Genomic DNA, 57671 nt, shown 5'->3' with positions numbered 1-57671 from the left:
GGTCGACGGCCACCCGCAGGCCCGAGCCCCACACGCCGGGCTCCTTCGCGTGCACCTCGAGCACCGGGCACTCACTGTGCCCCTCCGTGGAGCGGAGCGTGACGCAGGCGTCCTCGCCCGTGCCTGCCTCTGCCACCCGGACGATCACGGCGAGGGTGCCGCCGTTGCCGAAGAACTGGTGCACTGCGTAGCTGAGGGCGCTCCGCGAGGTGAGACCGCCGAACCGGCGCTCGAAGTCCGCGAAGCTGGTGATCCGTACGGGTTGGTCGAGCGGGCCCCGGCGCGTGTGCCCCACGAACGCGGTCACCGAGGTGGTGACCGAGGCGATCGTACGGACGCTGCTGGGAAGCTCTTCGATGTACACACCGGGATAGCTCATGTGCGTCGGCATTCCCCCTCCATTCCCTTCGCGCACCAAGAGATGAGAGGAGAGGAGAAGGAAATGCGTGCGTGCGTCGAATCCGCACACACCGATCCCCCGCGTGTAACCCCCGTCGTTCACCCCGTGCGATATCTGGTCTCGCAGGGCCATCCGCATCCGTGTGCGCTCGTGGCTCCTGATGCATGAGTGCCTGTTGCGAGTGTGTATCGCACGACGAGAACCGGTCAAGACATTGATTCAGTCATCCGGTGCGCGCGACTGGCCGGATCGGAAAATAATGATGTGACGTGGTCAGAGGATTTTCTCATCAGCATATGAAGATTCAATTCACCAGCGCTTCACAGAAAACCCGGAGTCCATGAGCAGAACAAGCCGAGTTGACTCGATGGCGGCGCGCCGCCGTGCGTCGGGACCGCGAGGAGTAGTCAATCGTTTCGATTTACGGCTGAACTGTCGTACTCGGGGCATTTGCGATTCCGGCGGATCGCACGGCCGGCACCGGGACCGCGGGCACGGAGCGGCAGGTACCGTAGGGAGGACTATTTCGTGAGCCTCCTGGCGGGCTGCGTACACCCAGGAGGAAGACATGACGACGAACCGCGGGCGCAAGGACGTGATCCGGGACCGGATGGCCGCGACGGGCGAGTCGTACAACGTCGCCGCGCGGAACCTGAAGGCGATGAAGGACATGGGCGCCACCCGCGACGCCCGGCTCGTCCAGCGCTGGCAACCTGCGGACTCGCTCGATGTGCCCTGCCCGTGCGGCGGTACGTGCGAGCCCGGCGAGACCTGTGACCACTGCCATGCCCGGCACCGGCACGTGAAGCGCTACCCGGGCAGCGTCACGGACGTGGAGACCTGGGCGGACCGCTACGAGTGCATGGGCTGTCCGGCCTCGTACACGCTGACCGTTCACCTGGCAGGACGCCCGTGGGGTGTGGCCGAGACCGTGGTGCAGGGCGGTGCGGCGGAGGAGATCGTACGGGCCCGGGTGTTCCCCGGGGTGGTACACCCGCTGCTGCGGGCCGAGGTGGGCGCGGAGTCCGGCCAGGACTAGGTGGTGTCTTCAAATGATCTTGCGTGGTGGATTCAGCGTCGGGTGGTATGTCGTCACGAGCCGTCGGATGCAGGAGTAGCGGGGCCGAACAGTTCGTCCAGGTGGTGGCGCAGGACAAGCAGGGCTGCTTTACCGGTGCGCTGGCTGCCCAGCACGCTGGAGCCGAGGCCGTTGACCATGGCCATCAGTCCGGCCGCCACCATGGCGGGATCTTTCTCGGGGCCGACAGCGCCGGCCTCTTGCGCCAGGCGGAGCTGCTTGGCGAGGAAGCCTTCCAGTAGTGCGGGTTGGGGTGTGGCGTGTTCTTCCAGCGAGCTGTCACCGAGGACGAGCACGTAGTAGGCGGCGTAGATCCGGGTGATCCGGCGGCTCTCATCGTCTGTCGGCAGGACGCTGGAGAGGATGGCGGTGACCGTGGAGCGTGGTTGCGGCGGAGAGCCCGCCTCGCGGACCCACCGGTCCATGCGGGCCTGGAGCTGGGTGCCCAGCCGGGCGAGGGCGTCCAGCACCAGGGCTTGCTTGGTCGTGAAGTAGTACTGCACCAGCCGAAGGGAGACGCCCGCCTCGGTGGCGACCGCCCGCATGCTCACCGACTGGAGCCCCTCGGTGGCGGCGATACGCAGCAGAGCCTCCGCGATCTGTTTCCTGCGTTCCTCGTGATCGACGCGCGCGGCGATGGTCGACCTCCCCCTAGTGGTACACGTGTATCAACTTGTGATACGTCTGTACCATGAGCATAGGCGAGTTCAGGAACGACAAGGCCCGCGAGCGTTTCCACACCGTCTACGGACGCCTGCTCGACCGGCTCTGGCCGGACCCGGTCGACGCCTTCGACCTGCCGACATCCTTCGGTACCACCCGCGTCCACCGTGCCGGGCCGCCCTGCTCCGACCCGGTCGTCCTGCTGTCGGGCGCCAACGGCAACTCCCTGATGTGGCACCGGTACATCGAGCCGATCGCCCGCCATCACACGGTGATCGCCGTTGACACGGTCGGTGAGCCGGGCGCCAGCATCCAGAGCGCGCCCCTGACCGGCGCCGAGGACGGGGCCCGCTGGCTGGAGGAGGTACTCGCCGGGCTGGAGGCCACCACCGCGCATCTCGTCGGCTGCTCCTACGGCGGCTGGCTGGCGCTCGGCCATCAGATGCACCACCCGGGCCGCACGGCCGCCCTCACCCTGGTCGAACCCGCCGGATTCGCCGACCCCGGCCGCCGCTTCTACGCCTGGCTCATCGCCGGCGGCCTGGCCGGCATGGCCCCCCGCGCACTGCGCCCCCGACTGTCCCGCTGGATCGGCAACAGCGCCATCCTGGAGACCGAGCTGATGGAACTGGGACGCACCTCCATCGGGTTCCGGCGCGCTCTTCCGCCGGCCCGGGTCTTCTCCGACGAGGAGTTGCGCCGGGTGCGGGTCCCCTCGCTCTTCCTGCTCGGGGAGCAGAGCTCACTGCACGACGCACGCCAGGTCGCGGAGCGAGTAGGAGCCCTCATGCCCACAGCCGAGGTGGAGGTCGTGCCCGGTGCGAGCCACGCCCTGCCGACCGACGATCCGGAACTGGTGGCCGCCCGCATCCTGCGGCACGCGGCAGAGTGATGGCGTTTCCAGCGCTGCAACAGAACTGGACCTGTCTCTAGGAGTTGCCTTCACATGTCACGCCCACATCAGGAGCGAGGCGAGGGCGACGGCTGCTTGATAGGACTCGACGGTCTTGTCGTAGCGGGTGGCGATGCCTCGCCATTGCTTCAAGCGGTTGAAGCAGCGTTCGACCACGTTGCGCTGCTTGTAGAACTGCTTGTCAAAGGCTGGCGGTCGTCCGCCGCGGCTGCCGCGCCTGAGCCGGTTGCGGATCTGGTCGGCCCGTTCCGGGATGGTGTGGCCGACGCCCCGCTGCCTGAGCCAGGTCCGGATGGCCTTGGAGCTGTAGCCCTTGTCGCCTAGGACATGGTCGGGCCGGTTCCGTGGCCGTCCCGGACCGAGGCGGGGCACCCGTATCGCGTCCATCACGGTCGTGAACTGGGTGCAGTCGTTGGTGTTCCCACCAGTCACAGTGAAGGCGAGCGGACGCCCCACGGCTTCGCACGCCAGGTGAATTTTGCTGGTCAGGCCGCCTCTGGAGCGTCCAAGGCCGGGGCTGCGGAGCCCCCTTTTGGAGCCCCGGCGGCGTGCTGGTGGGCGCGGACGATGGTGGAGTCGACCGACACAAGCCAGTCGATGTCCCCGGTGGCGTCCGCCCGTGCCTGGGCAGCCCGGAGCATCCGCTCGAACGTGCCGTCCAGAGCCCACCGGCGAAACCGGGTGTGCAGCGTGGCCCAGGGACCGTACCGCTCGGGAACGTCACGCCAAGCGATCCCGGTGCGGAACTTCCACACAATCCCGTTGAGCACCGTGCGGTCGTCCAACCGCTTCCTGCCCCGCGACGACTCAGGCAGCAAGGACCGCACGAACTCCCATTCGGCATCTGACAGCTCATGACGACGTATCACCCAACGATGATCCACCACGCAAGATCATTTGAAGACACCGCCTAGGGCACCTCAGGGCCGGAGATCCGAACTCCGGACCATGCCGTCTCTCACCGGTCTCGCCGCCGCCCCGCCCGTACCTGAACAGTTCACACCAGCCTGAGCCGGACGGCCCGCACCCTGGACGCCTGACCCCCTGGCGCCGGGGGTGCTCGGACCAGCGGTCGAGGCGTGCGTGGTGGGCGGGGACAGCTGGAGCTGTTCGGCGGCGATGTCCTCCGGTGCCGATCAGGGTGATGCCCAGGTCTACGGCCCGCCGGGCGACCGCGACGGAAGCCTCACGGGCCGGACCCCGCTCCGTCGGCAGGTGCATGGCCCCGAGCCCCAGCCGTCGCACGTACAGATCCCCGCCGGGAGGAACCGCGGCCGATGCCCCACCCCTGGGGTCAAGGGGCCACGTCAACAGCAGAGTTGGCCAGGACAGCGTGAAGCCGGGGTGGCAGGCGTCACGAAGAGCGCCTGACCGATCGGTCAGAGCTGACCGATCGGTCAGCTACGGTGAACTCATGCCACGTCCGCCTTCCGCGATGCGCCGTCACATCCTCGACTCCGCCCTGGGCCTCTTCGCTGAGCACGGCTTCAAGGGGACCTCGCTGCACGACATCGCCGTCGAGGCGCACTGTTCCAAGGCGTCCCTGCTCTACCACTTCGCCGGCAAGGACGCGATTCTCACGGAACTGCTGGCCTCGCCGGCCGAGGGGCTGTCCGCCCTGAGTGAGGAGTTGGCGGTGCTGGACGGCGACCAGGCCGTCGAGTCGGCCGTGGCGGGCTATGTCGGCCTGGCGGTGCGTTTCCACCTCGAGGTGAAGATCATCTTCGCCGCGTTGCCCGACATGCTCGGACATCCGGTACTGGCCGTCATTCCCGAGGCGATCGACCGGCTCGCGGATGCGCTGGCCGGCCGGTCCCGACAACCGCGTGCGCGTGTCATGGCCCAGATGGTGATCGGAGGGGTGGCCGTCACGGTCGCCTCCGACGTCGACGTCGACCGGGACACCCTGCGCGCCGAACTGGTCCGGGGAGCACTGAGAACCCTCGGACATCCCACCAGCTGACACAAGTCGTCCAGGTCCAAGAGAAAGACGCCTCTTTCGCATGGCAATCCTGCTGTACCGGCTCGGCCGGCTCTCCTTCCGTCGCCGAGGGCGTGTCCTCGCCCTGTGGCTTCTGCTGCTCGCCCTGCTCGGAGGCGGCGCGGCAGCCTTCAGCGGGCCCACCACCAGCAAGTTCTCGATACCGGGCACCGAGTCCCAGAAGGCCCTGGACTCGCTCTCCAGGGAATTCCCGCAGGCAGGCGGCGCGACGGGGACGATCGTCGTCGCGGCGCCCGAGGGCGGGAAGCTCACACCGGCGGCCGTCGCCCCCGTGACCGAGGAGGCCGGAAAGGTTCCCGGTGTCCTCGCGGCCGTCGACCCGTTCATATCCAAGGCCGTCTCGCAGGACGGCCGCTACGCCTTGATCCAGGTGCAGTTCGAGTCGGGTGTCGACGGCATCACCGACGCGCAGCGCGAGTCGTTCAGGGAGGCGGGGTCGGACGTCACCGACCTCCGTGTCGAGCACGGCGGCGAGATCATGCGGGGCGTCCCGGAGATCGGTTCGACCGAGGCCATCGGTGTCGCGGTGGCCGCCCTCGTCCTGGTCCTCACCTTCGGCTCCCTGGTGGCGGCGGGCATGACCCTGCTGAACGCCCTGGTCGGCGTGGCGGCGGGCATGGCCGGGCTGTTCTCCCTCAGCAGCACCGTGGAGCTGACGAGCACCGCGCCGATCCTGGCGCTCATGCTCGGCCTGGCCGTCGGCATCGACTACGCGCTGTTCATCACCTCCCGCTACCGCCAGTACCTCTCGGAGGGCATGGAGAGGGAGGAAGCAGCCGGCCGGGCGACCGGGACCGCCGGTTCCGCCGTCGTGTTCGCAGGCGCCACCGTCGTCATCGCACTGGCGGGGCTCGCTGTAGCCGGTGTCCCGTTCCTCACGGTCATGGGGCTGGCGGCCGCCGCCACGGTCGCCCTCGCCGTGCTGGTCTCCCTCACGCTGCTGCCTGCCGTCCTCGGCTTCGCGGGCGTACGCGTCCTGCCCCGGAAGCTCCGGACGCAGGACCGGGCACCCGCCCCCGTCGAGGCCGGGACCGGCTTCGGCTTCCGCTGGGGCCGGATCGTGGCGCGGCTGCGCGTGCCCGTGCTCCTTGTCGGTGTGGTCGGGCTGGGCGCGCTCGCCCTGCCCGTGCAGGACATGCGGCTGTCACTGCCCGACGCCGGCACCGAGGCGGTCGGCTCGCCCAACCGTGAGGCCTACGACCTGACCACCGAAGGGTTCGGTGAGGGCTTCAACGGCCGGCTGATCGCCGTCGTTTCCGGCGACAGCGCGCAGGCGACCGGCGCCGCGGTCAAGGAGACCACCGCGCTGATCATGGACACCGACGGCGTACTGGCCGTCGCCGCCCCGCAGATGAATGAGAAGCGCACCACCGCCCTGCTGGCGGTGATCCCCGAGACGGGTCCCACCGACGCCGCGACCGAGGACACCGTCCACGCGATCCGTGACCGGGTGGAGGACGTCAAGGGGGCCGGCATCGCGTTGACCGGTGCCACCGCGGTCGGTATCGACGTCTCGGAGAAGCTCGCCGACGCGCTGCCGGTCTATCTCCTGCTGGTGGTCGGGCTGTCCATCCTGCTGCTGATGCTCGTCTTCCGGTCGGTCCTGGTCCCGCTCAAGGCGGCACTCGGCTTCCTGCTGACGATCGGTGCCACCTTCGGCATCACCGTCGCTATCTTCCAGGAAGGTCATCTGGCGGACCTGGTCGGCCTCGACACGCCCGGCCCGCTGGTCAGCTTCCTGCCCATCCTCCTGATCGGCATCCTCTTCGGACTGGCCATGGACTACGAGGTCTTCCTCGTCTCGCGGATGCGGGAGGACTTCGTCCACGGCGCCGATGCCCGCGAGGCCGTCATCAGCGGCGTCGGCCACAACGCGCGCGTGGTCACGGCCGCGGCGGTGATCATGTTCGCCGTCTTCGGCGGATTCGTGTTCATGCCCGACCCGATCATCAAGTCCATCGGGTTCGCCCTGGCGATCGGCGTACTCATCGACGCGTTCATCGTAAGGATGGCTCTCGTGCCGGCCGTCATGCACCTGCTGGGACGCGCCGCCTGGTATCTGCCGCGCCCGGTCGACCGGGCCCTGCCCGACCTCGATATCGAGGGCGAGCGGCTGAACACCCACATCCCGGGGCAGCAGAAGGAAAACGAGCTCGTGAAGACGTGAGCACGGCCGTACGGACGGCCTGAGGGCCTGCTCCACCCGACAGAACGGCCCGTCAGGAGCACATGCCTCCTGACGGGCCGTTCCGTTGGATCCGGCGCCGGTACGCGCCGGGCCCGGCGCGATCAGCTCTCGTCGGGCGCCAGCGTCAGCGAGATCGAGTTGATGCAGTACCGCTGGTCCGTGGGAGTCGAGTAGCCCTCGCCCTCGAAGACGTGCCCCAGGTGCGAGCCGCAGCGGGCGCAGCGCACCTCGGTGCGGGTCATGCCGAGGGTGTTGTCCTGGAGCAGCTCGACCGCGTCGGTGTCCTTCGGGTCGTAGAAGGACGGCCAGCCGCAGTGCGACTCGAATTTGGTGTCGGAGCGGAACAGCTCCGCTCCGCAGGCACGGCAGGAGTAGACGCCCGCCGTCTTGGTGTCGGTGTACTCACCCACGAAGGCGGGCTCGGTGCCGGCCTTGCGCAGCACCGCGTACTCGGCGGGCGACAGCTCCGCCCGCCATTGCTCGTCCGGCTTCTCGACGTCGTACGACACGGTGGCTCCCTCAGCTCGACAGGTGGTCCAGGATCTGCGGGCCGAGGTCAGTGACATCGCCCGCTCCCATGGTGAGAACCAGATCGCCGGGCTTCGCCATTCCCGCGACGGCGGCGGGGACCGCCGCCTTGTCGGGGACGGCCGTGACATCGGCGCCCACGGCCTTCGCGGCGTCGATGATCAGTGCGCTCGTGACGCCCGGGACCGGGTCCTCCCTGGCCGGGTAGATGTCCAGTACCAGCGAGGCGTCCGCGAGGGCGAGAGCCTGGCCCATCTCCGTGCCGAGCTCCTGGGTGCGGGAGAAGAGGTGGGGCTGGAAGACCACCAGGAGGCGGGCATCGGTCGCCGCCCCGCGCATGGCTTCCAGGTCGGCGGTCATCTCGGTGGGGTGGTGCGCGTACGAGTCGATGACCTGGACACCGGCCGCCTCGCCCTTGAGCTGGAGGCGGCGCTTGACCCCGGTGTACTTGCCGATGGCGGAGGCCAGATTGTGCGCGGGGATGCCGAGGGCGACACCGGCGGCGAGCGCGGCGACCGCGTTGTGCGCGTAGTGGCGGCCGGGCACGGAGACCGTGAAGGTGAGGTACCTGCCGTTGAGGACGACCGTGACCTCGCTGGTCAGACCGCGCGCGGTGACCTTGTGCACACGTACGTCGGCGCCCTCGGACTCGCCGTAGGTGACGACGGTGAGGGAGGAGAGATCGCGGACCCGCCGGGTGAGCTCGACGGCGCCGGGCTGGTCGGCGGCGATGACGAGGGTGCCGCCGGGGACGACCTTGCCGACGAAGGTCTCGAAGGATTCGTAGATCTCGTCCATCGAGGCGTAGTTCGCGTGGTGGTCCAGCTCGACGTTGAGGACGATCGCGACCTCGGGGGCGTACTTCTGGAAGCTCCGGTCGCTCTCGTCCGCCTCGGCGACGAAGATGTCGCCCTGGCCGTGGGTGGCGTTGGTGCCGGGGCCCTCCAGGTCGCCGCCGATGGCGTACGAGGGGTCGAGGGCCAGCTCGGACAGGGCGACGGCGAGCATCGAGGTGGTGGTGGTCTTGCCGTGCGTGCCGGCGACCGCGATCGCGCGCAGGCCCTCCATCAGGGAGGCGAGCGCGTCGGAGCGGTGCACTACGGGAATGTCCAGCCCGGTGGCGCGGACCAGCTCGGGGTTGTCGGCGCGGATGGCGCTGGAGACGACCACGGAGGTCGCGTCGTCGGCCAGGTGCCCGGCGGCGTGGCCGATGTGGACGGTCACTCCCAGCGCGCGCAGGGCGTCGGCGGTGGCGGACTCCCGGGCGTCGCTGCCCGCCACCTTCGCGCCGCGCTGGGCGAGGATCTTCGCGATGCCCGACATTCCGGCGCCGCCGATGCCGATGAAGTGCGGCCGTTCCAGGGCGGCAGGAATACCGGGTGCCATACGTGTCTCTCCCGAGGTGTGACGTGTATCTGGGTGCGCCCTAGCCTATTCGCTGTGCGCGAAGAGCTTGAGCACCGGGACGCCGACCTTGTGACGGGCCCGGGACGCCCAGTCGCGGTGGAAGAACTCCTCGACGTAGTGCGGCGCCGTCAGCACGATGACCTCGTCGGCCCCGGAGTCGTCGACCACGGTCTTCAGCTTGTCCAGGGGATGGTCCTCGACCACCTGTCCGACGGCCTCCGAGCCCGCCTCGCGCAGCTCCCGGAGCGAATACTCCAGCGCCATCTCGGCGGGCTCCCTGGCTTCCTTTCCCTCCGGCTGCTCCCCTTCGCGGACGGCGTCCCGGAGCTCGCCGATCGCCACGTCGTCGATCGCGCGCAGCAGCACATCGGCCTGGTCACCACGGGGCTGCATCAGTACGACGAACGAGATCCGCTCCTCGCCGTGAAGGGTCGTGACGAACCCCACGTCCTCGGGAGTGAGGGGCTTCTCGATCATCAAAACGCTTGTGAACACGACGGGCGCCCTTCCGCTTCATCTCGTCGGCCGCAGGGACGGCCGCTGTTGCTGAAACCATCCTTCCCCGCAATTGCACGGGGTAGCAGGACTAAGTGTGCCCACCCGGAGCTAACCGGAACGGGCAATTCCGCCATATGTCAGATCTTCCCGTAGCGAGTGAAGAGGAATCCTGCCTCCTCCAGGAGCGAGACGAGGGAGAAACGTTCCGGCACCGAGATGGCGGGCCCGCCCGCGATGCGCTGCGCGTCTCCGGCCGCGAGCAGCGGGGAAAGGGTCAGACAGAGCTCGTCCAGGACCCCGGCCGCCACGAACTGGCCGAGCAGCCGCGGCCCTCCTTCGGTGAGGAGCCGGGTGAGTCCCCGCGAGGCCAGTTCCGTCACCGCGCGCGCCGGGTCGACGGCGGAACCGTCCCCGGCGAACAGCACCTCGACCCCTGCCTCCCTGGCCGCGTGGACCCGGTCCGAGGGTGCTTCCGTTCCGGTGATCAGGAGGGTCGGGACCAGGGGCGAGACGAAGAGCGGGAGCGAGAAGTCCAGGTCCAGGCCGGCGCTTACGACAGCGATGGCCGGGGCGGGGGCCTGCCCGGCGGCCTCGCGCCGGGCGGCGAAGGCGTCGCGGGCCCGCGCGGGCCGGTAGCCCTCCAGGCGCACCGTCTCGGCGCCGACGACGATCGCGTCGGCCAGGCCACGCAGGGTGCCGAAGATCCGCATGTCGACGGGGGACGAGATGCCCTGGGAACGGCCGTCGTGCTGAGCGGCGCCGTCCAGGGTGGCGACCATGTTGGCGCGGAGCCAGGGGCGCACGCCGTCGGGATAGGCGTAGGCGTCGGCCAGCTCCTCGAGCGTCCACTCGCGATCGGCGGCGGCAGCGGTTTGAGCTGGGGTTGTCAGGTCCGTCACAGGGAGCAGGCGTCGCATGCCCAGCAGTCTGGCACTTAAGGTGGAGTGTTGTGTCGTCCTCCACAGCCGTGCCGGGGCAGAGCCCCATAGCCGAAACGGCCCCGCAGTCCCTGTGCGCCCTCGAGCCACGCGTCCCCGCCGACCGTCTGGTCGCGGAGATGGTGCCGCCGCCGCGTTTCGACTCGGTGCGCTTCGATACGTATGTCCCCGACCCGAACCAGCCGAGCCAGACCGCGGCGGTCGAGGTCCTCAGCTCCTTCGCGGCCGGGCTGGGCGGAGCGCATGCGACGGGATCCGGGAAGACGGGAAGAGCCCGGAGCGCATCCTCCGGGGGGTGGTGGCGGGCGACGGGCGGGCGGTTCGGCAGGAAGGCGGCGGCAGCGCCCACCGGGCCGCGCGGGGTCTATCTCGACGGCGGATACGGCGTCGGGAAGACGCACCTGCTGGCCTCGCTCTGGCACGCCACCCCGGCCGCGCCGTCACTCAAGGCCTTCGGCACCTTCGTCGAGCTGACGAACCTGGTCGGCGCTCTGGGCTTCCAGCAGACCGTGCAGACCCTGAGCGGGCACCGGCTGCTCTGCATCGACGAATTCGAACTGGACGACCCGGGTGACACCGTCCTGGTGTCGTCCCTGCTCAGCAGGCTGGTCGAGGCGGGCGTCGCGCTGGCCGCCACATCGAACACGCTGCCCGGCAAGCTCGGCGAGGGCCGTTTCGCGGCCGCCGACTTCCTCCGCGAGATCCAGGGGCTGTCCTCGCACTTCCGGCCGTTGCGGATCGACGGAGAGGACTACCGCCACCGAGGACTGCCCGAGGCGCCGCCACCGTACTCCGAGGATCAGGTCACCAGGGCCGCGTATGCGACCGCGGGTGCCTCGCTCGATGACTTCCCGGCCCTGCTCGACCATCTCGCCCGGGTCCATCCGAGCCGTTACGGCGCGCTGACGGACGGGATCACGGCGGTCTGCCTCACCGATGTGCAGCCGGTGCCCGACCAGTCGACGGCGCTGCGCCTGGTGGTGCTCGCGGACCGCCTGTACGACCGGGAGGTCCCGGTGCTCGCCTCCGGTCTTCCCTTCGACCGGCTGTTCAGTGACGAGATGCTGAACGGCGGGTACCGGAAGAAGTATTTCCGGGCCATCTCGCGGCTGACGGCACTGGCTCGTGACGCAAAGGGACTGGTGGCGCAGTAGGTTCAGGGGTTGAAGGGCGTACGAGTGCCTCCGGGTGCCGCGTACGGCCGGACAAACCGCGCACACCGTTTGAAGGGATCCAGCATGGCTACCACGCGTCAGGCGCACACGGTCTGGGAAGGCAACCTGCTCGAGGGCAACGGCGTTGTCACCCTCGACTCCTCCGGGATCGGGGAGTACCCGGTCTCCTGGCCGTCCCGCGCGGAGAAGGCGAACGGCAAGACCAGCCCCGAGGAGCTCATCGCGGCCGCGCACTCCAGCTGCTTCTCGATGGCCCTGTCCAACGGTCTGGCCACGGCGGGCACTCCGCCCACCCGGTTGAACACCCAGGCCGAGGTCACCTTCCAGCCCGGTACCGGCATCACCGGCATCCACCTCACGGTGGAGGGCGAGGTCCCGGGTCTGGACGAGGCGGGCTTCGTGAAGGCCGCCGAGGACGCCAAGGCGAACTGCCCGGTCAGCCAGGCGCTCACGGGCACCACCATCACGCTCACCGCGTCTCTGGCCTGATCCCACTTGTCCCTGGGGCCTCAAGCGCCCCGGGGACACAAGGGGCACCGTGACCCGCATGGTTCCCGCGCGCCGCGACGCGTGGTACACACATGCGGGTCACTTCACCTGTCCGCCAACAGGGAGTTGCCTCATGTCATCCGCACCTCGACACCTCGCGACACGACGACAGATGCTGGCCGCCGGCGCCGCGACCGCCGCCTCGGTCGCCTTCACGGGGGCCTTCACCGAACTCTTCTCCGGCACCGCAGAGGCCCGGGGCCACAGCGGCTACGGCCCCCTCGTGCCGGACCCGGACGGCCTGCTCGACCTGCCGAAAGGTTTCCGCTACCGGGTGCTCTCCCGGGAGGGCGATCCGCTCCGCTCCGGCGAGGGCCAGGTCCCGGGCAACCACGACGGCATGGCCGCCTTCGCAGGCCGCCGCGGCCGGGTCCACCTGGTGCGCAACCACGAGAACCGGGTCACGGGCAGAATCGGCGTCCCGACGGTCGAAGGCCTCACCTACGACCCCGCGGGCAAGGGCGGTTGCACGGCCCTGGAGCTCGACAGCCGGGGCGATGTGATCGGCGAGCGCGTCGCCATCGCCGGCACGGCCGTCAACTGCGCGGGGGGACCCACTCCCTGGAACACCTGGCTGACCTGCGAGGAGACCGAGGACAAGGCCGGCACCAACGGTTACACCAAGGACCACGGCTTCATCTTCGAGGTGGACGGCGCCGATCCGCGCCGCACCGGGGCCGTACCGCTGACCGCGATGGGCCGCTTCCAGCACGAGGCCGTCGCGGTCGACCCGCGGAACGGCATCGTGTACGAGACGGAGGACGCGTTCGAGAAGCCCTTCGGGCTCTTCTACCGCTTCCTCCCCGAGAAACCGCTCGGCGGGACGGGCTCGCTGCGGGCCGGCGGAGCGCTGGAGGCCATGCGGGTACCCGGCGTGCCCGACCTCTCCCAGATCCAGGAGACGGGTGCGAGCTTCGACCGGATCGAGTGGGTCCCCGTACCGGACCCGCAGGCCGCGCAGACGCCCATCCGGCTGCAGGACTTCGGGCCGAAGGGCATCACGCACGCCCAGAAGCTGGAGGGCTGCTACTGGGGCGGGTCGTCGGTGTACTTCGTCTCCAGCTTCGCGCACAGCGCGGAGGGGTCGGCCGCAGACCACTACGGCCAGGTGTGGCGGTATGAGCCGAAGCGGCGCCGGCTCACCCTGGTGATCGTCTTCGGCCCGGACACCGACATCCGGCTGCCGGGCGAGTCCCCGGACAACATCTGCCTCGCCGCCGGGGGTGGGCTGATGGTCTGTGAGGACGGGGGCGGCGCGCAGCACGTGCTGGGAGTGACACGGCGCGGCGAGGTCTACGCGATGGCGCGGGGACGGCAGAACATCGGGACGGCCGAGGAGCCGGAGTGGGGCGAGTTCGCGGGCGTCACGTTCTCACCGGACGGCGGGACGATGTTCGTGAACTGCTACACGCCGGGGACGACGTTCGCGGTGACGGGCCCCTGGCGCTGACCGGGGCATGAGCAGGCGAGTGACCCGGCGGTCCGGTGGCCGGGCGACCGGAGTGCCGTGATCATAATCTGACAAAAAGTCAGCTAGCGTCCCTCAGTGATCAAATCCGTTCTTACGACGATCGCGCTGACTGTGGTGAGTGGGGTGCTCGCCGGCTGCGGAAGCTCCGGGGCCACCCTCGCCAGGACCGCAGCGCTTCCGACGGTCTCTCCGGAGTCCGCGACGGGGTCCCCGTCGCGGACTCCGGACAGCGAGCCGCCCGTACTGGCCCCCGGCCCCGGCGGCCTCACGCCCGTCTTCGAGCGACGCCCAGACGGCTCGGGGGCGGGCTCCGGCCCCGGCTCCCGGAACTCGGCGGGCGGGCCCGACAAGGTCGTGGCTCTCACCTTCGACGCGGACATGACGGCGGACCAGGGACCGCGTGCCGCCGACGGCGAGCGCTTCGACAACCCCGGGCTGGTCGCGTCGCTGCGCCGGCTGAAGGTCCCGTCGACGGTCTTCATGACCGGCAGGTGGGCGCAGGAGTACCCGGTCCAGGCCCGCTCGATCGGCACCGACCCCCTGTTCGAGATCGCCAACCATTCGTTCAGCCACTACGCTTTCTCCTCCCCCTGCTACGGGCTGCCGACCGTCGAGAAGACGGGCATGCGGCGCGATGTGGAGCGGGCCTTCGCCGCGATCCGGAAGACGGGGGCGCGCAATGTCGTGCCGTACTTCCGCTTCCCCGGCGGCTGCTACGACGACGCGTCGCTGAAGGCTCTGGCCCCGACCGGGGTGACCGCGGTCCAGTGGGACGTGGTCAGCGGTGACGCCTTCGCCACGGACGCGGACGCGGTGGCCGAGCAGGTGCTGGCAGGCGTGAAGCCGGGTTCGCTGGTGGTCATGCACTGCACCCGCAGCGCGGCGCCCGTCACCGATGACGCGGTGCGCCGGATCGTCCCCGAGCTGCGCGAGCGCGGCTACCGCTTCGTCAAGGTCTCGGATCTGATGCGCGGCTGAACGCGCCCCGCGTCAGCCGGAACAGGCGGTGCGGCCGGCCTCCTGCCAGGCACAGACCGGGCAGAGCGTGCTGCCCTTCGTCGACTCCGGGTATTCGGTCGGCTTCCGGCACAGCACGCACTCGGCGTACGCGTCCACGGGTGCGGGGGCCGGCGCGGGCGTCTCGCAGTACGCATCGTCCATACGTACGAGCGTACTCACTCGCGCAGATCCATCTTTACGATGAGGCAGTGTGCCGCCTCATGGGCGACTCAGGGAGCGAACCACGCCTCGCCCTGCCCCGTGACCGCCATCACGGTCAGCCCCTCGCCGGTCACCGCACACTCGAGCATGCCGCCCATGCCCTGCCTTGCGCTCGAACTGCAGATCGCCCCGGAAGGCGATCATCGATCCCTGCCGCGCGTGCATCTCACCGTTGACTGCGTACTTGATGGATGTGGCGTTCTGCGGAGTCATGCCGGGGGCGGCGGCCGGCTGCGCCATGTGCTCACTGGAAGAGAGGTCGCTCTTCATGCCGCGCATCCTCACCCGGAGCGCTCCGTTCCGCCAAGGACGGCTTGTCGGAGGGACCTGGCAGACTGGGGTGGTGAGCAGCGACAGCATTTCTGAGCCCCTTCCCGCAGCGCCGGAGGCCCCCGCCGACAGCCCGTTCCGTGCCGAGCCGACCTCCCGTGACGAAGCCCCGCAGTTCGTCCTGCCACTGGTGGTGCACGTCGAGAAGACCGACCCCCCGGCGCGCCACGACGCCCTGGTGACCGCCGCGCGTGCGGTGCTCACGATCCTCTCGGACCCCCGCTCGCTGGGCGAGGACGAGGCCGGAACCGAGGGCGAGTGGGCGCGGGTCATGCACGACTGGCAGGACGCCCGGATCCGCAAGGTGGTGCGGCGGGCGCGCGGCGCGGAGTGGCGCAAGGCGTGCACGCTGCCCGGGATCACGGTCACCGGTGAGCACGCCGAGGTCCGGGTGTTCCCGCCGGTGCCCCTGGACGGCTGGCCCAAGGAACTGGCCAAGCTCCAGGTGTCGGGCACCGACCTGGACGACCCCGAGGCCCCTCCCGCGCCCGATCCGGTCGGCCCGGTGCTCTGGATGAATCCGGACGTCAGCATGTCGGCGGGCAAGGCGATGGCGCAGGCCGGGCACGGCGCGCAGCTCGCCTGGTGGGAGCTGTCGGACACCGAGCGCAAGGCGTGGCGTGAGGCGGGGTTCCCGCTCTCCGTCGCCACCCCGGACGCCGCCCGCTGGCGCGAACTCACCGCGAGCGGGCTGCCGGTGGTGCGGGACGCCGGGTTCACCGAGGTCGCCCCGGGGTCCTGCACGGTCGTCGCCGACCACCCGGCGCTGCGCCGCTGAGCTGCGGGGGCGGGCCGGTCCGCCCGCCCCTGCGGCCGCGTGACCCGCGGGCCTGGTCGCTTTCCGCCCTGCCCGGCTGAACGTCCCTGCGCCGACATGCGTATCTCCCGACCGATGTCCGGTCACGGGTCGGCGCTTGCAGCCCGGGCACACGGGTGGTGCCCGTGGCGACGTACAGCGGACGGCCGACCCGTCGGGGAACCTCAAGTTGAGCTCTGAACGTCCCCCCTTTCGGGTTCGCCGGCGGCCGGCGGGGCCATCACCCCTGCACAGAACGGGGAGGGGACATCATGAAGCTGGGAATCGGCATCGGATGGCGGCCGGACATCGCGGACGCCGTCGAGGCTCTGCCGGGGATCGACTGGGTCGAGGCCGTCGCGGAGAACCTCTGTGCGGACCATCTCCCCGAGTCCCTCGTCCGTCTCCGGGAGCGCGGGGTCACGGTCGTCCCGCACGGGGTGTCCCTCGGCCTGGGCGGGGCCGACCGTCCGGATCCCGGCCGTCTCGCCGATCTGGCCGCGCGGGCCGAACTGCTGGGCACGCCCCTGGTGACGGAGCACATCGCGTTCGTCCGCGCCGGAGGGCCGCTCACCGCCTCGCCGGTGCTGGAAGCGGGCCATCTGCTGCCGGTACCCCGGACCTGGGACGCGCTGGAAGTACTGTGCGAGAACGTGCGGATCGCGCAGGACTCGCTGCCCGTCCCACTGGCCCTGGAGAACATCGCCGCGCTGGTCTCCTGGCCCGACGAGGAGCTGAGCGAGGGGCAGTTCCTCGCGGAACTGGTCGCACGCACCGGCGTACGGCTGCTGATCGACGTCGCCAATCTGCACACCAACCACGTCAACCGTGGTGAGTGCCCCGCGACCGCGCTCGACGAACTGCCGGTGGAGGCCATCGCCTACGTCCATGTGGCGGGCGGCATCGAGAAGGACGGCGTCTGGCACGACACACACGCCCACCCCGTGACACGCCCCGTCCTGGACGTGCTGAGCGAGCTCCGCTCCCGCGTGGACCCGCCGGGTGTCCTGCTGGAGCGCGACGACGACTTCCCGCCGCCCGAGGTGTTGGCCGGTGAACTGACCGCGATCCGCGACACGCTGGCCGCGGCGGCCACCGCTCCGGGGGCGGCCCCGCGGCGGGGCGCCCGGCCCCCTGAGCCGGCTGCCCGCGCTTCCGGCGCCCGCGACCGGACCGCCGTGGCACAGACCGCGCTGCTCTCCGCGCTCGTGGCCGGCGCTCCCGCGCCGGACGGCTTCGACCACCGGCGCCTGGAGGTACAGAGCCGCGCCCTGGCCGCGAAGCGCGCCGACGTCGTCGCCGAGGTCGCGCCCGAGCTGCCCGAGATCCTCGGCGACGGCTACCGAGCGGCGTTCCTCGCGTACGCCGGAAACCGGCCGATGTCCGCCGGATACCGCCGTGACGCCCTCGACTTCGCCGAGCACCTGCTCATCGCCGACCGTCCCGCCGACGAAGCGGCGAGGCGACGGCTGACCCGCTGGTGGCAGGACCGGGCCGCGCCGCGCCCGCCCCGGCGAGGAGCTCGCCTGGTCCGCGCCGCCCGTACCGCCCTTCTGGGAAGGTGACCCCCGTGAACGCCCTCGCCGTCCTTCTGACCCTCGCCGTGGCGGTCTCCTCGACGCTCCTGATCATCGCCGCCCGCAGGTCCGGCCGGCGTCCCGGCCCCGGCGACCGGGTGCACGACCGTGCCGAGGCCGCCTTCCTCGCCGGCGGCCCTGCCCGGGTTGTCGACACCGCGCTCACCGCTCTGCACATGGACGGCCGGCTGGCCGTCGGCGGGCCGGGGATCGTCGCCGTACACCGGGACGAAGCCCGGGACCCGGTGGAACGGGCCGTCTACCAGGAGCTGGCCGCCGCCCCGAGCGGAGCCCTGCACACACTGCGCGAGACGGTCATGCGGCACGAGGCGGTGCAGGAGATCGGCGACGGCCTCGCGGCCCGTGGGCTGTTGACGGCGCCGGAGGGGAACCGGAGCCGGCGCCGGTGGGCGCTGACCCAGGGAGTGGTGTGCGTCGTCGCCTTCCCCCTGGGCCTGGCTGCCACTGTCCTGCAGTCGATCCCGTACGACGACTACGCGGACGTGCCTTTCCCGTTCGTCATCAAGATCCTCCCCGCCCTCATGGCCGGCGTCATCATCGGTTTCCTCACCGCGTCCTCGGCGAAACGGCGGATCACCCGGGCGGGGCGACGCGCCCTCGACGAATTGCGCGGCGCGCACGCCCAAGTGGGGGACCCGGCCCACCTGGTGGCCACCCAGGGACTGCGCGCACTCCCCGATCCCGTGCTCCGGGGCCAGTTGGTGACGGCGGCCAGGTATCGGACCCTGCTGCGCGCCTCCCCGGGCTCCTCGACCACCTCGAACGCCGCGCTCGTCCCGGTCGTGTGGTGCGCCACGGCCGGTCCCGGGGGAGGGAGCTGTGGCAGTTCGAGCGGCGGGGGCGGCGACTCCGGTTCGGGATCGGCCTGCAGCTCGGGGTCCGGCTGCGGCGGCAGCAGCGGGTCCAGTTGCGGCGGCAGCAGCGGGTCCAGTTGCGGCGGCAGCAGCAGCAGCGGGTCCAGCAGCAGCGGGTCCAGTTGCGGCAGCAGCTCCTGAGGAGCGCGAGACCGTAAGCGTACGGATCCAGCCACCGACGACCGCCTGTGACCGGGATGCAGGACTCCGGCCTGCGCGCGGCTCTGCCGAGCGGGGCGCGGACCGGAGGCTGACCCGCCCGTCCGGGGCCGCGCGCCAGAAGGGCCGCCCCGTCGGGAGCGGCCCTGGTGGTGTCCTATCCAGTTGTCGGCCCGGGACACATCGGCCGGACCCGGCGAGGAGCGGCGGCCCGCGGAGAGGAATGGATGACTCCCCCGCAGGTCACGACAGTTCGCCGGCCGTCGGCCGATGTGCACCGGCACCGGACCCGGTGTCGCTGGAACGGCGGGCGGCGTCTCACACGCCGTTGCCCGCCAACTGATCTTCCGGGTCGGGATGACCGGAAACGCTGGCTATGCGAGTCCGGCCACCAAGTCTGCGACGGCCTTCCTGCGCCCCGTGTAGAACGGGACCTCCTCACGTACGTGCAACCGTGCCTCGGAGGCCCGCAGGTGGCGCATGAGGTCGACGATGCGGTACAGCTCGTCGGCCTCGAAGGCGAGGACCCACTCGTAGTCGCCCAACGAGAAGGAGGCGACCGTGTTGGCACGGACGTCGGGGTAGCCACGGGCCATCTTGCCGTGGTCCGCGAGCATACGGCGGCGGTCCTCGTCGGGCAGCAGGTACCAGTCGTAGCTGCGCACGAAGGGGTACACGCTGATGTAGTCGCGCGGGGTCTCGTCGGCCAGGAAGGCCGGCACGTGCGACTTGTTGAACTCGGCGGGGCGGTGCAGCGCCATGTTCGACCAGACCGGTTCGAGCGCGCGGCCCAGCCTGGTGCGCCGGAAGAGGTTGTACGCCTCCTGCAGCTCGTCGGAGGTCTCGGCGTGCCACCAGATCATCAGATCGGCGTCGGCCCGCAGACCGGACACGTCGTAGGTGCCACGGACCGTGATGTCATTGGCCCCGAGCTGGTCGAACAGCTCCTGGACCTCGTCGGCGTAGCCGGCTCGGTCGACGGGAAGGACGTCCTTCAGCCTGAAGACGGACCACAGGGTGTAGCGGATGACCTCGTTGAGGTCCTTGGCCTTCTTGCCTGCGTTCGGAAGCTTTTCTGGCGCACTCATACGGCTATTGTCCCGCCTGGCCACCGGTGACCCGAACCCGGGTCGGCGTGTTGTCGATCTCTTCCGTGGCCGGGCCCCTGAGGCCCTGGACGATCTCGTCCGCGGCGCGGTGCGCGCTCGCGACGCAGGCCGGGATCCCGACGCCGTCGTACACCGCTCCGCACACCCGCAGATTGGGCAGCTCGGCGACCTCGTCGCGGATCCGGGCGACCCTGCTGAGATGGCCCACCGGGTACTGGGGCAGCCCGCCGATCCACCGGGTGACCTCGGTGTCCACGGGCCGGGCCGTCAGTCCGGTCGCCGTGGCGAGATCGCCCAGGGACGCGGCGACGAGCTCGGAGTCCTCACGGTGCAGGTGCTCCTCCTCGCCGTAGCGGCCGACGGAGGTACGCAGCACGAAGAGGTCGGGGGACGCCTCGGCGACCCACTGCCACTTGTTGCTGGAGAAGGTCGCGGCCTTGATCGTGCGCCCGTCGACCGGCGGCACGAGGAATCCGGAACGCCCCGCGAACGCCTCGTTCCCCTCGATGTCGGCGCGCCGGAAGGCCATGGTGACCAGCGCCATCGAGGCGTACTCGACGGCCGCGAGCTCGACCGAGGCGGCCGGGCACTCGGCGGCGAGCAGGGTGGACGCCGACCAGGCGGGGGTGGCCAGGACGATGGCGTCGGCGGCGATGACCCGGCTGTCGGTGCGCACGTCCCAGCCCGCGGCCGTGCGGGTCAGCCCGAGCACAGGGGTCTCCGTGAGGATCTCGGCGCCCTGGGCCCGTGCGGCGTCGGCCACAGCGCCCGGCAGGGTGCCGATGCCCCCTTCGATGCCCTGGAAGACCGGTCCGGTCTGCTGCCGGGCGGCGGCCCTCTCCTGGATGCGGAGTACGCCGTCGAGGAGCGGTCCGCCCTCCTTCACGGCCTCGAAGAGCTGGGGCACGGCTGCGCGCATCGAGATCCGGTAGGCGTCACCCGCGTACACCCCGCCGAGCAGCGGCTCCACGAGCCGGTCGACGACCTCCCGGCCGAGCCGGTCCGCGACGTAGGAGCCGACCGCGACGTCGTCGCCGACAGCGGTCGGGGTGAGGTCACGCTCCTCGGCGATCCTCGCCAGGCCCTCGGGCGAGAGAACACCGCTGAGCGCCGCCGGGTCGCCCGGCACGCCCATCACGTGCCCCTTGGGCATCGGGCGCAGGGCGTCACGGGTCCAGACCGAGGCGGTGGCGGTGGCGGGCGGCTGGAGCCGGTCGCCGAGCCCCACCGCGGTGGCCAGCGCGACTGCTTCGGGCCGCCGCGCGAGCATCGACTCGGCGCCGAGGTCGACCCGGGTGCCCGCGATCTCGCCGGTCATCAGCTTGCCGCCGAGCCGTCCGGTCGCCTCCAGGACGGTGACCCGGAGGCCGGAGGCCAACAGCCGGTGGGCGGCGGCGAGTCCGGAGATGCCACCGCCGATGACGACGGCATGGCCCGTGCGTGTGGTGTCGCGCTGAAGAGGACGCTGCATGGGTCCACTCTCTCAAACCCGTCCCGAGTCCCGAACGTGACCACTTCGACACCGCCGGCCGGCAACCCGCGTTCGGGTCCCGACGTCGAACCTGCACACCATCGACAAGGATCCTGGGAGGACGCGTCATGTCCGACGAACGCCACACGGAGATTCGTCCACCTGCGCGGCCCGGCCGAAGCCGCACGCATGCGCTGGCGGCCGGGCTGCTCGTCGCTCTCCTGACCACCGGCGCGTGCGGCGCTTCCTCCGACAGCGGTGGGCGGGGGGCCAACTCCGCGTCGGACGACAAGGCGGCGGTGCCCGCCGCGGCCGGTGTCGGTGAGAAGCCGGCCGCCAAGTCCGCCGACGGCGCCTCCTCGTTATCGGAGACGGCGTCCTCGGTGGTGACCCACGTCGTCCGTACGGCCACGCTCACTCTTGAGGTGAAGGACGTGCCCAAGGCGGTGGCCACTGCTCGCAGAGTCGTGACCCGGGGCATGAGCTACGGCATCGTCTCGGAGGAGACCACAGAACGGCTGAACGACAGCCGCGAGGAGGCGCACCTCGTGCTGCGCGTGCCGCAGCAGGACTACGAGCGTGTGCTGGAGGAGCTCGCCGGCTCGGGAAAGGTGCTGTTCCGTACGTCCGACGCGAAGGACGTCACCGGCCAGGTCGTCGACGTCGAGAGCCGGATCGCCACCCAGCGGGCGAGCGTCGCGCGGGTCCGCGACCTGATGGACAAGGCCGAGAAGCTCACCGACGTGGTGACGCTGGAGGGCGAACTGAGCAGCCGCCAGGCCGCCCTGGAGTCGCTGCTCGCCCAGCAGGCATCACTGAAGGACCGCACCTCGCGCGCGACCATCACCCTCGAACTCAGCGAACCGTACGAGGACGGGAAGGGCCCCGACGACGAGGACACGGGCGTCCTGGACGCACTGGCCGGCGGCTGGGGCGCGTTCGTGACGATGCTGCGGTGGATCGCAGTGGCGATCGGAGCCACGGCACCGTTCCTGGCCGCCGCGGCCGTCGTGGTGCTCCTGTGGCGGCTGCTGCGCGGCCGCCTGCCACGGCGCCGCACGACGCCCCGGGAGACGTCGGAGGCACCGCAGGCCCCACCCGCCCCGTAGGCGCGTAGCGTGGGCCCCTGACCCTGCATACGGCGGCGAAGGGACCTGGAATGACGGCGGAGCGACTGGTGGTCGTCGGAGGCGACGCGGCGGGCATGTCCGCCGCATCGCAGGCCCGCAGGCTCAAGGGGCCCGAGGCGATGAGCATCGTCGCCTTCGAACGCGGCGACTTCACGTCCTACTCCGCCTGCGGCATCCCGTACTGGGTGAGCGGCGACGTCGAGGGCCCCGACGACCTCATCGCCCGTACGCCCGAGGAGCACCGGGCCCGTTCCATCGACCTGCGCACCCGCACCGAGGTGACGGAGATCGACGTCGCCGGGCACCGTGTACGGGCGCTGGACCGCGACAGCGGCGAGACGTACTGGACGGGCTACGACAAGCTGGTGATCGCCACGGGCGCCCGGCCGGTGCGCCCCGATCTTCCCGGAATCGACGCTCCGGGCGTCCATGGCGTGCAGACCCTGGGTGACGGCCAGGCACTCCTGCAATCGCTGGACCGGGCTCCGGGACGCCGGGCGGTCGTGGTCGGCGCGGGCTACATCGGAGTCGAGATGGCCGAGGCCATGCTCAAGCGCGGCTTCGAGGTGACGGTGCTCAACCGCGGGGCGCAGCCGATGGCGACGCTCGATCCGGACATGGGACGGCTGGTCCACGACGCGATGGACGGACTGGGCATCACCACCGTCAACGACGCCTCGGTCATCCGTGTCGACACCGGCCGGGACGGCCGGGTCACCGCGGTAGCCACGGACGGGGGGACCTACCCGGCGGACGTCGTCGTACTCGGCATAGGCGTCGAACCGGAGACGGCCCTGGCCCGCGAGGCAGGCCTGCCGCTGGGCCCGTACGGCGGCCTCCTGACGGACCTGTCGATGCGGGTCGTGGGGCAGGACGGCATCTGGGCGGGCGGGGACTGCGTCGAGGTCCTGGACCTTGTCGCGGGCCGCACCCGGCACGTCGCGCTCGGCACCCACGCCAACAAGCACGGCCAGGTCATCGGAGCCAACGTCGGCGGCGGCTACGGCACCTTCCCCGGAGTGGTCGGTACGGCGGTGAGCAAGGTCTGCGACCTGGAGATCGCCAGGACCGGGCTCCGTGAGAAGGACGCACGCGCGGTCGGACTGCGCTACGTCACGGCGACGATCGAGTCGACGGGCCGGGCCGGCTACTACCCCGGAGCTAAGCCGATGACGGTGAAGATGCTCGCGGAGTACCGGACCGGCCGGCTCCTGGGCGTGCAGATCGTCGGCCGTGAGGGGGCGGCGAAGCGCGTGGACGTCGCGGCGGTGGCCCTCACCGCCGGGATGACGGTGGAAGCGATGACGGCCCTCGACCTCGGCTACGCCCCACCGTTCTCCCCGGTCTGGGACCCGGTGCTGGTTGCCGCCCGCAAGGCCGTGTCGGCGGTGCGGGCGGCCGGGGGTTAGTCGCGGACGGTCAGCGCGCGGTCTGCTGGTGGACGTACTCCACCAGGCGCGTCAACGCGTCCGGGTCGGTGGTCGGCAGGACGCCGTGTCCGAGGTTGAAGATGTGGCCCTCGAGACCGGCGGCGGCATCGAGCACCTCGCGGGTCTTCGCCTCCACCGCCTCGGTCGGCGCGAACAGCACCGCCGGGTCGAGGTTGCCCTGGAGCGCCTTGCCGGGGCCGACCCGGCGGGCGCCCTCGTCCATCGGGACGCGCCAGTCCACGCCGACGACGTCCGCGCCGGCCTGGCCCATCAGGCCGAGCAGTTCGCCGGTGCCGACGCCGAAGTGGATGCGCGGGACGCCGTAGGACGCGACGGCGTCGAAGACCTTCGTGGAGGCCGGCATCACGGAGCGGCGGTAGTCGGCCGGGGCCAGGGCGCCGACCCAGGAGTCGAAGAGCTGGACCGCGGACGCGCCGGCCTCGATCTGGACCTTCAGGAACGCGCCGGTGATCTCCGCGAGCCGGTCGAGCAGGTCGGCCCAGAGCTCCGGCTCGCCGTAGATCATGGCCTTGGTGCGCTCGTGGTTGCGGGACGGTCCGCCTTCCACGAGGTAGCTCGCAAGAGTGAACGGCGCTCCGGCGAATCCGATCAGCGGGGTGGCGCCGAGCTCCGCGGTCAGCATCCCGATGGCCTCGGTGACGTACGGGACGTCCTCGGGGGTGAGGTCGCGCAGCCGGGCCAGATCGGCACGGGTACGGATGGGCTCCGCGACCACCGGGCCGACACCGGGCTTGATGTCGAGGTCGATGCCGATGGCCTTGAGCGGTACGACGATGTCGCTGAAGTAGATCGCGGCGTCGACCTTGTGACGGCGTACGGGTTGCAGGGTGATCTCGGTGACCAGCTCCGGCATCATGCAGGAGTCGAGCATCGCGATGCCCTCGCGGACCTTCAGGTACTCGGGCAGCGAGCGCCCCGCCTGGCGCATGAACCAGACCGGGGTGTGTGGCACCGGCTCGCGGCGGCAGGCCTTGAGGAACGCCGACTCATGGGTGGCGGGCGTCGTCCGCAGGCCCGACGAGGGGCCCTCCCCTGATCGGACGGGGCTGAACTCTCGGGGAAGGTCGTTGGCACTCACGCACAGAATCTTCGCACGGAGCGGCGACGAGCCGGACGCCGCATGGGTGTCCCTCCCTGCACGGCGCTCCGGTTCCGCCTACTCTTCCCCGCATGGCTCCGGCTCAGGGACAATTTTCCGATCATTCCGATGGCACTGACAGCGAGGAGGGCGCGGACGGCGACACCGTCCCGCTCGCGTTCCGGTCGGCGGTCGACGCGCTGCGTTCCGCCTGCCTGCGCCCCGAACTGGAGGTCGAGCCCACACGGCCGCCGCAGCGGCTCGCCCCGCACGCGTACGCCGTGGAGGCCGCCGTCGTGGAGGGCGAGGACGATCTCGCGGACGGCCGTCTGGTCCTCCTGCACGACCCGGCCGGACACGACGCCTGGCAGGGCACGTTCCGTTTGGTGACGCTCGTACGGGCCGAACTGGAACCGGAGATGGCGGCCGACCCGCTGCTGCCCGAGGTGTGCTGGTCCTGGCTCACGGGTGCGCTGGAGGCCCGCGGTCTCTCGTACGGGGAGGCCGGCGGGACGGTGACGCGCGCCGGCTCGCACTACTTCGGCGCACTGTCCGCACGCCGCCCGGCGACGCAGATCGAGATCCGGGCCTCGTGGACGCCGCGCGAGGGGCATGACGCAGTACCTGACATGGGGGCGCATCTGGTCGCCTGGGGCGATCTGCTCTGCCAGCTGGCCGGCCTGCCTCCGTCCGGTACGGCGGACGCGGCGGTGGTGACCCTGCCCCAGCGTCGCGGGCCCCAGGTCTCATAACGCTCGTCTTCGGGAAGAGCCGGTCGTCCAGGGACCGGCTCTCTTTTTTCGTACAATCGATCGTGCGTCCTATTTGTCCGAATTGTTACGCACCAAATCGTGATCTTCCCCTAAAGGAGGACGCGCCTGCTGCCGAAGAGGTCAATGACCCTTCCAGCACGGTTCGTCCCGGCTTCATCCCCGAGCCGGCACATCCCGCCACTCCCCCAGGAGGCCTGGTGTCCGTTCTCCTCGAGCAGCCCGCAAGCCTGGTCGCCTACCGCCCGAACAAGCCGACGGCCATGGTCGTCGTGGCCGACCCGCGCGTCCGTTCCACCGTCACCCGCCATCTGTGGGCTCTCGGAGTTCGTGACGTCATCGAGGCGTCGTCCATCGCGGAGGCCCGCCCCCGCGTCGGCAACCCACGCGACATCTGCGTTGCCGACGTCCACCTGCCCGACGGTTCCGGGCTGACCCTGCTGTCCGAGACCCGAGCCGCCGGCTGGCCGAACGGCCTCGCTCTCTCCGCCGCCGATGACATCGGCGCGGTACGCAATGCCCTCGCGGGCGGCGTGAAGGGCTACGTCGTCACCGGCACCCGTACCAACATCGGCCATCCCACCCGTCCGGGCGTCGCCCCGATCGGCGCCAACGCCGCCCGTATGCACCGCAGGCCTCCCGGCTCCCCGAGCCACCCGGGCGGCTACCGCGAACTCTCCGGCCGTGAGGTGGAGGTGCTCCGCCTGGTCGCCGAAGGCCAGTCCAACAAGGCCATCGGCGTCTCGATGGGGCTCTCCGCCCTCACCGTCAAGAGCCACCTCGCCCGCATCGCCCGCAAGCTCGGCACCGGAGACCGCGCCGGCATGGTCGCCGTGGCCCTGCGCACGGGCATCATCCACTGACCCCCCACCCCGCCGGCACCTGCGCGGATGCGTAACCGGCCGGTTTACGTGCATGTACGCCCGTCGACGGAACGTTCCGTCGACGGGCGACACACATACACAGATACCCTTGGCATGTGACCGACGCCCAAGAGACCGCAGAAGACACTTCACTGCGAACCACCGGGGGCGCTCCCCCGGACGACGTCGCCCCGGCGCCGATCCCCTTGCTCGAACCGCGCGAGGGCATCCCCCCGGTGGTGGCGACCGACGACGCGCTGGACCGGGTGATCGCCGACTTCGCCGCGGGCACCGGCCCCGTCGCCGTCGACGCCGAGCGCGCCTCGGGCTATCGCTACGGGCAGCGCGCCTATCTCGTACAGCTTCGCCGCGAGGGCGCGGGAAGTGCGCTGATCGACCCGGTCGGCTGTCCCGACCTGTCCGGGCTCGGTAAGGCCCTCACCGGCAGCGAGTGGATTCTGCACGCCGCCACCCAGGATCTGCCCTGCCTGCGCGACATAGGCATGACCCCGACCTCGCTCTTCGACACGGAGCTCGCCGGACGGCTGGCGGGTTTCCCGCGCGTCGGCCTGGGCGCCATAGTGGAGAACGTCCTCGGCTACGCCCTGGAGAAGGGCCACTCCGCGGTCGACTGGTCCACCCGGCCCCTGCCCGACCCCTGGCTGCGCTACGCCGCGCTCGATGTAGAGCTGCTGGTGGACCTGCGCAACGCCCTGGAGGAGGAGCTGGACCGGCAGGGCAAGCTGGGGTGGGCGCTGGAGGAGTTCGCCGCGATCGTCTCGGCGCCGCCCGCTCCGCCGCGCAAGGACCCGTGGCGCCGGACCTCGGGCATGCACAAGGTGCGCCGCCGCCGCCAGATCGCGGTCGTACGGGAGCTGTGGACCGCTCGCGACCAGGTGGCGCAGCGCCGTGACATCTCGCCCGGCAAGGTGCTCGGCGACGCCGCGATCATCGAGGCCGCCCTGGCGCTCCCGGCGAACCTGCACGCGCTCACCGCGCTGCCCGGCTTCGGGCACCGCATGGGGCGCCGTCAGCTGGAGCAGTGGCAGGCGGCAGTCGACCGGGCCAGGGAGCTGCCCGAATCGGAGCTGCCGCAGCCCGGTCAGCAGCCGGCGGGCCCGCCGCCGCCCCGCTCCTGGGCGGACAAGGACCCGGCCGCCGCGGCCCGGCTGTCGGCGGCCCGAGCCGGAGTGTCGGAGCTCGCCGAGCGGCTGCACATGCCGCAGGAGAATCTGATCACCCCGGACACGGTGCGCCGGATCTGCTGGGAGCCGCCCAAGGTCCTGACCCCGGACGCGGTGGAGACCGTGCTGGCCGGTCACGGGGCGCGGCACTGGCAGATCGAACAGGTCGGCCCCCTGCTGCTGCGAGCCCTGGACACGAGCGCCTGAGGCGTCCCCGACAACATGCGTACGCCCCTCTGCCGGATCGGACAGAGGGGCGTACGCGTGTCGCGAGCACACCATGGACCGGCTCGTCGAGGAGGATCGATTTCACGCCAGTTAGCCGGCCTTCCCGGGCCACCGGTGGCACCCGCGCCGGGTGTGACCTTCGCCGCTCCGGTGGTGGGGGGTGGGCAGCCTGGTTACCCGCAAGTAGCATGAGGGTGTGGCGCGCCGATGTGCGCGCCCGCAGCAGTGCCATCCCGCACCCTGGAGGAGAGCCACCGTGCCTCGTACCATCCGGGACGTCGTCTTCGTCGACGGCGTCCGCACCCCGTTCGGCAAAGCGGGCCCGAAGGGCATCTACCACGAGACCCGCGCCGACGATCTCGTCGTGAAGGCCATCCGGGAGCTGCTGCGCCGCAACCCGGACCTGGACCCCGCGAAGATCGACGAGGTCGCCATCGCCGCGACCACCCAGATCGGCGACCAGGGCCTCACCCTCGGGCGTACCGCCGGAATCCTGGCCGGTCTGCCGCAGTCGGTGCCCGGTTACTCCATCGACCGCATGTGTGCGGGCGCCCTGACCGCCGTCACCTCGACGGCCGGCTCCATCGCCTTCGGCGCGTACGACGTCGTCATCGCCGGCGGTGTCGAGCACATGGGCCGCCACCCGATGGGCGAGAGCGTGGACCCGAACCCGCGTCTCGTGTCGGAGAAGCTGGTCGACGAGTCCGCCCTCTTCATGGGCATGACCGCGGAGAACCTGCACGACAGGTACCCCTCGATCACCAAGCGGCGAGCGGACGAGTACGCGGTCCGCTCGCAGGAGAAGGCCGCCAAGGCGTACGCCAACGGCAAGATCCAGCAGGACCTGGTGCCGGTCTCCGTGCGCCGCACCAACGCCGAAGCCGGGGAGACGGGCTGGGGCCTGGTCACCGCCGACGAGCCGATGCGCCCGGGCACCACGATGGAGTCCCTGGCCGGTCTGAAGACCCCGTTCCGCGCCCACGGCCGTGTGACAGCCGGTAACGCCGCGGGGCTCAACGACGGCGCCACCGCCTCGCTGCTCGCGTCCGAGGAGACCGCCCGCGAGCTGGGCCTCCCGGTCAGGATGCGCCTCGTGTCGTACGCCTTCGCGGGTGTCGAGCCGGAGGTCATGGGCTACGGCCCGATCCCGGCGACGGAGAAGGCCTTGGCCAAGGCCGGCCTCTCCATCGACGACATCGGTCTCTTCGAGATCAACGAGGCCTTCGCCGTGCAGGTGCTCGCCTTCCTGGAGCACTACGGCATCGCCGACGACGACCAGCGCGTCAACCAGTACGGCGGCGCGATCGCCTACGGTCACCCGCTGGCCTCCTCCGGCGTCCGCCTGATGACTCAGCTGGCCCGCCAGTTCGAGGAACAGCCGGAGGTCCGCTACGGCCTGACGACGATGTGCGTCGGCTTCGGCATGGGCGCCACGGTCGTCTGGGAGAACCCGAATTTCGACGGAGGCAACAAGTGAGCACCGCCACCACTGAGCTTCTGAAGGGCGCGGCCGAGCTGTTCCCCGGCGAGGTCGTCACGCAGGCGCACGTACGCCACCTCGACCTTCCCGGCGGTGCGGGCCGTTTCGCCCTCATCACGCTGGACAACGGCCTCGACCACACCAAGCCGACCACCATCGGCCCCCAGTCGCTGGCGAACCTGAACGCCGCCGTCGACCAGGTCGAGAAGGAGGCCGCCGAGGGCGCGATCGTCGGTGCCGGTGTCACCGGCAAACCGTTCATCTTCGCGGTCGGCGCCGACCTCAAGGGCGTCGAGCTCCTCAAGAACCACACGGACGCGCTGGCCATCGGCAAGGGCGGACACGACGTCTTCCGCCGCCTGTCCGGCCTGGCGGTCCCGACGTTCGCGTACTACAACGGCGCGGCCATGGGCGGCGGTGTCGAGATCGGTCTGCACTGCTCGTACCGCACGGTCTCCACGGCCATCCCCGCGTTCTCACTGCCCGAGGTCTTCCTCGGTCTGGTCCCCGGCTGGGGCGGCTGCGCGCTGCTCCCCAACCTGGTCGGCGCCGACCGCGCCGTCTCGGTGATCATCGAGAACTCGCTGAACCAGAACCGCCAGCTCAAGGGCAAGCAGGTCTTCGAGCTCGGGATCGCCGACGCGCTCTTCGAGGGCGCGGACTTCCTGGAGCAGTCGCTGATCTGGACCGCTTCCGTCCTCAAGGGCGAGATCGCGGTCGAGCGTCCCGAGGTCGACCGCGGCGACGCCTGGGACGAGGCCGTCGCCCGCGGCAAGGCCATCGCGGACTCCAAGGTGCACGGTGCCGCTCCGGCCGCGTACCGCGCGCTGGAGATCATCGCCGCGGCCAAGGACGGCGACCTGAGCGCCGGCTTCGACGCCGAGGACCATGCCCTCGCAGACCTGATCATGGGCGGCGAGCTGCGCTCCGGGATCTACTCCTTCAACCTGGTCCAGAAGCGCGCCAAGCGCCCGGCCGGCGCCCCGGACAAGTCCCTGGCCCGCCCGGTCACCAAGGTCGGCGTCGTGGGCGCGGGCCTGATGGCCAGCCAGCTCGCGTTGCTCTTCCTCCGCCGTCTGGAGGTCCCGGTCGTCCTCACGGACATCGACCAGGCGCGCGTCGACAAGGGTGTGGGCTACGTCCAGGCCGAGATCGACAAGCTGCTCGGCAAGGGCCGCATCAACCAGGACAAGGCCAATCGCCTCAAGGCCCTGGTCTCCGGGGTGCTGGACAAGGCGGAGGGCTTCTCCGACGCCGACTTCATCATCGAGGCCGTCTTCGAGGAGATCGGCGTCAAGCAGCAGGTGTTCGCTGAGGTCGAGGCGGTCGCCCCGGCGCACGCGATCCTCGCCACGAACACCTCGTCCCTCTCGGTCACCGAGATGGCGTCCAAGCTGAAGAACCCCGAGCGGGTCGTCGGCTTCCACTTCTTCAACCCGGTCGCGATCCTCCCGCTCCTGGAGATCGTCCGCGGTGAGCAGACCGACGACGCCTCGCTGGCCACGGCCTTCGGTGTCGCCCGCAAGCTGAAGAAGACCGCGGTGCTGGTGAAGGATGCCCCGGCGTTCGTCGTCAACCGCATCCTCACCCGCTTCATGGGCGAGATCCAGAACATCATCGACGAGGGCACCCCGGTCGGGACGGCGGAGAAGGCCATCGAGCCCCTCGGCCTGCCGATGTCCCCGCTGGTGCTGCTGGAGCTGGTCGGCCCCGCCATCGGCCTGCACGTGTCCGAGACGCTGAACCGCGCCTTCCCGGAGCGCTTCACGGTCTCCGAGAACCTCGCAGCGGTCGTCAAGGCCGGCAAGCGCGGCTTCTACGTCTACGATTCCGGCAAGCCGGAGCTGGACCCCGAGGTCGCCGCACTCCTCGAGCAGGGTGACACCGTCCTGACGGAGGACCAGGTCCGTGACCGCGTCCTGGACGCGGTGGCGCAGGAGATCGGCCTGATGCTGGCCGAGGGCGTCGTCGCCGAGGCCCAGGACATCGACCTCTGCCTGATCACCGGCGCGGGCTGGCCCTTCCACCTGGGCGGCATCACGCCGTACCTGGACCGCGAGGGCGTCTCGGAGCGGGTCAACGGGAAGCGGTTCCTGGAGCCGGGCGTGGCGAGCGTCCCGGCGTAACACGAGCCGCACGCGGGCCGCACGGGCTTCTGCCTGTGCGGCCCGCTCTCGTGGCGGGGGCTGCGTGCCGCACTCCGCTCTGCTGCCGATGCCGGCGTGCACCATGAACGCGAAACCCGAAGCGGGCCCCGGCTACCTGCGGATCGCGACCTGGAACGCGTGGGGGGTGCCAGGGGCTCGGGAACCCGGCGCGGCAAGGTGGACGCCCTCGACGAGCCGGCCCCGGCCGACGGTATGGGCCCCGGAACGCAGGACCAGCCGGAGTCCCAGGCCCAGGTTGTGTCGGGACCGGCCTGCGCCGCAGGCGGAGCCCGGCAGTCCTCGCACGCATGCTCGATCCACTGTCTATAGTGCTTCGCACCACCGTCATCGGACCGGCTCCTCCCCCCACCCGAGTCCAACCCGCCCACAGCCCTACCGGGCGCGAGACCAAGGGGCTCGAACAGGATGAGCAAGGACGTCATGCCTCCGGGCCCGCGCGCCTCACAACGGGCGGAAGCACCGGAGCGGGGCCGGAAGAAGGAACGCAAGCCCCACCGTGGCCTCAAGATCACGCTCGGGGTGCTGGTCGTCCTCATGCTCGCCGGTGGCGGCACCGCGTACTGGATGTACCAGGATCTCGACGGCAACCTCACGGGCGTCGACATCGACAGGGCGCTCGGTGAGGACCGCCCGGAGAAGCTTCCCACCACCGGGCAGAACCTGCTCGTCCTCGGATCCGACTCGCGCGCCGGGGCGCAGAACAAGGAGCTGGGCGGGGGCGGCGGTGTCAGTGGGGCACGGTCCGACACCACGATGGTGGTGCACATACCCGAGGGCCGGTCCGAGGCTGTCGCCGTGTCCATTCCGCGCGACACCCTCGTGACCCGGCCCGAGTGCGTCACGTCCGACGGCTCGGAGCTGCCCGAGAAGAGGCGCGAGATGTTCAACGCCGTGTACGCCCTCGCCGGCCCGGCCTGCGTGGTCAAGACCGTCGAGAGGATGTCCGGGGTCCGCATCGACCACTACCTGGAGATCGACTTCGCCGGGTTCAAGGACCTGGTCGACGCGATAGGCGGGGTCACCGTCGACGTCGAGGAACCGATCCACGACACGGCATCCGGGCTCGACCTGACGGCAGGTGAGCACAGACTGAGCGGCACCGAGTCGCTGGCCTTCGTCCGGACCCGGAAGGGCGTGGGCGACGGTAGTGACCTGCGTCGGATCGGGCTCCAGCAGCAGTTCCTGATGGCGTTGCTGAAGGAGATCAAGTCGCAGGATCTGCTGGGCAGTCCGGCGGCCACGTACAAGATCGCGAACTCCGCCACCGAGTCGCTCACCACCGACGAGGGGCTCGCCTCGCTGACATCGCTCAGCGAGTTCGCCCGCTCGATGAACGGCGTCGATCCCTCCTCGATGGAAACGTTCATGCTGCCGGTCGCCTACGACGAGCAGGACCCGAACCGAGTGGTGGCGTCGGAGCCGCGTGCCGGCAACCTCTGGAAAGCGATCCGGACGGACGGCACGATTCCCGAGTCGTCCAGGAAGTCGCCGGCCACCGGCGGCTGACCTGGCGTCCTTCAGGGATGCCCGTTCCGCAGGCGGCCCGGGGAGTCGCGTCCGCGTCGGGGATCCGTGCGGCGGCGGCGCCCGGCAGCGGGGACGCCCTGATCACGGCCCTGACCGCCGCCGCCCAGGGTGTGCCGCCCTGCGTCGTGGTCACGGCCGATCGCGGACTGCAACAGCGGGCCGAGGCGTACGGGCCCGTTACGCCGGTCCGCGTACCGTAGGGCCGCTGCCGCAGTCGTGGCGTGACTGACCAGGTCAACCGGCCTTCACCATACGGCTGTTCCGGCGCCCGTACACGAAGTAGATGATCACGCCGAGCACCATCCAGATCCCGAACCGGAGCCAGGTCTCCGCCGGCAGGTTCAGCATCAGCCAGACCGAGGCGGCCACCGAGACGATCGGGAGCAGCGGCACCCACGGGGTACGGAAGGCCCGGTGGAGGTCGGGGCGGGTGCGGCGCAGGACGAGGACGCCGAGGGCCACGACCACGAACGCGAAGAGCGTGCCGATGTTCACCAGGGTGGCCAGCTCGTTGATGCTGGTGAAGCCGGCCACGATCGCGATGACCACGCCGAGCAGGATCGTCGGACGGTACGGGGTGCCGAAGCGCGGGTGTGTGACCGAGAAGAATCTCGGCAGCAGTCCGTCACGGCTCATCGCGAAGAACACCCGGGTCTGGCCGAGCAGCAGGATCATGCAGACCGTGGTGAGGCCGACCGCGGCTCCGAAGCTGATGACGCCCGCGTAGAAGGGGTGTCCGGCGGCTTTGAACGCGTCGGCGAGCGGGGCGCTGACGGAGAGTTCGGAGTAGTGCTGCATGCCGGTGACGACGATCGACACGGCGACGTAGAGCAGGGTGCAGATGACGAGCGAGGCGAGGATGCCGCGCGGCATGTCACGCTGCGGGAGCTTGGTCTCCTCGGCCGCGGTGGCCACCACGTCGAAGCCGATGAAGGCGAAGAAGACGATGGACGCCGCGGTGAAGATGCCCATGACGCCGAAGTTCGTCGGTTCGTAGCCGAAGATCAGCTGGACCAGCGGCGCGTCCAGGCCCGAGCCCGAGGTCTGCTTCTCCGCCTCCGGGATGAAGGGCGAGTAGTTGGCCGACTCGATGAAGAACAGGCCGGCGATGATCACGATGCCCACGACCGCCAGCTTGATGACGACGACGACCGTGGTCACCCGGGCGGAGAGCTTCATCCCGAGCACCAGGATCACCGTCAGGATCAGCACCAGGACGAACGCCAGGATGTCGAAGCCGAAGCCGCTCGCCACGTCCGGGCCGGCGAGCCATTCGGGCATCGTCCAGCCGACGTTGTCCAGGAGCGAGCGGACGTAGCCGGACCAGCCGACCGCCACCACCGCGGTGCCCAGGGCGAACTCCAGCACCAGGTCCCAGCCGATGATCCAGGCCACCAGCTCACCCAGGGAGGCGTACGCGAAGGTGTAAGCCGATCCGGCCACCGGGACGGTGGAGGCGAATTCGGCGTAGCAGAGGGCCGCGAGCGCACAGACGACGCCCGCCGCGACGAAGGCGAGGGCCGTGGCGGGGCCCGCCGTCTCCTTGGCGACCTTGCCCGTGAGGACGAAGATTCCGGTGCCGATGATGACACCCACTCCGAAGACCGTGAGGTCCACGGCGGAGAGGGACTTCTTGAGGGCGTGCTCCGGTTCTTCGGTATCGCGGATGGACTGTTCGACCGTCTTGGTCCTGAACAGTCCCGTCCCGCTGGGGGGCGTGTCCTGCTGCGTGCTCACCGGCGTACCTCCACGCACTCGTCGTGCACGCCATGATTCGCAAGCGGCAGCCCCGGAATGTCTCCGAAGGCGCGGTACGCCCCGATTTCACGCGAATGGGCCGGTCGAACTACCCGGGAGGGGCGGCGGCCGGCCCATGTGCGTGCGGACGGTTCAGTCGCGGACGGGCTGCCCCACGACGCGGCTCTCGTAGCGGCCGTCGAGCTTGGCGACCAGGCCGGTGACCTGGCGGGCGATGTCCGGCGCGGTCAGCCCGATCTCGGCCATGACCTCGGCGCGCGAGGCGTGGTCGAGGAAGACCGGCGGGATACCGAAGTCGCGCAGGGGTACGTCGACGTCGGCGTCGCGCAGCGCCTGGGCGACGGCGGAGCCGACACCGCCGGCCCTGCTGTTGTCCTCGACGGTGACGACGACCCGGTGCTCCGCGGCGAGCGGGGCGAGTGCCTCGTCGACGGGCTTGACCCAGCGCGGGTCCACCACGGTGGTGGAGATGCCATGGGCGTCCAGCAGAGCGGCGATCTCCAGACACATCGGGGCGAGGGCGCCGACGGAGACCAGGAGGACGTCCGGCTTGTCCGTGCCCGCCGTACGCAGGATGTCCATGCCGCCCACCGTGCCCACGGCCCTGACCGCGGGGCCGACCGCGCCCTTGGAGAAGCGGACGACGGTGGGTGCGTCGTCGACGGCGACGGCCTCGCGCAGCTGGGCGCGGACCTGGTCGGCGTCGCGCGGGGCGGCGATGCGCAGGGTCGGCACGCATTGCAGGATCGACATGTCCCACATGCCGTTGTGCGAGGCGCCGTCCGTGCCCGTGACACCGGCCCGGTCCAGGACGAAGGTCACTCCGCACCTGTGCAGGGCGACGTCCATCAGGACCTGGTCGAAGGCGCGGTTCAGGAAGGTCGCGTAGACCGCGAAGACGGGGTGCAGCCCACCGGTGGCCAGGCCCGCCGCGGAGACCGCTGCGTGCTGCTCGGCGATCCCGACGTCGTAGATCCGGTCCGGGAAGGCCTGCTCGAACTTGCCGAGGCCGACGGGCTGGAGCATGGCCGCCGTGATGGCGACGATGTCCTCGCGCTCATGGCCCAGCTTGACCATCTCCTCGCCGAACACCGAGGTCCAGTCCAGGCCGGAGGTGGAGATGGGCAGGCCGGTGTCGGGGTGGATCTTGCCGACCGCGTGGAAGCGGTCCGCCTCGTCCTCGAGGGCGGGGGTGTAGCCGCGGCCCTTCTCGGTGAGGCAGTGCACGATGACCGGGCCGCCGAAGCGCTTGGCCCGCTGGAGCGCGGATTCCAGGGCCTCGATGTCGTGGCCGTCGATGGGGCCGACGTACTTCAGGCCGAGGTCCTCGAACATGCCCTGCGGGGCGATGAAGTCCTTGAGACCCTTCTTGGCGCCGTGCAGGGTCTCGTAGAGCGGCCTGCCGACGACGGGCGTGCGCTCCAGGAGGTCCTTGCCGCGGGCCAGGAACCGCTCGTACCCGTCGGTGGTGCGGAGGGTGGCGAGGTGGTTCGCGAGGCCGCCGATGGTCGGGGCGTACGACCGCTCGTTGTCGTTGACGACGATGACGAGGGGGCGGTCCTTGGCGGCGGCGATGTTGTTCAGCGCCTCCCAGGCCATACCGCCGGTGAGCGCGCCGTCCCCGATGACCGCGACGACGTGGTCGTCCTTCTTCAGGAGCTCGTTGGCCTTGGCCAGGCCGTCGGCCCAGCCGAGTACCGTCGAGGCGTGCGAGTTCTCGATGACGTCGTGCTCGGACTCCGCGCGGGACGGGTATCCGGAGAGCCCGCCCTTGCTCTTGAGCTTCGAGAAGTCCTGCCGGCCCGTGAGCAGTTTGTGCACATAGCTCTGGTGGCCGGTGTCGAAGAGAACCTTGTCCTGCGGGGACTCGAAGACCCGGTGCAGAGCGATGGTCAGCTCGACCACGCCCAGGTTCGGGCCGAGATGGCCACCGGTCTTGGCCACCTCCTCGACGAGGAAGGTACGGATCTCGCCGGCGAGCTGGTCGAGCTGCTCGAGGCCGAGCCGGTCCAGGTCGCGCGGTCCCCTGATGCGGGTCAGCAGGTCCACCCATGCCTCCTTGCGTGTGAGCCGGTCGAACTTCTTACCGATCCGCAGAGTCTAATGTTCCGCGGAGGGCGCCGGTCCTCAGGGTGCGCGGTCGTGTGTCACACCTTCGGCGGGAAAGACACGATTTCGCTCGCATACGCGTGTCCCGAAGAACACGCGCGCCGGGAGCGGGAGTGGACGGCCGGCCCATGCCGGGCACGCCTGTGCCCGGCATCCGCCGAGATGCCGGGCACAGGCGCTGGTGCGCAGGGGTGTCAGGCGCGGCCTGCGGTCTTCTGCGTTCGGCGGGAGACCGAGTCGATGACCACGGCGGCGAGGAGCACCGCACCCGTGATCATGTACTGGACGGCGTTGGCCATGCCGATCATGTTCAGGCCCTGCTGGATCGACTGGATGACGATCATGCCGAGCAGTGCGGACCAGACCTTGCCCCGGCCTCCGAAGAGACTGGTTCCGCCGATGACCGCGGCGGCGATGACCAGCATCAGGGTGTTGCCGGCGCCGACGCTCTTGGTGGCACCGCCGGAGAGGCTGGCGATGAAGAGTCCGCCGAAGGCGCCCAGCATGCCGGAGAGGGCGAAGACGGTGATGCGGACCCGGTCGACGTTGATACCGGCGCGGCGGGCCGCCTCCGGGTTGCCGCCGACCGCGAAGACCTGGCGGCCGAAGGTCGTCCGGCGGGCGACGAAGTCCGCGACGATCAGGACGGTGAGGAAGAGCACCAGGGCGAGCGGCAGACCGCGGGCGCCGGCCGGCTCGTTCAGGACGTACGCGACGGCGAAGCACAGGACGGCGACGACGCCGGTGCGCAGGACGACCTCGGCGATGGGGCGGGCGGGCAGGTTCGCGGCCTTGCGGCGCTTGCTGTCCACCAGGAGCGAGGCGGCGTACGCGACGACGGCGACCAGGGCCAGCCCGTAGCCGGCGGCCTTGTCCTCGAAGAAGTAGTTGGTCAGGTTCTCGACGACACTGCCGGAGGGCGTGTTGATCGAGCCCTCGCCGCCCATCATCCAGTCCTGGAGACCGCTCCAGCCGAGGAAGCCTGCCAGGGTCACGACGAAGGCCGGTACCCCGATCTTGGCGAAGAAGAAACCGTGGAGTGCCCCGAGGGCCATGCCGGAGAGTACGGCGACGAGGATCGCCAGCCAGTCGTTCCAGCCGTTGTTGACGTTGAGCACGGCCCAGACGGCCGCTCCGACGCCGGCGACGGAGCCGACCGAGAGGTCGATCTCGCCGAGCAGCAGCACGAACACGATGCCGACGGCCATGATGCCGAGGCCCGAGCTGTAGACCGCGATGTTCGCGACGGAGCTGGCGGAGAGGAAGTTGCTGTTCTGCAGCTGGAAGACGACCGCGATGACGATCAGTCCGATGAAGACCGGCAGCGAGCCGAGTTCACCGCCGCGTACCTTGCGGGTGAACTCCGACCAGTAGCCCTTGAGGCCCTCCTCGCGGACGAGCAGGCGCGGGTCGACGGCGGGTACGGGGGCTGCCGACGGTTCGACGGCGGGCGCCGCCGGGAGTGCGTCGGAGGCGGGCTTCTCCGTGGAGGTCCCGGGGGTCTTGGCGAGGTCGCTCACTTCGCGTCCTCCTTCGTGGCCGTGCGTGCCTGGCGACGCGTGACGGCATTGTCCGTGGCGCCGGTGATCGCGGCGATGATCTCTTCGTGGGAGGTGCTCGCTACGTCGAACACACCGTTGTTGCGGCCGAGTCGGAGCACTGCGACCTTGTTGGCGACGGCTCGGACGTCGGCCATGTTGTGGCTGATGAGGATGACGCCGTGGCCGCGCTCGCGCAGTCGCTCGACGAGGTCGAGGACCTGGGCGGTCTGCTCGACGCCGAGTGCCGCGGTCGGCTCGTCCAGGATGACGACCTTGGGGTCGCCGATCAGGGCGCGCGCGATCGCGACGACCTGGCGCTGCCCGCCGGAGAGCGAGGCGACGGGGATCCGTACGCTCGGGATCCGGATGGACAGCGTGTCCAGGAGCTCCTTGGCGCGCTTCTCCATCGCGATCTCGTCGAGGACGGAGACCTTGCGCAGTTCGCTGCCGAGGAAGAGGTTGGCGACGACGTCGAGGTTGTCGCAGAGGGCCAGGTCCTGGTAGACGGTGGCGACTCCGAGTTCCTGGGCGTCGTTGGGCCGGTTGACCCGGACCGTCCTGCCCTCCCACTCGATGGCGCCTTCGTCGATCGGGTGGACGCCCGAAATGGTCTTGACGAGCGTCGACTTGCCGGCGCCGTTGTCGCCGACCAGGGCGACCACTTCGCCGGGGTGAATCTCCAGGTCCACGTCGGTGAGCGCCTGGACGGCGCCGAACCGCTTGGAGATTCCGCGCAACGCCAACACGGGCGTAGCGGACACGTGAATCATCTCCTTCGCCGCCTGACCGGCGGGGATGGTGCTGCTGAGCGAGAGGGGTGTGCGGAGTGGGCCCGGCGCCCGCCCGCGCTTGCGGGGCGTCGGAAGGGCGGGTGCCGGGCCGGCTGGGAGCCGAGGGGCCGGCCCGCGGGGGTCATGCGCTCCCGCGGGCCCGAAGCCTCATCCCGCGGACCGCCCCCGCCCGGGGGCGGGGCGGTCCGGAAGAGTCCTACTTGACGCCGGCGGCGTCGCAGGCCGCCTTGTACTCGGCGGTGCAGATCTCCTCGGCCTTGTAGACCTCGTCCGCGATGACCGTGGAGGCGATGTTCTCCTTGGTCAGGATCTGCGCGTCGTAGAGCTTGGAGGGGATGCCCTTGAACTCGCCGCTGAGGCTGTCGACCTTGACGGGCGTGAGGTCGTCGATCTTCTCGCCCTTGAGGAGCTTGACAGCGATCTCGGCGGTGGTCTCGGCCTCCGGCTTGATCTGCTTGTAGATCGTGAAGGCCTGGCTGCCCGCCAGGATGCGCTGCAGACCCGCGAGCTCGGCGTCCTGCCCGCCGACCGGGACCTTGACGCCCTGCTTGTCGAGGGCGGTGATGATGCCGCCGGCCATGCCGTCGTTGGCGGAGTAGACGCCCTGGAAGCCCGTCTTGCCCAGCGAGTCGATGGCGGCACCCATCTTCTTGTTGGCCTCGTCCGGCGACCAGTCCGGGATGTCCTGCTCGTAGACGACCTTCTTGACCTGGGTGTCCAGGACGCTGTGGGCGCCCTTCTTGAAGAACGGGGCGTTCGGGTCGGTCGGCGAGCCGTTGATCATCACGACGTTGCTGTCCTTGGCCTTGGCGCCGAGCGCCTTGACCAGGGCCTCACCCTGCAGCCGGCCGATCTTCTCGTTGTCGTACGAGACGTACGCGGAGATCGGGCCCTCGGCGAGCCGGTCGTACGCGACGACCTTGACGCCCTTCTTCTCGGCCTGCTGAACCCAGGACTTGGTGGCCTTGTAGTCGACCGCGTCCAGGATGATGACCTTCACACCCTGCGTGACCAGCGCGTCGAACTGCTTCTTCTGCGTCTCGGTGTCCTGTGCGGCGTTGTTGTACTTGACCTCGCAGTCGTCGCACAGTTCCTTGATCTTCGCCTCCATGAGGGGGCGGTCGAACGTTTCGTAACGCGTGGTCTTGTTCTCCGGCAGCAGCAGGCCGATGGTCTTGCTGTCACCACCGCCGCTGGCGTCCGCGTCGTCACCCGCCTTGCCACAAGCGGCAACCGAGACTGCCATGGAAAGAGCGGCTGTGCCTATGACGATGCGTCGCGTCATTGCGTTCATGGGGGTGTGCCTCCCTGACGAGGCCGCAACGTTGCGGCCGAGGTGGCTGGAAGTCAACTCGGCCGCAAGGGCGGCGTCAAGGAGTAAATCCTTAACGAGATGACAACGGTGCCATTCGTTATCTAAGTGAAGGCAGGAGTGGCCCCGGGAAGGGTGCTCTCCAAAAGGGTTGAATCCCCCATCTCGCTGAGCACGAGGGCCAGCGCGCCCAGCACCTCGGCCCGCCCTCCGAGCGCCCCGGGGAGCACGGAGAGCTGCCGCGCCGCGCTGGGAATGGCATAGCGCGAGACCGAGTCACGGATGGGCGCCAGCACCATCTCGCCCGCCTCCGCGAGGGATCCGCCGAGCACCACCCGGCTCGGGTTGAGCAGGTTGCACAGGTTCGCGACCCCGCTGCCGACGTGCCGGCCGACGTCCCCGATGACCCTGCGGCAGCCCGGGTCACCCTCGCGGGCCAGCTGGACCATTCGCTCCATGGTGAGATCGGACCCGTGACTGGGCTTCAGCAGGGGCAGGACATACCGGGCGGCGGTGAAGGTCTCCAGGCAGCCGCGGTTGCCACAGCGGCAGACAGGGCCCGACTCGTCGAGGGTGATGTGGCCGATCTCGCCGGCCGTGCCGCCGGGGCCCCGGTAGATGTTCCCGTCGATCACCAGGCCTGCGCCGACACCACTGGCGACCTTGATGTACGCGAGGTCCCTGACGCCCCTGCCGCTGCCCCAGACGAGCTCCCCGAGCGCGCCGAGGTTGGCGTCGTTGTCCACGTACACCGGCACGCCGAGGCGGCCGGCGAGCTCCCGGCCGGGATTGATGCCCGTCCAGCCCGGAAGGATCGAGGTGGAGCCCAGCGTGCCGGATTCGACGTCGATCGGGCCCGGTACGCCGAGGCCGACCCCGATGACCTTCCCGGGGCTGATCCCGGTGGTCTGGATCAGGCGGTTGACCAGTTGTTCCGCACGGCCGAACCCCTGTGCCGACGAGGCGTCCACATCGAGTGGCTCGGATTCCTCGGCCAGCACCTGGTGAGCCAGGTTGCCGATGGCCACGCGCAGGTGGGTATGCCCGAAATCCACCCCTATGACAATGCCCGCGTCCCCACTCAGGGAGACGCTCCTGGCGCGGCGCCCGCCCGCCGAGGTGGGGGTCACCTCGACCGTGCCGCTGTCCTTGAGTTCACGGACGATGTTGGAGACAGTGGCTGCGGAGAGACCGGTACTCCTGGCGATCTCGGCCTGGGTCAGGGACCCCGCCATCCTTACGGCACGTACGACCCGCTCAAGGTTGGCCCTATGCAGAGATGTCTGCGACCCCGGAGTCTCCATCGACTCACTCACTCCTGCCGTTTTCTCTAACATGTGAACCCTAAGCTGAGCGTTTTGGGGTGCCCCCCGTCAAGACCTTGAGCAGTCGCAGCCTCCGATGAGCTTGGGGCCTCCACATCCGGACAGGTTCGAAAACAGCAGAAACGGCACGAAACCACCCCCCGGCCGGTGACCGAGAGGTGGTTCCTGGCCCCGGGGGCCTGTTCGTTTCTGCTGACTGTTGTCGCCAGGTCACGCCGAGAGCCGCTGATACGTGAACGCGCCCCGTGGCACCGTCCCTACTTGAGCGCGCCCGCCGTCAGCCCCGCGACGACCTGCCGCTGGAAGACGATGTAGGCGGCGAGGACCGGCAGCATCGCCATGACCAGCCCCGCGAAGAGGCCCGACCAGTCCCCCTTGTACCCCTGGCTGGTGGCCAGTTCGACCAGGCCCTGGGAGAGCACCTTGCCGTCCGGGTCGGTGTTGAGCACCGTCGGCAGCATGTACTGGTTCCACTGGCCGAGGAAGTTGAAGATGCCGACGCTGATCAGGCCGGGCTTCGCCATCGGCAGCATCACCTGGAAGAACGTCCGGGTGTGCGAGGCGCCGTCGAGCATCGCCGCTTCCGCGATCGAGGTCGGCAGGGTCCGGAAGAACGAGGTGAGGAAGAAGACGGTGAACGGCAGCGAGTACGCGATGTACACCAGGATCAGCCCGTGCACCGAGTTCAGCAGGCCCATGTTGTTCATGACGAAGAACAGCGGGACGAGCGCCAGGATGACCGGGAAGCTCATCCCGCCGATGAAGAGGAAGTAGATGAAGCGGTTCCCCGGAAAGTCGAACCGCGCCAGCACGTACGCCGCCATCGAGCCCAGCAGCAGGGTGCCGATGAGCGAACCGCCCACCACCAGGATGGTGTTGAGGAAGTAGTCACTCATGTGAGCCTGGTTCCAGGCCCGTGACCAGTTCTCGAAGTGCAGCGTGTCCGGCAGCGACCATGGCTTCGACAGGATCGAGTCGTCCGTCTTGAAGGATGCCGTCACCGCCCAGAGCAGCGGCATGACGACGAGCACCGCCCAGATGACCAGCACACCGTGCGAGAAGACGTTGAGGACCCTGCCCTCGCCGCTTCTCGCCGGCCCGTCCACCGGAGCCTTCGTCTTCGTCACCGACGAGCGCGGCGCCGGAACGGCGGGCGGGGTCTCAGTGACCTTCATACGTGCTCACCTCGTTCAGCTGTCGGGCCGTTCACCGGGACCGAACTGTTCTGCGTAAGGGCGGCCTTCCGGTCGCCGGACCGCGGGCGGGGCGGCATCAGAACTCCAGCCGCTCACGCCGGCCCAGTCGCATCACGATGCCCGCGAAGAGCATGGTGACGATGAGCAGCCCGACACCGATCGTGGTCGCGTAGCCGGCCTGGGCGTCCCGGAAGGCCGTCTGGTAGACGTACAGCGGCAGGACGGTGGTGGAGTAGTCGGGGCCGCCCGGCCCCATCGTCATGACCTGTACGGCGGTGAAGGCCTCCACGCCGAGCGCCAGGATGCCCATGTAGACCCAGCCGGACTGCACGGTGTCCCAGAGCAGCGGCAGTGTGATCTTGAAGAACGTCGTGATGCGGTCGGCCCCGTCGAGCAGCGCGGCCTCGTAGAAGTCCTTCGGAATCGACGCCATACCGGCGGAGAAGAGGACGACGAAGAATCCGACCGTCGACCAGATCAGCACGACCATCACACAGTAGAGCGCGAGATCGGGGTCACCGAGCCAGTCCGACTGAAGGCTTTCGAGGCCGACGCCCTTCAGCGTCGCGTTCAGCACTCCGGACGTCGGGTTGAACGCGAACTGGAAGAGCAGGGCCACGATCACGATCGACAGAACCTGCGGGAAGAAATAGGCGATCTTATAGAAAGCAGAACCCCGCACACCGGCAACCGCGGCGTTTTTACGCCGACGTCCGCCGACATTGAGCATGAAGGCGAAAAACAGCGCCAGGCCCAGCGTCACCAGCGGCAGCAGCAGTGCGAGCAGCACACTGTGCTGCAGCGACTTCCAGAAGATTCCGTCGTCGAGCATCCGGCTGTAGTTGTCGAAGCCGATCATCTGGAAGTCCGCGCTCAGTCCGGTCCAGTCCGTGAACGAGTAGTAGATGGACTGGGCGAAGGGCCAGATCACGAAGACGGCGTACAACGCCAGCGGAACCGCCAGGAATCCCGCGATGAACCGGTACTTGCCGTGCTGCATCGTTTACCGACCCCGATCTCTGAGCGGGTGCCGCCGCTGGTGACGGTGGCTCACCGGTGCTTGTAGTGCTTGATGGACTGGTCCTTGGCCGCCGCGTCGGCGAAGCCCTGGATCTTCTTGATGGTCTCCGCCGGGGTCGCGCGGCCGGCCATCATCTCCCCGATGCCGGCGCTACCGATCTGCTCCTTCTGCAGCTTGGCGTACCAGCCTTCGATGCGCGGGTTCATCACGTTCTCGCCCGCCTTCGTCAGCGCGTCGGCTGCCGACCGAAGCGCTGTCGTGAGGGCCGGGCCGTCCGTGCCGCCGTCGAGGGCGGTCAGCGACTTGACCTTCTGGGTGAAGTTCTTGGAGGACTCCTCGCTGAGCATGATGCGCAGCTGCTCCATGCCCCCTTCGGGGTTCTTCGCCTTGGCCGGGACGACGAAGGGCTCGCCGCCGGAGGCCCAGATGGTGCCGAAGGGCAGCTTGTCGGACGCGTCGAGGCTGGACGGCGCGCCGACCGTCATCTTGAAGTCCTCGGGCGTGGTGGGCGCTGCCTCGTTCTCCACCCACGAGCCGTTCGGGATGAAGAGGGCCTTGCCCTTGGTCCACTCGGTCTGCGACTGGATGTGGGTCAGACCGGGCGTGCCCTTGAGGATGTAGCCCTTCCTGAAGAGCTCGTAGTACGCCTCGAAGGCGGCCTTGACGGCCGGGTCCTTCCAGGCGTTCGGCTCCAGGTTGTCGATCTTGTCGAGGACCTCGCGGCCACCGATCTTGGCGATGAAGGGGTAGAGCGAGAACGGCAGGTAGTACGCATACCTGCCCGGGTAGGTCCACCCGGCGATGCCCTGCTTCTTCGCCTTCGCGCACAGCGCGAGCATGTCGTCCCAGGTCTCCGGGTACGTCGCGTCGAGCTTTTCGAGGTTGGTCCGGGAGTACCAGACCCCGTAGACCGTGTACGCGTAGTACATGACCCAGACCGGGTCGCCGTCGAACTGGCCCATCTTCAGAACACCGGGGCGCAGCGTGTCGCGGACCTTCTTGGCGGGGTCGTCGTAGGACGGGGCGTCCATCAGCGGCGTGAGGTCGGCGAGCTGCTTCTTGCCGACCAGGACACCCATGTCCATCTGCTCGGCGCCCGAGTTGTCGATCAGGTCCGGCGGGGTGCCGCCGTTGAAGCGCGGCTGCAGGATGGACTGGATCTTCTCGGTCGCGGAGTGCTTGACCCGCGCCTTGGGGAAGGCCTCGTTGTACTTCTTCTCGGCGTCGATGGCGTACTGCTCGCCGAAGCCACCGTTGAAGATGACGACTTCGAGGGCGGCGGTCTCATTGACACCGAGCGGGTTCTCCGCGCTCTTGGTGCCCTTTTCGATTTTCTCGTCGCTTCCGCTGTCGCTGCTCGCGCACGCCGAAAGGAAGCTCATCGTCGGAACGGCGATCAGGCCGAGTGCGGCAGAACGCTTGATCACATCACGACGGCCAAGGCCCTCATTCGTGCGGCCGGAGGTGAATCCCATGCTCAAGTCCTCGCCTTCTCCAGGACTCAGGCGGTGTACCGGTCACCCGTCATGAATTCGCCTCAGGCGAAGGGCTCCGCCACCGCGGTCAGTTGCGCTTGGGTGGTGCACATTGCGGATTGCCGCATGCGGTGGAGAAGTGGCGGAGTAACGTACGACGGGCCACCTCGCGCGCCCACATCCGTTCCCCCTCCCCCGTGTCCGCGTGCCGTTGTGCAGCGGTTGTGCAGACGCCGACAGATATAGTCCACTTGTCGCCAACTGGGCAAGATCGTAAGCAGAGTTGAGCGGCAGTCTTTCCCGAGTTGAGACCTCACGGTCACCTCGGCCCCGCACGCCTTCGCGCGGAATCACCTTTTCCGCAATACGGCCGAATCACCTGCGCCGACCCCACGCAACACCCTTGACACATCCAGCCCCTTGGCTCCCTACTAGAACCCGCATCCCTCGCTGACAACGTTGTCCAAGCATGCCCCCGGGAGGAACGGCTCCGTATGCAGCCCCTACGTAGTCCTCAGCACGATTCGCGCCACAGACACAGTCGCTCCGCCGCGGTCCTCGCGGCCTCTCTCGTCATGGCTCTGGCAGCCCCCGCCGCCGCCCTCGCCCAACCCTCCGGCGCCCCGCAGAAGCCCTCCGGCGACACGTCGTTCAGCTCCTCCTTCGAGGCCGACGAAGAGCAGCCGGACTGGCGCAACACCGTCGACGAAGGCGCCGACGGGAAGAAGCGGGCATCTGGCGTCGACGGTGGGTTCTCCGCCGGGATACCGGGCAATGTCACCGATCAGGTCACGGATCTGCGTGCCAGCGGCGAGAACGCCTCCGGCGGCGAGGTCAAGGAGAACCTGACCGATGTGGAGCCCGGCACCAAGTGGCTGGCCTTCGAGCCGTCGGGCTGGGTCGAGTTCGACCTCGCCGAGCCCACCGAGGTCGTCACCTACGCACTCACTTCGGCCAACGACCACGGCGAGCGGGACCCCAGGGACTGGACCCTCAAGGGCTCCGCCGACGGCAAGACCTGGACGGACCTGGACACCCGCACCGGTCAGGAGTTCTCCGAGCGCTTCCAGACCAAGTCCTACGACTTCACCACGGACACCGCCTACCAGCACTTCCGGCTGGAGATCACGAAGAACAACGGCGCGTCCGGCGCGATCCAGCTCGCCGACGTCCAGTTCTCGGACGGAAACACCTCGACCCCCACCCCCGACGACATGCGCTCCCAGCCCGACCGGGGCCCGTCGGGATCCCCCACCGCCAAGCAGGGCGCGGGGTTCTCCGGCAAGAAGGCCCTGCGGTACGCGGGTACGCACAAGCCGGAAGGCCACGCCTACTCGTACAACAAGGTCTTCGACGTCGACACGGCGGTCACCAAGGACACGCAGCTCTCCTACCTGGTGTACCCGCAGATGGGCGAGACCGACCTCGACTACCCCGCGACGCACGTGGCGGTGGACCTGGCCTTCACCGACGGCACGTACCTGAGCGAGCTGAAGGCCACCGACAGCCACGGCGGACTGCTGACCCCGCAGGGTCAGGCCGACGCCAAGCGGCTGTACGTGAACCAGTGGAACAAGGTCGCCTCGCGAATCGGCACGGTCGCCGCCGGCAAGACCGTCGACCGGATCCTGGTGGCGTACGACTCCCCCAAGGGTCCGTCGAAGTTCCAGGGCTGGATCGACGACGTCACGATCGCCCCGAAGGCCCCGGAGAAGCGCAAGGCGCACCTCTCGGAGTACGCGTCGACCGTGCGCGGCACCAACTCCAGCGGCGGCTTCTCGCGCGGCAACAACATCCCGGCGACCGCGGTCCCGCACGGCTTCAACTTCTGGACGCCGGTCACCAACGCCGGATCCACCAGCTGGCTGTACGACTACGCGCGTGGCAACAACGAGGACAACCTGCCGACGCTCCAGGCGTTCAGCGCCAGCCATGAGCCGAGCCCCTGGATGGGTGACCGCCAGACCTTCCAGATGATGCCGTCGGCGGCCTCCGGCACTCCCGACGCCTCCCGCACGGCCCGCGCGCTTCCGTTCCGCCACGAGAACGAGACGGCGACCCCGCACTACTACGGGGTGACGTTCGAGAACGGCCTCAAGGCCGAGATGGCGCCCACCGACCATGCGGCGCGGATGCGGTTCACCTACCCCGGCGACGACGCGAGCCTGGTCTTCGACAACGTCGACAACAGGGGCGGACTCACCCTCGACCCGGAGACCGGTTCCTTCACCGGCTACTCCGATGTGAAGAGCGGCCTCTCCACCGGAGCCACCCGGCTCTTCGTGTACGGCTCCTTCGACGCGCCGGTCACCGACAGCGGCAAACTGAAGGGCGGCGGCGGTGACGATGTGACCGGCTTCTTCCGCTTCGACGCGGGCAAGGACCGTACGGTCAACCTGCGGCTGGCCACCTCGCTGATCAGCGTCGACCAGGCGAAGAAGAACCTCGCCATGGAACTGCCCGCGAAGACCTCCTTCGACAAGGTCAGGAAGAACGCGCAGAAGGCCTGGGACAAGATCCTCGGCAAGGTCGAGGTCGAGGGTGCGAACGCCGACCAGCTGACCACGCTCTACTCCAGCCTGTACCGGCTCTACCTCTACCCGAACTCGGGATTCGAGCAGGTCGACGGCAAGAGCACCTACGCGAGCCCCTTCTCGCCGCAGACCGGCACCGACACCCCGACCCACACCGGCGCGAAGATCGTCAAGGGTGAGGTGTACGTCAACAACGGCTTCTGGGACACCTATAGGACGACCTGGCCGGCGTACTCCTTCTTCTCCCCGAAGCAGGCCGGCAAGATGGTCGACGGCTTCGTCCAGCACTACAAGGACGGCGGCTGGACCTCCCGCTGGTCCTCCCCCGGCTACGCGGACCTTATGACCGGCACCAGCTCCGACGTGGCCTTCGCCGACGCGTACGTCAAGGGCGTCGACTTCGACGCCGAGGCGGCGTACGAGGCGGCGGTCAAGAACGCCACGGTGGCCCCTCCGTCCTCGGGTGTCGGCCGCAAGGGCATGGAGACCTCGGTCTTCACCGGGTACGCCAACACCTCGACGCACGAGGGGCTTTCCTGGTCGCTGGAGGGCTACCTCAACGACTACGGCATCGCCGAGATGGGCAAGGCCCTCTACAAGAAGACGAAGAAGGCGCGCTACAAGGAGGAGTCCGCGTACTTCCTCAACCGCGCGCAGAACTACGTCAAGCTCTTCGACGAGAAGGCCGGCTTCTTCCAGGGCAAGAAGGCCAACGGTGACTGGCGCCTGCCCTCCGACCAGTACGACCCCCGTGTCTGGGGCTACGACTACACGGAGACCAACGGCTGGGGTTACGCCTTCACCGCCCCGCAGGACAGCCGCGGCCTGGCCAACCTCTACGGCGGGCGCGACGGTCTGGCCAAGAAGCTGGACACGTACTTCGCGACCCCCGAGACCGCCGGACCCGAGTTCGTCGGTTCGTACGGCGGTGTCATCCACGAGATGACCGAGGCACGCGACGTGCGGATGGGCCAGTACGGCCACAGCAACCAGGTCGCACACCACGCCACGTACATGTACAACGCGGCGTCGCAGCCCTGGAAGACGCAGGAGAAGGTCCGCGAGGTCCTCGGCCGGCTGTACACCGGCAGCGAGATCGGGCAGGGCTACCACGGCGACGAGGACAACGGCGAGCAGTCGGCCTGGTTCCTCTTCTCCTCGCTCGGCTTCTACCCGCTGGTCATGGGCAGCGGTGAGTACGCGATCGGCTCGCCGCTCTTCACGAAGACGACCGTGCACCTGGAGAACGGTCGCGAGCTGGTCGTCAAGGCTCCGAAGAACAGCGCAGAGAACATCTACGTCCAGGGACTGAAGGTCAACGGCAAGAAGTGGACGTCCACTTCGCTGCCGCACGACCTGCTGGCCAAGGGCGGCGTGCTGGAGTTCGACATGGGCTCCGAGCCGTCGGCATGGGGCACGGGCAAGGACGCGGCCCCGGTCTCCATCGCCAAGGACGACAAGGCGCCCACGCCCCGGGGCGACGTGCTCAAGGGCGACGGCGCGCTGTACGACAACACATCGGCCACTTCGGCCGCGGTCGAGTCCGCGGACCTGCCGGCCGCCGAGGGCACGAAGGCGGTCCAGTACACGCTGACCTCGGCCACGGCGGCAAAGGCCCCGACGGGCTGGGTGCTCCAGGGGTCGGCGGACGGGACGACCTGGAAGGACCTCGACAAGCGGTCCGGCCAGACGTTCGCCTGGGACAAGCAGACCCGGGTGTTCTCGGTGCAGGCGCCGGGTGCGTACGCGAAGTACCGGCTGGTGAGCACGACGGCGGCGACGCTGGCGGAGATCGAGCTGATCTCCTGACCGCCTGACCGGAGTTGACAGGCCGGGGGCGGCCACCCGCGCGTGCGGGTGGCCGCCCCCGGTGCCGTGGTGCAGCGCGTGTCCCCACGGATACGCCTGCGAATCACCGGGCGCACCGCTCCGGCCGCTCTTCTTCCTTCCGCCCGTGGGCTGATTCCGACCCGCCCACCGGTCTCCACGTGACAGAACGGGCCCCCTCGCACGCAGGGGGCCCGTCCTCCTGTCTCCAGGGTCTTCCGGCGCCGCCCCGCCCGACGAGTCGCTACCCACTATCGGCTAGTCAGGGTACTTTTACCCGTTTTCACGGTGTCCCGACGGACTCTTCCGGTGATCCATGTCATCTCTTAGGCGATCAGGTGATCAGTACGACAATCATCTCGGCTTGAAGGAGCCCAGCATGCACATTTCCGCTTCCGTCCGCTCCCGCAGTGTCCGCGCGGGCACCACGGTGGCCGCCGCGGTCGCCGTCGCCGGCGTCGCCCTGGCCGGAGCTCCGGCCGCGTTCGCCCTCGGTGAGAGCGGCGACATCGACATCCAGTCGGCCGATCACTCGCGTGGCGGGCACCGCGAAGGGGGCATCATCAGGGTCTGCGAGTTCAGACTCGTAGCCACCAACTTCGACGCGTTGCCGTCGATCGGCTGGTCGATCACCGAGCAGCCCCCGGCAACGGCCCCCCTGACCTCGAACACGTTGGCCGACACCCTCCCGCTCTCACAGGGCCGGGCCCAGAGCGACACGTACCGCCTTCCGGACGGTGCTTATCTGCTCCAGTGGCCGGTCCCGGGTGCGGCGCCCAAGCAGAAGACCTTCACGGTCGACTGCGCCCACGAGGGCAAGAAGGAGGGGCGTCACGGCGGCGGCAGCGACGGGGGTTCCTCCCGGGCCGGCAGCGAGAACGAAGAGCGTCGCGGCGACACCGACGGCGAAGGTTCGTCCTGGTCCGGCAGCGAGAAGTCCTACGACAAGCCCTCCGGCGCGGTGCCCGCGGGCGGCGGCGGCGTCCCGGACATGGAGAGCGTGAGCTCCGAGAGCGAGTCGAACGTCGGCGCCTCGGCCGCGCTCGTCGCCGGTGCCGCCGGCATCGCCGGGCTGGTCATGGTCCGCCGATCCGCACGCCGTCGTGCCCGCACCGAGGTCTGACACACGCGACCGACGGCGTCGACGGGGTCCGAGTCGTGCATGCCGGCTCACTACGACCCTGTGCGTGACCTTCTCGCTGGTGACCGGCGTCGTGTGGGCATGCTCGGACCCGTCCGAGGAAGCCTCGTCGGTCACCGCCGCCCGCGGCAGCGACGCCGCGGGCGGCGGGGCGCCGCCGTTCCGGAGGGCACCGCACAAGCCGCAGGCGACGGTGCCGGCCTCGCACACACCGCTGGTGCACTCCCGGCCTGTGAAAGTCGCCGTCGCCGCGATCTTCATCGAGGCCTCCGTCACCGGCCTCACCCTGGACAAGAAGGGCCGGCTCGGTGTCCCGCCGCTGCGCAAGCCGAAGCTGGTGGGCTGGTACAGCAAGGGACCGTCCCCCGGAGAAGCGGGGACCTCTCTGCTCGTCGGCCACCGGGACACCGCGACAGGACCGGCGATCTTCCTCAATCTCAACGCCCTGCGCCGGGGTGACACCGTGAAGGTCACCCGGGCGGACCGGGTGACCGCGGTCTTCACCGTCGACGAGGTGAAGACCTACACGAAGGCCGAGTTCCCCGACGACAAGGTGTACGGCGCCACCGGCCGTCCCGAGCTCAGGCTCATGACCTGCGGGGGGCGCTTCGACAAGAAGAACGGCTACTCCTCCAACGTCGTCGTCTTCGCCCACCTGACGTCACTCAGGAAGAAGGCGGCCTGACCCGGGCGCGCCACACGGAACCTGCCGTCCGTGTGCCTCACGGGCCGCCCGGCGACGGTCGCCCCCCCCGGGCACGACTACGTCCCGCACACGCTCTCGTCGGCCCGCGACTGCTTGACGTCCACTTTCTTCGGCGGGGCGACGGGTGTGCCGGCCTCCTTGAAGTCCGCCCCGAGCACGAGCATCATCGGCTCCGTCCCGGCGGCGTCCTTCGTGCCGGGCTTCAATGCCGAGGCCGGCAGGCCCATGATGTCCGCGAGCGCACGGGCCTGGTCGGCCTGGTTCGGCGCGTACTCCAGCATCGTCGCGGCCACGCTCTTCGGGGCGTTGCCGACGTTGCTCGACTTCAGCAAGCCCTTCGAGTTCTTCAGCCAGCTCAGGACCGCACCCGCCGACCCACCCGGTGCGCCGCCGTTGGCGAGGTCGACGCGCACGTCCGACGCCTCCGCCCGCGGGCCTTCGAGCAGAGCGGCCTGCTTGTCCTTCGCCGCCTTCTGCTCCTTCTTCACCTCGGTGAAGGACACGTCGTTCTGCAGCATGCTGAAGACCTTCGGCGCCTCGACCGGGTCCGGGACGACGGTGACGGGCGTGGGCTCGGCCGGGTTGTCGACCACCGGAAGCGTCATCAAGGTGATGTTCTTCAGGTCGATCTTGCCGAGCTGCCTGGCGAGGGTGACCAGCTTGCCCGCGCTGCCTATCCCCTTGTCCACCGTGAGGGCGTTGGTGGCCGCCTCGGCGACGTCGAGCATCTTCGTGGGGCTGCTCAGCGTGTCTTCCTTCAGCTGCCGCATCATCGACGCGACGAACTTCTGCTGCATCCCGATCCGGTCCAGGTCGCTCTCGTTCTTGAGACCGTGCCGGTTGCGGAGGAACGACAGCGCGTCCTCTCCCGCGATCCGGCTCTTCCCCGCCGGCAGGTCGAGCTTGGACCCGCCGCCTTCGTCCTTGATGGGCTCCTTCAGACACACCTCGACACCGCCGACCGCGGTCGACAGCGTCTTGACCGCGTTGAAGTCGAACATCATGAAATGGTCGATCTCGAGGTCCGTGATGCCCTCGACCGTACGCATGGTGCAGCCTGGATCGCGGCCGTTCACCCCGAAGGACTCGTTGAATTTGGTGGGGGATGCCGAGCCGGCGATGACCTTGCTCGAGGCGTCGGGCTGTTTGGTCTCACAGTCCGGGATCGTGGTCATGAGGTCCCGGGGGATGCTCACCACGGTCGCGTTGGAGCGGTCACCCGATATGTGGAAGAGGAGGGTGGTGTCGGCGTGGCCGGTGACGTTGTCCCGGTTTCCGTAACCCTCGTTGCCCTTTCCGACGCGTATGTCGTTGCCGATGATCAGGATGTTGGCCGGGCCGTCCGCCAGGACGCTGTCGCTCCCCACGTCGCCGATGTCGACCGTGGTGATGTTGCCGTCCAGGCGGCTGTACCAGTAATACGCGTACGCCGACGTCCCGACGAGGATGAACGCGAGGCCGCCCCCCGTCCACATCAGCACCTGCTTCCTGCCGCGCTGCTTGCGCTTGCGGCGGCCGGATCCGGGCGCGGTGTCGGGAGCGGACGCGTTGCGGCGGTTGCGCTGCCGGGGTACGCGGGGGCCCGCGGGAGTGGCGGCACCCTCGGGCGAAGGGCATCCGGCGCCGTCGTCGTCAAGGGGACGAGCCGCTGAAGGACCGTTCAGGCGCATTTCGTACGTGCCGGTTTCAGGATTGACCACCCACTGGTCCGCGGGGTCGACCTCGTCCGCCCCTCCATACGTCTGCGCGTCCATGCTCCCCAGTTCCCTGTCATGTGCCACACGAGTCGCCCAATTGTTCGACGCGTCATCCTAACGGGGCGCCAACTTCTCCATGACCTCTACAACGTTTTCGCAGTTCTCGAGAATCCACGGAGCATCGTTGATGCGCCACCACATCCGGTACTTGGCAACACGGCTGGGCGGCCGGCGCCTCGAAACGAGGAACCGGCCGCCACGCCGTTCGCCGAAGCCCTCAGGAGCGGCGCTCTCCCGCCGTCACTCGGCGAGCTCCCGCACCAGCGGGTGGTGGGTGGTTCTCGACGTCACCGCGCACGCCTCGGCGGCCGCGCGACGGCCCGCACCCGTCCTGGTGTGGATCCAGGCCCTGGCGCTGGGTGCGCGGACGGTGCTGCTCGGCCGCCCTTATGTCCACGGTCTCGCGCTCGACGGCCGGCCGGGAGTGGAGCACGTCATCCGGACGCTCCTCGCGGAGTTCGAGCTGACCCTGGCCCTGTCGGGCTTCACCCGGCCCGCGGAACTCGGCCCCCCTGTCTCGTACGGGCCCCGGGGTCCGGGCCGGCGCCGTGGCCGGACTGACCGCTGCCGGGTGTGCCGCAACGGGCCGCACGGGAAGTCCTGTCAGCAGCCCGCCGCCTCGAACATGCTCTTCGGGATGGCGATGTTCATGGCCTTGACGACCGGCTTGCCGTGTTCCCGGCCGAGGCACGAGACCGCGCCCGTGGCCAGCTGGAACAGTTCGCCGCCGGTGACCGGCAGCCCCAGGTAGCGAGCCGTGAGGACGCGCAGGAAATGGGAGTGGGCGACCAGGGCGATGTCGTCGTGGCCCATACGGGAGGCCGCCGCACCGACCTCGGCCAGGATCCGGTCCGCGCGGTCCGCGACCTCGGACGGGGACTCGCCGGGGTGGTCCTGGGGGCCGGGGGCGACTCCGTCCCTCCAGAGGTCCCAGTCGGGGCGGGTGCGGCGGATCTCCACCGTGGTGATGCCCTCGTACGCGCCGTAGTCCCACTCGTGGAGGTCCGGTGTCACGCGGGGCGCGCGCAGGCCGGCCAGTTCCGCCGTGCGGCGGGCGCGCAGGAGGGGGCTGACCAGGGTCAGGCCGACGGTGCGTTCCGCGAGGACGGGGACGAGCGCGCGGGCCTGACGCTCCCCGAGCTCGGTCAGCGGCAGGTCCGTGTGACTCGTGTGCTGTCCGGAGCGGGACCATTCCGTCTCGCCGTGCCGGATCAGAAGCAGCTCGCCCATGGACTCCACCTTGCGCCGGGGAGCCGGCCCCGGGCGGGGCCGGCTCGGAAAGGGTCGTAAGGGCTCAGCCTACGACCGTCACCGTGTACGGCTGGTCCGTGTCCGTCGTGACGCGGACCTGGCCGCCCTCGTGAACCACCTCGTACGTGGCGGCCACCGCGCCCGTGCGGTCGGGGACAGTCACCGTGCGGGTGAAGTCGCCGGTGCCCTCCGGGGCGTAGACGCGGAGTTCGAGGTGGTCGAGCCACTCGCCGTCAGGGCGGGACTCGTCCGCGCCGAGCGGCAGGACCGCTCCCTGGCGGACCAGCAGCGGCAGGCTGTCGAAGCCGTGGGTCTCGCGGCGCCAGGCGGGGCCGGTGACCGTCTCGCCGGTGAGGAAGTGGGTCCAGGTGCCCTCGGGGACGTAGTACTCCACCTCCCCGTCCTCGGTGAAGACCGGGGCGACCAGGACGTCCGGGCCCAGCAGGTACTCGCGGTCCGCCGTGCGGGCCGTCGGGTCGTCCGGGAACTCCAGCAGCAGGGGGCGCATGGTCGGGACACCCGTGCGGTGGGCCTCGACGGCGGCGCCGTAGAGGTACGGCATCAGACGGTGCTTGAGGCGGGTGAACTGCCGGGCCACGTCCACCGCCTCGTCGCCGAACTCCCACGGCACGCGGTACGACGAGGAGCCGTGCAGCCGGCTGTGCGAGGAGAGCAGGCCGAAGGCGAGCCAGCGCTTGAAGACCGCCGGGTCCGGGGTGCCCTCGAAGCCGCCGATGTCGTGGCTCCAGAAGCCGAAGCCGGACAGGGACAGCGAGAGGCCGCCGCGCAGGGACTCCGCCATGGCCTCGAAGGAGGACCAGCAGTCGCCGCCCCAGTGGACCGGGAACTGCTGGCCTCCGGCGGCGGCCGAGCGGGCGAAGAGAACGGCCTCGCCTGCGCCCCGCTCCTCCTCCAGGATCTCGAAGACGGCCTTGTTGTAGAGGTGCGTGTAGTAGTTGTGCATGCGCTCGGTGTCGGAGCCGTCGTGCCAGACGACGTCCGTCGGGATGCGCTCGCCGAAGTCGGTCTTGAAGCCGTCGACACCCTGGTCCAGGAGGACCTTGAGCTTGGCCTGGTACCAGGCGGTGGCCTCGGGGTTGGTGAAGTCGACCAGCGCCATGCCGGCCTGCCACTTGTCCCACTGCCAGATGTCGCCGTCGGTGGTCTCGACGAAGTAGCCCTTGGCGACGCCCTCTTCGTAGAGGGCGCTCTTCTGCCCGATGTACGGGTTGATCCAGACGCAGATCTTCAGGCCCTTGTCCTTGAGCCGGGCGATCATGCCCTCCGGGTCGGGGAAGACCGCCGGGTCCCACTCGAAGTCGCACCACTGGTACTCGCGCATCCAGAAGCAGTCGAAGTGGAAGACGCTCAGCGGGATGCCGCGCTCGGCCATGCCGTCGACGAAGGAGGTGACGGTGGCCTCGTCGTAGGAGGTGGTGAAGGAGGTGGTCAGCCAGAGGCCGAACGACCAGGCCGGAGGGAGCGCGGGGAGGCCGGTGAGGGCGGCGTAGCGGGACAGTACGTCCTTCGGGGTGGGGCCCGCGACGACGAAGTACTCCATCGTCTGGTCCTCGACACTGAACTGCACCTGGCCGACGGCCTCGGAGCCGATCTCGAACGAGACCTTGCCGGGGTGGTTGACGAAGACGCCGTAACCGCGCGAGGAGAGGTAGAACGGGATGTTCTTGTAGGCCTGCTCACTGCTGGTGCCGCCGTCGGCCTGCCACATGTCGACGACCTGGCCGTTCTTGACGTACGGCGTGAAGCGCTCACCGAGGCCGTGGACGGTCTCGCCCACACCGAGGGCGAGCTGGGCGAACATGTGGTGGCTGCCGTCGTCGACGGTGGCGAACGCGCTGCCCTTGCGGCCGGCGGAGGTCAGGACCCTGCCGTCCCCGTCGAGGAACTCCAGGCCGAAGGCCCCCTCGGTGGGAAGCCGCAGGGTCAGCGGGCCGCTGGTCAGCTCGGCGGTCGTGCCCTGGGTGCGGGTCGTGGCGGCGGACTGCGGGTCGGCGCCCGGCAGTTCGAAGTCGGGGCCCTTACGGCGCTTGCCGGCGTGGTGGGTGAGACGCACCGCGATGACGCCCTCGGCAGGCGCGTAGGCCTCCACGGTGATCAGCGGAGCGTTCAGCGTGTCGCCGCGGCGCTCGACGCGCTTGACGGCGGCGTAGGCGGCGAGACGGTCGTCGTCGAGGCGGACGTCGCGGACTTCCGTGGCGTACGAGGCGTGCACACCACTGCGCATCTGCCAGAAGCCGTCGGTGAACTTCATGGGGGTGGTCCTTAGCCGATCAGGAGGTGCGGGCGGGACGTCAGGGCGCCATGCGGCAAGCGCGGCTGCGGGTCCTCTCGGTTTTGATCGTACACAAAACAAATGCGCCCGACAGGGCTGGTGCGCGACGGGAATTACCGGAATGCCCGAGTAGCCGAATCGCATGATGTGGCCCCGGATCTGCCATGTTGGCGCCACGTGACCGATACGTCACGGAAATGGTCTAGAAACCTTCGACGGGATGGCGTATTAGTACTGCAAGCAAACAAATTGGCCGGGCGGCGCAGCTGTCATCCGGGCCCGACGTCGACAAGAGGCTGTGCAATGCCGGACCGCTTCACTCCCACCCCCGCGGACAGGTTCACCTTCGGTCTCTGGACCGTGGGCTGGCGTGGCAACGACCCGTTCGGTGACGCGACGCGTCCCGC

At 69.6% G+C, this 57671-nt stretch carries 45 protein-coding genes and 4 pseudogenes (1 of these 49 running past the window's edge); 24 read left to right on the top strand and 25 right to left on the bottom strand.

Translation table 11 applies throughout. From position 1 onward, the window contains the following. Positions 1–391: the 5' end (the start) of a phage tail sheath family protein gene (locus ACWD04_RS23385; protein WP_451134876.1), read on the bottom strand. The gene continues 1460 nt to the left of window position 1, outside the view; only the first 391 of its 1851 coding nucleotides appear in the window; the start codon lies at positions 389–391; the stop codon falls past the left edge of the window. Positions 392–968: 577 nt separating this feature from the next. Here ACWD04_RS23385 and ACWD04_RS23380 point away from each other — a divergent pair. Next, positions 969–1439 carry a hypothetical protein gene (locus ACWD04_RS23380; RefSeq protein ID WP_451134874.1) on the top strand — a complete coding sequence of 157 codons (471 nt, stop codon included), beginning with the start codon at positions 969–971 and terminating at the stop codon, positions 1437–1439. Between the two features lie 53 nt (positions 1440–1492). Here ACWD04_RS23380 and ACWD04_RS23375 read toward each other — a convergent pair whose 3' ends face one another. After that, positions 1493–2077 carry a TetR/AcrR family transcriptional regulator gene (locus tag ACWD04_RS23375; protein ID WP_451135016.1) on the bottom strand — a complete coding sequence of 195 codons (585 nt, stop codon included), beginning with the start codon at positions 2075–2077 and terminating at the stop codon, positions 1493–1495. Positions 2078–2169: 92 nt separating this feature from the next. On the opposite strand from ACWD04_RS23375, the gene ACWD04_RS23370 reads away from it, so the two are divergent. Continuing rightward, positions 2170–3033 carry an alpha/beta fold hydrolase gene (locus ACWD04_RS23370; RefSeq protein ID WP_451134872.1) on the top strand — a complete coding sequence of 288 codons (864 nt, stop codon included), beginning with the start codon at positions 2170–2172 and terminating at the stop codon, positions 3031–3033. Between the two features lie 57 nt (positions 3034–3090). On the opposite strand, the gene ACWD04_RS23365 is transcribed toward ACWD04_RS23370, so the two are convergent. Both ACWD04_RS23365 and ACWD04_RS23360 read right to left on the bottom strand, forming a co-directional pair. Beyond that, positions 3091–3920, bottom strand: a protein-coding gene (locus ACWD04_RS23365) for an IS5 family transposase (protein WP_451135014.1) whose coding sequence is annotated in 2 segments (ribosomal slippage) — positions 3091–3590 and positions 3590–3920 — 831 coding nt in all. Because the reading frame shifts where the segments join, the coding sequence is not laid out codon by codon here. Positions 3921–4182: 262 nt separating this feature from the next. Continuing rightward, positions 4183–4275, bottom strand: a pseudogene (locus ACWD04_RS23360) (aldo/keto reductase); the annotation flags it as partial. A gap of 193 nt (positions 4276–4468) precedes the next feature. Here ACWD04_RS23360 and ACWD04_RS23355 point away from each other — a divergent pair. Together ACWD04_RS23355 and ACWD04_RS23350 are read left to right on the top strand one after the other, a co-directional pair. After that, positions 4469–5017, top strand: a complete 549-nt coding sequence (locus ACWD04_RS23355) for a TetR/AcrR family transcriptional regulator (protein WP_451134870.1) — start codon at positions 4469–4471, stop codon at positions 5015–5017. A 40-nt stretch (positions 5018–5057) separates the two neighbouring features. Then, entirely contained in the window at positions 5058–7223 is a 2166-nt protein-coding gene (locus ACWD04_RS23350; protein WP_451134868.1) for an MMPL family transporter, read from the top strand. Between the two features lie 122 nt (positions 7224–7345). Here ACWD04_RS23350 and msrB read toward each other — a convergent pair whose 3' ends face one another. The 4 genes from msrB to ACWD04_RS23330 form a co-directional block, all read right to left on the bottom strand. After that, positions 7346–7753 (bottom strand): peptide-methionine (R)-S-oxide reductase MsrB, encoded by a 408-nt coding sequence (msrB, locus tag ACWD04_RS23345; RefSeq protein WP_451134866.1) that lies wholly within the window; start codon positions 7751–7753, stop codon positions 7346–7348. A gap of 10 nt (positions 7754–7763) precedes the next feature. Beyond that, positions 7764–9158: a UDP-N-acetylmuramate--L-alanine ligase gene (gene murC / locus ACWD04_RS23340; protein ID WP_451134864.1), complete on the bottom strand. Its 1395-nt coding sequence runs from the start codon at positions 9156–9158 to the stop codon at positions 7764–7766. A 45-nt stretch (positions 9159–9203) separates the two neighbouring features. After that, positions 9204–9656 carry an indole-3-glycerol phosphate synthase gene (locus ACWD04_RS23335; RefSeq protein WP_451134862.1) on the bottom strand — a complete coding sequence of 151 codons (453 nt, stop codon included), beginning with the start codon at positions 9654–9656 and terminating at the stop codon, positions 9204–9206. Between the two features lie 158 nt (positions 9657–9814). After that, positions 9815–10594: a pyrimidine reductase family protein gene (locus tag ACWD04_RS23330; protein ID WP_451134860.1), complete on the bottom strand. Its 780-nt coding sequence runs from the start codon at positions 10592–10594 to the stop codon at positions 9815–9817. A gap of 32 nt (positions 10595–10626) precedes the next feature. Here ACWD04_RS23330 and zapE point away from each other — a divergent pair, with 32 nt between their 5' ends. From zapE to ACWD04_RS23310, 4 genes are all read left to right on the top strand, one after another. Beyond that, the gene (gene zapE, locus ACWD04_RS23325; RefSeq protein ID WP_451134858.1) at positions 10627–11769 is read left to right on the top strand and encodes a cell division protein ZapE; all 1143 of its coding nucleotides are present in this window, start codon (positions 10627–10629) and stop codon (positions 11767–11769) included. A gap of 84 nt (positions 11770–11853) precedes the next feature. Continuing rightward, positions 11854–12279: an OsmC family protein gene (locus tag ACWD04_RS23320; RefSeq protein ID WP_033300108.1), complete on the top strand. Its 426-nt coding sequence runs from the start codon at positions 11854–11856 to the stop codon at positions 12277–12279. Between the two features lie 133 nt (positions 12280–12412). Continuing rightward, positions 12413–13789: an alkaline phosphatase PhoX gene (locus tag ACWD04_RS23315; RefSeq protein WP_451134855.1), complete on the top strand. Its 1377-nt coding sequence runs from the start codon at positions 12413–12415 to the stop codon at positions 13787–13789. Positions 13790–13885: 96 nt separating this feature from the next. Further along, a complete protein-coding gene (locus ACWD04_RS23310) occupies positions 13886–14788 on the top strand; it encodes a polysaccharide deacetylase family protein (RefSeq protein ID WP_451134853.1) in 903 nt (300 codons plus the stop codon). A 12-nt stretch (positions 14789–14800) separates the two neighbouring features. Here the strand turns inward: ACWD04_RS23310 and ACWD04_RS23305 are convergent, their stop codons facing one another. Both ACWD04_RS23305 and ACWD04_RS23300 read right to left on the bottom strand, forming a co-directional pair. Further along, positions 14801–14971: a hypothetical protein gene (locus tag ACWD04_RS23305; protein ID WP_451134851.1), complete on the bottom strand. Its 171-nt coding sequence runs from the start codon at positions 14969–14971 to the stop codon at positions 14801–14803. Between the two features lie 77 nt (positions 14972–15048). Then, positions 15049–15301: pseudogene (locus ACWD04_RS23300) on the bottom strand (AIM24 family protein); the annotation flags it as partial. Here ACWD04_RS23300 and ACWD04_RS23295 point away from each other — a divergent pair. The 3 genes from ACWD04_RS23295 (at position 15300) to ACWD04_RS23285 (ending at position 18750) form a co-directional block, all read left to right on the top strand. Continuing rightward, a complete protein-coding gene (locus tag ACWD04_RS23295; RefSeq protein WP_451134849.1) occupies positions 15300–16139 on the top strand; it encodes a peptidyl-tRNA hydrolase in 840 nt (279 codons plus the stop codon). The pseudogene ACWD04_RS23300 and the gene ACWD04_RS23295 overlap by 2 nt on opposite strands. Positions 16140–16429: 290 nt before the next feature. After that, on the top strand, positions 16430–17722 hold the full coding sequence (locus ACWD04_RS23290; RefSeq protein WP_451134847.1) for a DUF692 domain-containing protein: 1293 nt from the start codon (positions 16430–16432) through the stop codon (positions 17720–17722). 5 nt (positions 17723–17727) lie between these two features. After that, positions 17728–18750 carry a TIGR04222 domain-containing membrane protein gene (locus ACWD04_RS23285; protein WP_451134845.1) on the top strand — a complete coding sequence of 341 codons (1023 nt, stop codon included), beginning with the start codon at positions 17728–17730 and terminating at the stop codon, positions 18748–18750. A 392-nt stretch (positions 18751–19142) separates the two neighbouring features. Here the strand turns inward: ACWD04_RS23285 and hemQ are convergent, their stop codons facing one another. After that, positions 19143–19856 (bottom strand): hydrogen peroxide-dependent heme synthase, encoded by a 714-nt coding sequence (hemQ, locus tag ACWD04_RS23280; RefSeq protein ID WP_451134843.1) that lies wholly within the window; start codon positions 19854–19856, stop codon positions 19143–19145. A gap of 4 nt (positions 19857–19860) precedes the next feature. Then, complete coding sequence (gene hemG / locus ACWD04_RS23275) at positions 19861–21348, bottom strand: protoporphyrinogen oxidase (protein ID WP_451134841.1); 1488 nt, start codon at positions 21346–21348, stop codon at positions 19861–19863. Between the two features lie 128 nt (positions 21349–21476). On the opposite strand from hemG, the gene ACWD04_RS23270 reads away from it, so the two are divergent. After that, entirely contained in the window at positions 21477–22457 is a 981-nt protein-coding gene (locus tag ACWD04_RS23270; protein WP_451134839.1) for a DUF4349 domain-containing protein, read from the top strand. A gap of 50 nt (positions 22458–22507) precedes the next feature. Then, positions 22508–23887 carry an FAD-dependent oxidoreductase gene (locus tag ACWD04_RS23265; protein ID WP_451134837.1) on the top strand — a complete coding sequence of 460 codons (1380 nt, stop codon included), beginning with the start codon at positions 22508–22510 and terminating at the stop codon, positions 23885–23887. A gap of 10 nt (positions 23888–23897) precedes the next feature. On the opposite strand, the gene hemE is transcribed toward ACWD04_RS23265, so the two are convergent. Then, positions 23898–25007, bottom strand: a complete 1110-nt coding sequence (hemE, locus tag ACWD04_RS23260; RefSeq protein ID WP_451134835.1) for a uroporphyrinogen decarboxylase — start codon at positions 25005–25007, stop codon at positions 23898–23900. A 92-nt stretch (positions 25008–25099) separates the two neighbouring features. Between hemE and ACWD04_RS23255 the strand changes: the two genes are divergently transcribed. The 7 genes and pseudogenes from ACWD04_RS23255 to ACWD04_RS23225 all read left to right on the top strand — a co-directional run. Further along, positions 25100–25759, top strand: a complete 660-nt coding sequence (locus ACWD04_RS23255) for a DUF3000 domain-containing protein (RefSeq protein ID WP_451134833.1) — start codon at positions 25100–25102, stop codon at positions 25757–25759. A gap of 218 nt (positions 25760–25977) precedes the next feature. Further along, positions 25978–26640 carry a helix-turn-helix transcriptional regulator gene (locus ACWD04_RS23250; RefSeq protein WP_033300087.1) on the top strand — a complete coding sequence of 221 codons (663 nt, stop codon included), beginning with the start codon at positions 25978–25980 and terminating at the stop codon, positions 26638–26640. Between the two features lie 116 nt (positions 26641–26756). Continuing rightward, positions 26757–28031, top strand: a complete 1275-nt coding sequence (locus ACWD04_RS23245; protein WP_451134831.1) for an HRDC domain-containing protein — start codon at positions 26757–26759, stop codon at positions 28029–28031. A 277-nt stretch (positions 28032–28308) separates the two neighbouring features. Then, complete coding sequence (locus ACWD04_RS23240) at positions 28309–29529, top strand: thiolase family protein (protein ID WP_451134829.1); 1221 nt, start codon at positions 28309–28311, stop codon at positions 29527–29529. Continuing rightward, the gene (locus ACWD04_RS23235; protein ID WP_451134827.1) at positions 29526–31658 is read left to right on the top strand and encodes a 3-hydroxyacyl-CoA dehydrogenase NAD-binding domain-containing protein; all 2133 of its coding nucleotides are present in this window, start codon (positions 29526–29528) and stop codon (positions 31656–31658) included. The genes ACWD04_RS23240 and ACWD04_RS23235 overlap by 4 nt, the downstream gene beginning before the upstream one ends. A gap of 447 nt (positions 31659–32105) precedes the next feature. Further along, a complete protein-coding gene (locus tag ACWD04_RS23230; protein WP_451134825.1) occupies positions 32106–33206 on the top strand; it encodes an LCP family glycopolymer transferase in 1101 nt (366 codons plus the stop codon). A gap of 23 nt (positions 33207–33229) precedes the next feature. Continuing rightward, positions 33230–33456, top strand: a pseudogene (locus tag ACWD04_RS23225) (NTP pyrophosphohydrolase); the annotation flags it as partial. A 5-nt stretch (positions 33457–33461) separates the two neighbouring features. On the opposite strand, the gene ACWD04_RS23220 reads toward ACWD04_RS23225, so the two are convergent. The 9 genes from ACWD04_RS23220 to ngcE all read right to left on the bottom strand — a co-directional run bounded on the left by ACWD04_RS23220 (position 33462) and on the right by ngcE (position 45755). Further along, positions 33462–34964, bottom strand: a complete 1503-nt coding sequence (locus tag ACWD04_RS23220) for an amino acid permease (protein ID WP_451134823.1) — start codon at positions 34962–34964, stop codon at positions 33462–33464. 153 nt (positions 34965–35117) lie between these two features. Further along, positions 35118–37034, bottom strand: coding sequence for a 1-deoxy-D-xylulose-5-phosphate synthase (gene dxs, locus ACWD04_RS23215; RefSeq protein WP_451134821.1), 1917 nt, complete (start codon positions 37032–37034; stop codon positions 35118–35120). A gap of 254 nt (positions 37035–37288) precedes the next feature. Further along, entirely contained in the window at positions 37289–38614 is a 1326-nt protein-coding gene (locus ACWD04_RS23210) for a sugar ABC transporter permease (RefSeq protein WP_451134819.1), read from the bottom strand. After that, the gene (locus ACWD04_RS23205; protein WP_451134817.1) at positions 38611–39405 is read right to left on the bottom strand and encodes an ATP-binding cassette domain-containing protein; all 795 of its coding nucleotides are present in this window, start codon (positions 39403–39405) and stop codon (positions 38611–38613) included. The genes ACWD04_RS23210 and ACWD04_RS23205 overlap by 4 nt, the downstream gene beginning before the upstream one ends. 217 nt (positions 39406–39622) lie before the next feature. Then, the gene (locus ACWD04_RS23200) at positions 39623–40720 is read right to left on the bottom strand and encodes a substrate-binding domain-containing protein (RefSeq protein ID WP_451134815.1); all 1098 of its coding nucleotides are present in this window, start codon (positions 40718–40720) and stop codon (positions 39623–39625) included. Positions 40721–40842: 122 nt separating this feature from the next. Next, positions 40843–42042 (bottom strand): ROK family transcriptional regulator, encoded by a 1200-nt coding sequence (locus ACWD04_RS23195; protein ID WP_451134813.1) that lies wholly within the window; start codon positions 42040–42042, stop codon positions 40843–40845. Between the two features lie 278 nt (positions 42043–42320). Continuing rightward, a complete protein-coding gene (locus tag ACWD04_RS23190; protein WP_451134811.1) occupies positions 42321–43238 on the bottom strand; it encodes a carbohydrate ABC transporter permease in 918 nt (305 codons plus the stop codon). 97 nt (positions 43239–43335) lie between these two features. Beyond that, positions 43336–44259, bottom strand: a complete 924-nt coding sequence (locus tag ACWD04_RS23185; protein WP_451134809.1) for a carbohydrate ABC transporter permease — start codon at positions 44257–44259, stop codon at positions 43336–43338. A gap of 50 nt (positions 44260–44309) precedes the next feature. Beyond that, complete coding sequence (gene ngcE, locus ACWD04_RS23180; protein WP_451134807.1) at positions 44310–45755, bottom strand: N-acetylglucosamine/diacetylchitobiose ABC transporter substrate-binding protein; 1446 nt, start codon at positions 45753–45755, stop codon at positions 44310–44312. Positions 45756–46249: 494 nt separating this feature from the next. On the opposite strand from ngcE, the gene ACWD04_RS23175 reads away from it, so the two are divergent. The 3 genes from ACWD04_RS23175 (at position 46250) to ACWD04_RS23165 (ending at position 51942) form a co-directional block, all read left to right on the top strand. Beyond that, complete coding sequence (locus tag ACWD04_RS23175; protein WP_451134805.1) at positions 46250–50098, top strand: GH92 family glycosyl hydrolase; 3849 nt, start codon at positions 46250–46252, stop codon at positions 50096–50098. 397 nt (positions 50099–50495) lie between these two features. After that, positions 50496–51239, top strand: coding sequence for a hypothetical protein (locus ACWD04_RS23170; RefSeq protein WP_451134803.1), 744 nt, complete (start codon positions 50496–50498; stop codon positions 51237–51239). 64 nt (positions 51240–51303) lie between these two features. After that, entirely contained in the window at positions 51304–51942 is a 639-nt protein-coding gene (locus ACWD04_RS23165) for a class F sortase (RefSeq protein WP_451134801.1), read from the top strand. A gap of 77 nt (positions 51943–52019) precedes the next feature. Here ACWD04_RS23165 and ACWD04_RS23160 read toward each other — a convergent pair whose 3' ends face one another. Beyond that, positions 52020–53717, bottom strand: a complete 1698-nt coding sequence (locus ACWD04_RS23160; protein ID WP_451134799.1) for an LCP family protein — start codon at positions 53715–53717, stop codon at positions 52020–52022. 346 nt (positions 53718–54063) lie between these two features. Here ACWD04_RS23160 and ACWD04_RS23155 point away from each other — a divergent pair. After that, positions 54064–54231 (top strand): annotated as a pseudogene (locus ACWD04_RS23155) (alpha-hydroxy-acid oxidizing protein); the annotation flags it as partial. Between the two features lie 92 nt (positions 54232–54323). Here the strand turns inward: ACWD04_RS23155 and ACWD04_RS23150 are convergent. Both ACWD04_RS23150 and yicI read right to left on the bottom strand, forming a co-directional pair. Continuing rightward, positions 54324–54950 (bottom strand): histidine phosphatase family protein, encoded by a 627-nt coding sequence (locus ACWD04_RS23150; RefSeq protein ID WP_451134797.1) that lies wholly within the window; start codon positions 54948–54950, stop codon positions 54324–54326. A 64-nt stretch (positions 54951–55014) separates the two neighbouring features. Further along, positions 55015–57243, bottom strand: coding sequence for an alpha-xylosidase (gene yicI, locus ACWD04_RS23145; protein WP_451134795.1), 2229 nt, complete (start codon positions 57241–57243; stop codon positions 55015–55017). Positions 57244–57671: the final 428 nt, after the last annotated feature.

It is taken from the genome of Streptomyces sp. NPDC002911 (assembly GCF_053591835.1).
The sequence above is the reverse complement of the archived record's forward strand: the minus strand, read 5'-3'. Positions and strand labels throughout refer to the sequence as shown.

Coding starts and splice junctions, on each gene's coding strand:
- ACWD04_RS23205 (WP_451134817.1), bottom strand. CDS start 39,405: ATGATTCACGTGTCCGCTACGCCCGTGTTGGCGTTGCGCGGAATCTCC.
- ACWD04_RS23200 (WP_451134815.1), bottom strand. CDS start 40,720: ATGAACGCAATGACGCGACGCATCGTCATAGGCACAGCCGCTCTTTCC.
- ACWD04_RS23320 (WP_033300108.1), top strand. CDS start 11,854: ATGGCTACCACGCGTCAGGCGCACACGGTCTGGGAAGGCAACCTGCTC.
- ACWD04_RS23350 (WP_451134868.1), top strand. CDS start 5,058: ATGGCAATCCTGCTGTACCGGCTCGGCCGGCTCTCCTTCCGTCGCCGA.
- ACWD04_RS23270 (WP_451134839.1), top strand. CDS start 21,477: ATGTCCGACGAACGCCACACGGAGATTCGTCCACCTGCGCGGCCCGGC.
- ACWD04_RS23290 (WP_451134847.1), top strand. CDS start 16,430: ATGAAGCTGGGAATCGGCATCGGATGGCGGCCGGACATCGCGGACGCC.
- ACWD04_RS23295 (WP_451134849.1), top strand. CDS start 15,300: ATGCCGCGCATCCTCACCCGGAGCGCTCCGTTCCGCCAAGGACGGCTT.
- hemQ (WP_451134843.1), bottom strand. CDS start 19,856: ATGAGTGCGCCAGAAAAGCTTCCGAACGCAGGCAAGAAGGCCAAGGAC.
- ACWD04_RS23380 (WP_451134874.1), top strand. CDS start 969: ATGACGACGAACCGCGGGCGCAAGGACGTGATCCGGGACCGGATGGCC.
- ACWD04_RS23330 (WP_451134860.1), bottom strand. CDS start 10,594: ATGCGACGCCTGCTCCCTGTGACGGACCTGACAACCCCAGCTCAAACC.
- hemG (WP_451134841.1), bottom strand. CDS start 21,348: ATGCAGCGTCCTCTTCAGCGCGACACCACACGCACGGGCCATGCCGTC.
- murC (WP_451134864.1), bottom strand. CDS start 9,158: ATGGCACCCGGTATTCCTGCCGCCCTGGAACGGCCGCACTTCATCGGC.
- ACWD04_RS23175 (WP_451134805.1), top strand. CDS start 46,250: ATGCAGCCCCTACGTAGTCCTCAGCACGATTCGCGCCACAGACACAGT.
- ACWD04_RS23190 (WP_451134811.1), bottom strand. CDS start 43,238: ATGAAGGTCACTGAGACCCCGCCCGCCGTTCCGGCGCCGCGCTCGTCG.
- ACWD04_RS23305 (WP_451134851.1), bottom strand. CDS start 14,971: ATGGACGATGCGTACTGCGAGACGCCCGCGCCGGCCCCCGCACCCGTG.
- ngcE (WP_451134807.1), bottom strand. CDS start 45,755: ATGGGATTCACCTCCGGCCGCACGAATGAGGGCCTTGGCCGTCGTGAT.
- ACWD04_RS23170 (WP_451134803.1), top strand. CDS start 50,496: ATGCACATTTCCGCTTCCGTCCGCTCCCGCAGTGTCCGCGCGGGCACC.
- ACWD04_RS23195 (WP_451134813.1), bottom strand. CDS start 42,042: ATGGAGACTCCGGGGTCGCAGACATCTCTGCATAGGGCCAACCTTGAG.
- ACWD04_RS23230 (WP_451134825.1), top strand. CDS start 32,106: ATGAGCAAGGACGTCATGCCTCCGGGCCCGCGCGCCTCACAACGGGCG.
- ACWD04_RS23335 (WP_451134862.1), bottom strand. CDS start 9,656: ATGATCGAGAAGCCCCTCACTCCCGAGGACGTGGGGTTCGTCACGACC.
- ACWD04_RS23355 (WP_451134870.1), top strand. CDS start 4,469: ATGCCACGTCCGCCTTCCGCGATGCGCCGTCACATCCTCGACTCCGCC.
- ACWD04_RS23160 (WP_451134799.1), bottom strand. CDS start 53,717: ATGGACGCGCAGACGTATGGAGGGGCGGACGAGGTCGACCCCGCGGAC.
- ACWD04_RS23150 (WP_451134797.1), bottom strand. CDS start 54,950: ATGGGCGAGCTGCTTCTGATCCGGCACGGCGAGACGGAATGGTCCCGC.
- ACWD04_RS23265 (WP_451134837.1), top strand. CDS start 22,508: ATGACGGCGGAGCGACTGGTGGTCGTCGGAGGCGACGCGGCGGGCATG.
- ACWD04_RS23315 (WP_451134855.1), top strand. CDS start 12,413: ATGTCATCCGCACCTCGACACCTCGCGACACGACGACAGATGCTGGCC.
- ACWD04_RS23255 (WP_451134833.1), top strand. CDS start 25,100: ATGGCTCCGGCTCAGGGACAATTTTCCGATCATTCCGATGGCACTGAC.
- yicI (WP_451134795.1), bottom strand. CDS start 57,243: ATGAAGTTCACCGACGGCTTCTGGCAGATGCGCAGTGGTGTGCACGCC.
- ACWD04_RS23185 (WP_451134809.1), bottom strand. CDS start 44,259: ATGCAGCACGGCAAGTACCGGTTCATCGCGGGATTCCTGGCGGTTCCG.
- ACWD04_RS23370 (WP_451134872.1), top strand. CDS start 2,170: ATGAGCATAGGCGAGTTCAGGAACGACAAGGCCCGCGAGCGTTTCCAC.